Annotated in this window: 56 protein-coding genes and 1 pseudogene (2 of these 57 cut by a window edge); 36 read left to right on the top strand and 21 right to left on the bottom strand. The window is 72.0% G+C overall.

The annotated features are described in order from the left end of the window. From ACFPP6_RS13545 to ACFPP6_RS13565, 5 genes are all read right to left on the bottom strand, one after another. A protein-coding gene (locus tag ACFPP6_RS13545) for a sensor histidine kinase (RefSeq protein ID WP_382040854.1) crosses the window boundary here: on the bottom strand, positions 1-1,056 show its 5' portion. The gene continues 336 nt to the left of window position 1, outside the view; the window shows 1,056 of its 1,392 coding nt (coding positions 1-1,056); it begins with the start codon at positions 1,054-1,056; its stop codon lies off the left edge, out of view. Further along, positions 1,053-1,778, bottom strand: a complete 726-nt coding sequence (locus ACFPP6_RS13550; RefSeq protein WP_382040857.1) for a response regulator transcription factor — start codon at positions 1,776-1,778, stop codon at positions 1,053-1,055. The genes ACFPP6_RS13545 and ACFPP6_RS13550 overlap by 4 nt, the downstream gene beginning before the upstream one ends. A gap of 59 nt (positions 1,779-1,837) precedes the next feature. Further along, positions 1,838-2,938, bottom strand: a complete 1,101-nt coding sequence (locus ACFPP6_RS13555; protein WP_382040860.1) for a S1C family serine protease — start codon at positions 2,936-2,938, stop codon at positions 1,838-1,840. 168 nt (positions 2,939-3,106) lie between these two features. Next, positions 3,107-4,132, bottom strand: a complete 1,026-nt coding sequence (locus tag ACFPP6_RS13560) for a LacI family DNA-binding transcriptional regulator (protein ID WP_382040863.1) — start codon at positions 4,130-4,132, stop codon at positions 3,107-3,109. Between the two features lie 24 nt (positions 4,133-4,156). Then, positions 4,157-4,933 (bottom strand): response regulator transcription factor, encoded by a 777-nt coding sequence (locus ACFPP6_RS13565; RefSeq protein WP_382040866.1) that lies wholly within the window; start codon positions 4,931-4,933, stop codon positions 4,157-4,159. Between the two features lie 241 nt (positions 4,934-5,174). Between ACFPP6_RS13565 and ACFPP6_RS13570 the strand changes: the two genes are divergently transcribed. Then, positions 5,175-6,038 (top strand): alpha/beta hydrolase family protein, encoded by an 864-nt coding sequence (locus ACFPP6_RS13570; protein WP_382040869.1) that lies wholly within the window; start codon positions 5,175-5,177, stop codon positions 6,036-6,038. Between the two features lie 273 nt (positions 6,039-6,311). On the opposite strand, the gene ACFPP6_RS13575 is transcribed toward ACFPP6_RS13570, so the two are convergent. Together ACFPP6_RS13575 and ACFPP6_RS13580 are read right to left on the bottom strand one after the other, a co-directional pair. Then, the gene (locus ACFPP6_RS13575; RefSeq protein WP_382041030.1) at positions 6,312-8,213 is read right to left on the bottom strand and encodes an ABC transporter ATP-binding protein; all 1,902 of its coding nucleotides are present in this window, start codon (positions 8,211-8,213) and stop codon (positions 6,312-6,314) included. Between the two features lie 164 nt (positions 8,214-8,377). Then, complete coding sequence (locus tag ACFPP6_RS13580) at positions 8,378-10,111, bottom strand: ABC transporter ATP-binding protein (protein ID WP_382040872.1); 1,734 nt, start codon at positions 10,109-10,111, stop codon at positions 8,378-8,380. Positions 10,112-10,295: 184 nt separating this feature from the next. Between ACFPP6_RS13580 and ACFPP6_RS13585 the strand changes: the two genes are divergently transcribed. The 6 genes from ACFPP6_RS13585 (at position 10,296) to ACFPP6_RS13610 (ending at position 14,720) form a co-directional block, all read left to right on the top strand. Next, the gene (locus ACFPP6_RS13585) at positions 10,296-10,541 is read left to right on the top strand and encodes a MoaD/ThiS family protein (protein ID WP_382041033.1); all 246 of its coding nucleotides are present in this window, start codon (positions 10,296-10,298) and stop codon (positions 10,539-10,541) included. A 10-nt stretch (positions 10,542-10,551) separates the two neighbouring features. After that, complete coding sequence (locus tag ACFPP6_RS13590) at positions 10,552-11,901, top strand: hypothetical protein (protein ID WP_382040874.1); 1,350 nt, start codon at positions 10,552-10,554, stop codon at positions 11,899-11,901. A gap of 98 nt (positions 11,902-11,999) precedes the next feature. Continuing rightward, positions 12,000-12,713 carry an LmeA family phospholipid-binding protein gene (locus ACFPP6_RS13595; protein WP_382040877.1) on the top strand — a complete coding sequence of 238 codons (714 nt, stop codon included), beginning with the start codon at positions 12,000-12,002 and terminating at the stop codon, positions 12,711-12,713. Positions 12,714-13,138: 425 nt separating this feature from the next. After that, a complete protein-coding gene (locus ACFPP6_RS13600; RefSeq protein WP_382040880.1) occupies positions 13,139-13,981 on the top strand; it encodes a sulfurtransferase in 843 nt (280 codons plus the stop codon). Positions 13,982-14,018: 37 nt separating this feature from the next. Further along, positions 14,019-14,306, top strand: coding sequence for a DUF1416 domain-containing protein (locus ACFPP6_RS13605; RefSeq protein ID WP_058045696.1), 288 nt, complete (start codon positions 14,019-14,021; stop codon positions 14,304-14,306). Positions 14,307-14,462: 156 nt separating this feature from the next. Further along, complete coding sequence (locus ACFPP6_RS13610) at positions 14,463-14,720, top strand: DUF3099 domain-containing protein (protein ID WP_382040882.1); 258 nt, start codon at positions 14,463-14,465, stop codon at positions 14,718-14,720. A gap of 34 nt (positions 14,721-14,754) precedes the next feature. Here ACFPP6_RS13610 and ACFPP6_RS13615 read toward each other — a convergent pair whose 3' ends face one another. Next, complete coding sequence (locus ACFPP6_RS13615) at positions 14,755-15,120, bottom strand: DsrE family protein (protein ID WP_382040885.1); 366 nt, start codon at positions 15,118-15,120, stop codon at positions 14,755-14,757. Positions 15,121-15,409: 289 nt separating this feature from the next. On the opposite strand from ACFPP6_RS13615, the gene ACFPP6_RS13620 reads away from it, so the two are divergent. The 6 genes from ACFPP6_RS13620 to ygfZ all read left to right on the top strand — a co-directional run bounded on the left by ACFPP6_RS13620 (position 15,410) and on the right by ygfZ (position 20,678). Next, a complete protein-coding gene (locus tag ACFPP6_RS13620) occupies positions 15,410-16,006 on the top strand; it encodes a heme-binding beta-barrel domain-containing protein (RefSeq protein WP_179082083.1) in 597 nt (198 codons plus the stop codon). A 349-nt stretch (positions 16,007-16,355) separates the two neighbouring features. Beyond that, entirely contained in the window at positions 16,356-17,384 is a 1,029-nt protein-coding gene (locus ACFPP6_RS13625; RefSeq protein ID WP_382041036.1) for a FecCD family ABC transporter permease, read from the top strand. Further along, the gene (locus ACFPP6_RS13630) at positions 17,384-18,157 is read left to right on the top strand and encodes an ABC transporter ATP-binding protein (RefSeq protein WP_382040887.1); all 774 of its coding nucleotides are present in this window, start codon (positions 17,384-17,386) and stop codon (positions 18,155-18,157) included. Before ACFPP6_RS13625 ends, ACFPP6_RS13630 begins: the two co-directional genes overlap by 1 nt. A gap of 13 nt (positions 18,158-18,170) precedes the next feature. Further along, on the top strand, positions 18,171-19,193 hold the full coding sequence (locus ACFPP6_RS13635; protein WP_382040890.1) for an ABC transporter substrate-binding protein: 1,023 nt from the start codon (positions 18,171-18,173) through the stop codon (positions 19,191-19,193). Positions 19,194-19,234: 41 nt separating this feature from the next. After that, positions 19,235-19,684 (top strand): Fur family transcriptional regulator, encoded by a 450-nt coding sequence (locus ACFPP6_RS13640; protein ID WP_382040893.1) that lies wholly within the window; start codon positions 19,235-19,237, stop codon positions 19,682-19,684. A 10-nt stretch (positions 19,685-19,694) separates the two neighbouring features. Further along, positions 19,695-20,678: a CAF17-like 4Fe-4S cluster assembly/insertion protein YgfZ gene (gene ygfZ / locus ACFPP6_RS13645; protein WP_382040895.1), complete on the top strand. Its 984-nt coding sequence runs from the start codon at positions 19,695-19,697 to the stop codon at positions 20,676-20,678. Between the two features lie 37 nt (positions 20,679-20,715). On the opposite strand, the gene dtd is transcribed toward ygfZ, so the two are convergent. Beyond that, positions 20,716-21,141 carry a D-aminoacyl-tRNA deacylase gene (gene dtd, locus ACFPP6_RS13650; protein WP_382040898.1) on the bottom strand — a complete coding sequence of 142 codons (426 nt, stop codon included), beginning with the start codon at positions 21,139-21,141 and terminating at the stop codon, positions 20,716-20,718. Positions 21,142-21,293: 152 nt separating this feature from the next. Between dtd and ACFPP6_RS13655 the strand changes: the two genes are divergently transcribed. The 4 genes from ACFPP6_RS13655 to ACFPP6_RS13670 all read left to right on the top strand — a co-directional run bounded on the left by ACFPP6_RS13655 (position 21,294) and on the right by ACFPP6_RS13670 (position 24,679). Further along, the gene (locus ACFPP6_RS13655) at positions 21,294-21,884 is read left to right on the top strand and encodes an RsiG family protein (protein WP_382040901.1); all 591 of its coding nucleotides are present in this window, start codon (positions 21,294-21,296) and stop codon (positions 21,882-21,884) included. A 162-nt stretch (positions 21,885-22,046) separates the two neighbouring features. Then, positions 22,047-23,288, top strand: coding sequence for a GNAT family N-acetyltransferase (locus tag ACFPP6_RS13660; protein WP_382040904.1), 1,242 nt, complete (start codon positions 22,047-22,049; stop codon positions 23,286-23,288). Between the two features lie 186 nt (positions 23,289-23,474). Continuing rightward, positions 23,475-24,068 (top strand): NADPH-dependent FMN reductase, encoded by a 594-nt coding sequence (locus ACFPP6_RS13665; RefSeq protein WP_382040907.1) that lies wholly within the window; start codon positions 23,475-23,477, stop codon positions 24,066-24,068. Between the two features lie 269 nt (positions 24,069-24,337). Continuing rightward, positions 24,338-24,679: a winged helix-turn-helix transcriptional regulator gene (locus ACFPP6_RS13670; protein ID WP_382040910.1), complete on the top strand. Its 342-nt coding sequence runs from the start codon at positions 24,338-24,340 to the stop codon at positions 24,677-24,679. Between the two features lie 89 nt (positions 24,680-24,768). Here the strand turns inward: ACFPP6_RS13670 and ACFPP6_RS13675 are convergent, their stop codons facing one another. After that, entirely contained in the window at positions 24,769-25,044 is a 276-nt protein-coding gene (locus ACFPP6_RS13675) for a hypothetical protein (RefSeq protein WP_382040913.1), read from the bottom strand. 180 nt (positions 25,045-25,224) lie between these two features. Here ACFPP6_RS13675 and ACFPP6_RS13680 point away from each other — a divergent pair, with 180 nt between their 5' ends. Beyond that, positions 25,225-25,746 carry a hypothetical protein gene (locus ACFPP6_RS13680; RefSeq protein WP_382040915.1) on the top strand — a complete coding sequence of 174 codons (522 nt, stop codon included), beginning with the start codon at positions 25,225-25,227 and terminating at the stop codon, positions 25,744-25,746. A gap of 48 nt (positions 25,747-25,794) precedes the next feature. Here ACFPP6_RS13680 and ACFPP6_RS13685 read toward each other — a convergent pair. Next, positions 25,795-26,186, bottom strand: a pseudogene (locus tag ACFPP6_RS13685) (histidine phosphatase family protein). 144 nt (positions 26,187-26,330) lie between these two features. Here ACFPP6_RS13685 and ACFPP6_RS13690 point away from each other — a divergent pair. The 3 genes from ACFPP6_RS13690 (at position 26,331) to ACFPP6_RS13700 (ending at position 27,783) form a co-directional block, all read left to right on the top strand. Beyond that, positions 26,331-26,708, top strand: coding sequence for a helix-turn-helix domain-containing protein (locus ACFPP6_RS13690; RefSeq protein WP_382040917.1), 378 nt, complete (start codon positions 26,331-26,333; stop codon positions 26,706-26,708). A 17-nt stretch (positions 26,709-26,725) separates the two neighbouring features. Beyond that, positions 26,726-27,322, top strand: coding sequence for a hypothetical protein (locus ACFPP6_RS13695; RefSeq protein ID WP_382040919.1), 597 nt, complete (start codon positions 26,726-26,728; stop codon positions 27,320-27,322). 113 nt (positions 27,323-27,435) lie between these two features. Continuing rightward, positions 27,436-27,783: a DUF2516 family protein gene (locus ACFPP6_RS13700; RefSeq protein ID WP_058047065.1), complete on the top strand. Its 348-nt coding sequence runs from the start codon at positions 27,436-27,438 to the stop codon at positions 27,781-27,783. Between the two features lie 58 nt (positions 27,784-27,841). Here the strand turns inward: ACFPP6_RS13700 and ACFPP6_RS13705 are convergent, their stop codons facing one another. Both ACFPP6_RS13705 and ACFPP6_RS13710 read right to left on the bottom strand, forming a co-directional pair. Further along, positions 27,842-29,161, bottom strand: a complete 1,320-nt coding sequence (locus tag ACFPP6_RS13705) for a PP2C family protein-serine/threonine phosphatase (RefSeq protein WP_382040922.1) — start codon at positions 29,159-29,161, stop codon at positions 27,842-27,844. Between the two features lie 260 nt (positions 29,162-29,421). Then, positions 29,422-30,495, bottom strand: coding sequence for a C40 family peptidase (locus ACFPP6_RS13710; protein ID WP_382040925.1), 1,074 nt, complete (start codon positions 30,493-30,495; stop codon positions 29,422-29,424). Positions 30,496-30,850: 355 nt separating this feature from the next. On the opposite strand from ACFPP6_RS13710, the gene pstS reads away from it, so the two are divergent. The 4 genes from pstS to pstB all read left to right on the top strand — a co-directional run bounded on the left by pstS (position 30,851) and on the right by pstB (position 35,071). Continuing rightward, entirely contained in the window at positions 30,851-31,981 is a 1,131-nt protein-coding gene (gene pstS / locus ACFPP6_RS13715) for a phosphate ABC transporter substrate-binding protein PstS (RefSeq protein WP_382040927.1), read from the top strand. 110 nt (positions 31,982-32,091) lie between these two features. After that, positions 32,092-33,072: a phosphate ABC transporter permease subunit PstC gene (pstC, locus tag ACFPP6_RS13720; RefSeq protein WP_382040930.1), complete on the top strand. Its 981-nt coding sequence runs from the start codon at positions 32,092-32,094 to the stop codon at positions 33,070-33,072. Next, on the top strand, positions 33,069-34,157 hold the full coding sequence (pstA, locus tag ACFPP6_RS13725; RefSeq protein WP_382040933.1) for a phosphate ABC transporter permease PstA: 1,089 nt from the start codon (positions 33,069-33,071) through the stop codon (positions 34,155-34,157). Before pstC ends, pstA begins: the two co-directional genes overlap by 4 nt. A 134-nt stretch (positions 34,158-34,291) precedes the next feature. After that, positions 34,292-35,071: a phosphate ABC transporter ATP-binding protein PstB gene (gene pstB / locus ACFPP6_RS13730; RefSeq protein WP_382040935.1), complete on the top strand. Its 780-nt coding sequence runs from the start codon at positions 34,292-34,294 to the stop codon at positions 35,069-35,071. A gap of 114 nt (positions 35,072-35,185) precedes the next feature. Here pstB and ACFPP6_RS13735 read toward each other — a convergent pair whose 3' ends face one another. Together ACFPP6_RS13735 and ACFPP6_RS13740 are read right to left on the bottom strand one after the other, a co-directional pair. Beyond that, a complete protein-coding gene (locus ACFPP6_RS13735) occupies positions 35,186-36,184 on the bottom strand; it encodes an inorganic phosphate transporter (protein WP_179082062.1) in 999 nt (332 codons plus the stop codon). Between the two features lie 6 nt (positions 36,185-36,190). After that, positions 36,191-36,811 carry a DUF47 domain-containing protein gene (locus ACFPP6_RS13740; protein WP_106674591.1) on the bottom strand — a complete coding sequence of 207 codons (621 nt, stop codon included), beginning with the start codon at positions 36,809-36,811 and terminating at the stop codon, positions 36,191-36,193. A 240-nt stretch (positions 36,812-37,051) separates the two neighbouring features. On the opposite strand from ACFPP6_RS13740, the gene ACFPP6_RS13745 reads away from it, so the two are divergent. Beyond that, the gene (locus ACFPP6_RS13745; RefSeq protein ID WP_382040938.1) at positions 37,052-37,438 is read left to right on the top strand and encodes a metal-sensitive transcriptional regulator; all 387 of its coding nucleotides are present in this window, start codon (positions 37,052-37,054) and stop codon (positions 37,436-37,438) included. 130 nt (positions 37,439-37,568) lie between these two features. Here ACFPP6_RS13745 and ACFPP6_RS13750 read toward each other — a convergent pair whose 3' ends face one another. Both ACFPP6_RS13750 and ACFPP6_RS13755 read right to left on the bottom strand, forming a co-directional pair. Then, positions 37,569-37,703, bottom strand: a complete 135-nt coding sequence (locus tag ACFPP6_RS13750) for a hypothetical protein (protein ID WP_336006710.1) — start codon at positions 37,701-37,703, stop codon at positions 37,569-37,571. Between the two features lie 174 nt (positions 37,704-37,877). Beyond that, positions 37,878-38,831, bottom strand: a complete 954-nt coding sequence (locus tag ACFPP6_RS13755) for an SCO4651 family lipoprotein (protein WP_382040941.1) — start codon at positions 38,829-38,831, stop codon at positions 37,878-37,880. A gap of 93 nt (positions 38,832-38,924) precedes the next feature. Here ACFPP6_RS13755 and ACFPP6_RS13760 point away from each other — a divergent pair, with 93 nt between their 5' ends. Next, positions 38,925-39,098 carry a hypothetical protein gene (locus ACFPP6_RS13760; protein ID WP_382040943.1) on the top strand — a complete coding sequence of 58 codons (174 nt, stop codon included), beginning with the start codon at positions 38,925-38,927 and terminating at the stop codon, positions 39,096-39,098. 148 nt (positions 39,099-39,246) lie between these two features. Then, complete coding sequence (locus ACFPP6_RS13765; RefSeq protein WP_382040946.1) at positions 39,247-40,911, top strand: FAD-binding oxidoreductase; 1,665 nt, start codon at positions 39,247-39,249, stop codon at positions 40,909-40,911. Between the two features lie 194 nt (positions 40,912-41,105). On the opposite strand, the gene ACFPP6_RS13770 is transcribed toward ACFPP6_RS13765, so the two are convergent. Further along, positions 41,106-41,846: a phosphatase PAP2 family protein gene (locus ACFPP6_RS13770; RefSeq protein WP_382040949.1), complete on the bottom strand. Its 741-nt coding sequence runs from the start codon at positions 41,844-41,846 to the stop codon at positions 41,106-41,108. 204 nt (positions 41,847-42,050) lie between these two features. Then, the gene (locus ACFPP6_RS13775) at positions 42,051-43,061 is read right to left on the bottom strand and encodes a C40 family peptidase (RefSeq protein ID WP_382040952.1); all 1,011 of its coding nucleotides are present in this window, start codon (positions 43,059-43,061) and stop codon (positions 42,051-42,053) included. Between the two features lie 142 nt (positions 43,062-43,203). Between ACFPP6_RS13775 and ACFPP6_RS13780 the strand changes: the two genes are divergently transcribed. Continuing rightward, a complete protein-coding gene (locus tag ACFPP6_RS13780; protein ID WP_168092832.1) occupies positions 43,204-43,413 on the top strand; it encodes a DUF397 domain-containing protein in 210 nt (69 codons plus the stop codon). Between the two features lie 76 nt (positions 43,414-43,489). Here ACFPP6_RS13780 and ACFPP6_RS13785 read toward each other — a convergent pair whose 3' ends face one another. Then, the gene (locus ACFPP6_RS13785) at positions 43,490-44,956 is read right to left on the bottom strand and encodes a serine/threonine-protein kinase (protein WP_382040955.1); all 1,467 of its coding nucleotides are present in this window, start codon (positions 44,954-44,956) and stop codon (positions 43,490-43,492) included. A gap of 376 nt (positions 44,957-45,332) precedes the next feature. Here ACFPP6_RS13785 and ACFPP6_RS13790 point away from each other — a divergent pair, with 376 nt between their 5' ends. The 7 genes from ACFPP6_RS13790 to ACFPP6_RS13820 all read left to right on the top strand — a co-directional run bounded on the left by ACFPP6_RS13790 (position 45,333) and on the right by ACFPP6_RS13820 (position 54,211). Next, positions 45,333-45,641, top strand: coding sequence for a hypothetical protein (locus tag ACFPP6_RS13790; protein WP_030367101.1), 309 nt, complete (start codon positions 45,333-45,335; stop codon positions 45,639-45,641). Positions 45,642-45,887: 246 nt separating this feature from the next. Continuing rightward, positions 45,888-46,733 carry a DUF8175 domain-containg protein gene (locus tag ACFPP6_RS13795; RefSeq protein WP_382041039.1) on the top strand — a complete coding sequence of 282 codons (846 nt, stop codon included), beginning with the start codon at positions 45,888-45,890 and terminating at the stop codon, positions 46,731-46,733. Next, positions 46,723-48,060: a hypothetical protein gene (locus tag ACFPP6_RS13800; protein ID WP_382040958.1), complete on the top strand. Its 1,338-nt coding sequence runs from the start codon at positions 46,723-46,725 to the stop codon at positions 48,058-48,060. Before ACFPP6_RS13795 ends, ACFPP6_RS13800 begins: the two co-directional genes overlap by 11 nt. 2 nt (positions 48,061-48,062) lie before the next feature. Further along, on the top strand, positions 48,063-49,616 hold the full coding sequence (locus tag ACFPP6_RS13805; protein ID WP_382041042.1) for an SCO6880 family protein: 1,554 nt from the start codon (positions 48,063-48,065) through the stop codon (positions 49,614-49,616). Between the two features lie 10 nt (positions 49,617-49,626). Next, the gene (locus ACFPP6_RS13810; RefSeq protein ID WP_256789769.1) at positions 49,627-51,054 is read left to right on the top strand and encodes an ATP-binding protein; all 1,428 of its coding nucleotides are present in this window, start codon (positions 49,627-49,629) and stop codon (positions 51,052-51,054) included. A 91-nt stretch (positions 51,055-51,145) separates the two neighbouring features. After that, positions 51,146-52,876, top strand: a complete 1,731-nt coding sequence (locus tag ACFPP6_RS13815; protein ID WP_382040961.1) for a type VI secretion protein — start codon at positions 51,146-51,148, stop codon at positions 52,874-52,876. A 15-nt stretch (positions 52,877-52,891) separates the two neighbouring features. Next, the gene (locus tag ACFPP6_RS13820) at positions 52,892-54,211 is read left to right on the top strand and encodes an amidohydrolase family protein (RefSeq protein WP_382040963.1); all 1,320 of its coding nucleotides are present in this window, start codon (positions 52,892-52,894) and stop codon (positions 54,209-54,211) included. Between the two features lie 61 nt (positions 54,212-54,272). On the opposite strand, the gene ACFPP6_RS13825 is transcribed toward ACFPP6_RS13820, so the two are convergent. After that, positions 54,273-55,191: the 3' portion of a serine hydrolase domain-containing protein gene (locus ACFPP6_RS13825; RefSeq protein WP_382040966.1), read on the bottom strand. The gene runs 299 nt beyond the window's last position; the window shows 919 of its 1,218 coding nt (coding positions 300-1,218); its start codon lies beyond the right edge, outside the window; it ends in the stop codon at positions 54,273-54,275.

The following is a 55,191-nucleotide window of genomic DNA, read 5'->3' on the forward strand; positions in this document are numbered from 1 at the left end:
CGGTTCGGCGCGCACGTACCAGCTCTCCAGGTGCACCCGGAAGGTCAGCCCGGAGCCGCGCAGCCGGGCCCGCTCCACGGCCCGCCCGGCCGCCTCGTGCAGGGCGATCACCTGGACGGGGCCGCTGCCGGGGTCGGCGTCGGGGCGGGAGAGCTCCTGCAGGTCGCCGATGAGCGCGGCGAGTTCGGTCATCTGGGCGCGGACGCTGGCGAGGAGCTCCTTACGGTCGTCGGGCGGGATCTCGCGGCCGGTCTCCTCGCTGCGCACCAGCAGGTCGATGTTGGTGCGCAGCGAGGTGAGGGGGGTGCGCAGCTCGTGCCCGGCGTCGGCGATGAGCTGCTGCTGCCGGTCGCGGGAGGAGGCGAGGGCGGCGGTCATGGCGTTGAAGGAGCGCGAGAGCCGGGCGATCTCGTCCTCGCCCTCGACGGGGATGCGGACGGCCAGGTCCTCGGTGCGGGCGATGTGCTCGACGGCGCCGGTGAGCCGGTCGACGGGCCGCAGCCCGGCCCGGGCGATCCACGCGCCGGCGGTGGCGGCGAGGAGGACGCCCACGCCCGCGGTGACGGCGAGGACGGCGGCGAGCGCGTTCAGGGGCCGGTCGATCTCGCTGAGGGGCTGGGCGATGGAGACGGCGGTGCCGGGCACGGGCCCGGGCGAGGTCGCCACCCGCATCTCCGTGCCGTCCCGGGCCTGCGCGTCGTGCAGGGTCCGGCTCTGCTGCCCCTGGGCGACGAGGAGGTCGCCGGTCTCCACCTTGATGGGGGACTTGCCGACCGTGCTGCAGACGAACCCCTCGCCGGTGATGATCTGCACGGTGTAGGGGCGGAAGAGCGTGGACGGGCCGGTGGGGACGGAGCCGCAGTTGCGCAGCAGCGTCTTGACCGTGGCGTCGTCCGCGCGGACGCTCGTCAGCGTCGTGTCCCGCTGATGCTCCAGCTCCTGCCGGGTGACCAGCCAGCAGGCGACGGCCGCGGCGGCCACGGCCACGGCGACGGCGGCCGCGGTCAGCAGCGCCAGCCGGGAGCGGAGCGGCAGCCGCTGGAATCTCGCGATCATTCGGTGCCGTCCGCCCTGAGGACGTAGCCCACTCCGCGCACGGTGTGCACCAGGCGCGCCTCGCCGCCGGCCTCGGTCTTGCGGCGCAGGTACATCACGTACACGTCCAGGGAGTTGGACGACGGCTCGAACTCGAAGCCCCAGACGGCCTTGAGGATCTGCTCGCGGGTGAGGACCTGCCGGGGGTGGGCGAGGAAGAGCTCCAGCAGCGTGAACTCCGTACGGGTCAGCTCGACGGGCCGGTCGCCGCGGGTGACCTCGCGGGTGTCGAGGTTCATCCGCAGGTCGGCGAAGGAGAGCATGGCGGAGGCGGCGGGCGCGGCCGTCGCGTAGGCGCTGCGGCGCAGCAGGGCGCGGATGCGGGCCAGCAGCTCGTCCAGTTCGAAGGGTTTGACGAGGTAGTCGTCGGCGCCGGCGTCGAGGCCGGTGACGCGGTCGCCCACGGTGTCGCGGGCGGTCAGCATGAGGATGGGCACGGTGACGCCGGAGGCGCGCAGGCGGCGGGCGGCGGTGAGGCCGTCCATGCGCGGCATGAGGACGTCCAGCACGATCAGCTCCGGGTCGAAGGCGGCGACCTTGGCGACCGCGTCGAGACCGTCGACGGCCTGCTCGGTGGCGTACCCCTCGAAGGCGAGGCTGCGGCGCAGGGCCTCGCGGACGGCGGGCTCGTCGTCAACGATCAGGATGCGGGCGGGCTGGTCGCCGTGGTCGGCGGGGCTCATCGGCTTACCTCACGGGTGCAGGGGGTCGGGGCGCTTCTCAGCCTCGCACGGCCGTGCGCTCAGCTGTCGCCGCCACCCGCCCGGAGCTTTGCGAGGTCCGCCTTGACGGTGTCGACGGGAATGGCGAAGCCGAGGCCGACGCTGCCCGCGGAGTCGCCGGAGCCGGTGGCGGAACTCGGGGCGTACATGGCCGAGTTGATGCCGATGATCTCGCCGTTCATGTTGATGAGGGCGCCGCCGGAGTTGCCGGGGTTGAGGGAGGCGTCGGTCTGGATGGCCTTGTAAGTGGTCTTGGAGGAGCCGGTGTCGCCGTTGTACTGGTTGCCGCCGAACTCGAAAGGCCACTGCGGGACGCCGCGGCGCTGCCGCTCCTGGCCCTGCCCCTGGCCCTGCTCCTTGGAGACGGTCACGTCGCGATTGAGGGCGGAGACTATGCCGCTGGTGACGGTGCCGGTGAGGCCCTCGGGGGAGCCGATGGCGACGACCTCGTCGCCGACCCTGACCTTGCCGGAGTCCCCGAGCTTGGCCGCCTTCAGCCCGCTCGCGCCCTGCATCTTGATCAGGGCGAGGTCCTTGGCGGGGTCGGTGCCGACGACCTTGGCGGTCTTGGTGCTGCCGTCGCTGAGGACGACCTGCACGGTGTCGGCGCCCGCGACGACGTGATTGTTGGTGACGATCTCCCCGTCGCCCGTGATGATCACGCCCGAGCCGGTGGACTGCCCGCTGGTGGTCGATGCCTTGATCTCGACGATGCTCGGGCTCACGGCCTTGGCGACGGCGGCCGCTCCGCCGCTGCTCCTGGAGGAGGCGTTCTGGACGGGCGTGGACTGGCTGACGCGGTCGGCGCGGCTGGTGAGCTCGCCGACGAGGGCGGCCGAGCCGCCGCCGACGACCGCGGCCACGATCGCCACGGCGGCGAGCAGCCCCACGGGCTTGCGGGCGCGGTGGCCGCCGCGCGGGGCCGGGGGCTGCGGGGCGGGCTCGGCGAACCCGGCGTACGGGGTCCGGCCGCCGCCCCCGCCGTCGCCCGAGCCGTCACCGGGCCAGACGGTCACCCCGCTGGCGGTGGTGACCGGCTGCTGCGGCGGGTACGCGGGGGGCTCCGGGTACGAGGAGTGCTGCGGGTCCTGGGCGCCGTAGGGGCGAGTGCTGTCCGTCATGAGCACGACTCTGCTGCCCGCAGATGAGAACTGTCTGAGGGAGCACTGAAAACGGGCCGAGAAGTCCGTTCGTTCCGTATAAGGCTCCCGGCGCGGCCATGCCTTGCAAGACTCCCGGCACGGCTTGCCGGCCCGTGCCGGCTACGGGAGCGCGCCGGCCGCGAGCCGTCAGTCGCCGCAGCCGCAGGAGCGCCGGACCACCAGCGCCGACGGGAACTGCTTCAGCCGCTCGCGGCGCGTGCCCATCACCCGCAGCGAGTCGTCCAGGACGAGGTCCACCGCGGCGCGCGCCATGGCCTGGCGGTCGGAGGCGACCGTGGTCAGCGGCGGGTCGGTGAGGGCGGCTTCCTTGACGTCGTCGAAGCCGGCCACGGCGAGCTCGCCGGGCACGTCGATGCGCAGCTCCCGCGCCGCCCGCAGCACGCCGATCGCCTGGTCGTCCGTGGCGCAGAGCAGCGCCGGCGGGCGGTCGGGCCCGGAGAGCAGCTCCAGGGCGACCTTGTAGGCGTCGTACCGGTTGTACGGGGCCGGGAAGAGCCGGCCCTCCAGGGACTTCCCTGCCTCCCGCATGGCGCGGCGCCATCCCTCGACGTGGTCGGTGACGGGGTCGCCGATGGTGGGGGTGCGCTCCGTGCCGCCGAGGCAGGCCACGTAGGGGTGGCCGTGCTCCAGCAGGTGGCGGGTGGCCAGCTGGGCGCCGCCGACGTCGTCCGTGACGACGGCCACGTCGTCGATGGCGTCGGGGCGGCGGTGCATCAGGACCACCCGGGCGTCCCAGGCGTCGATCTCCGCGGCCGCGTGCTCGCTCGGGCCCTGGCTGATGAGGATCAGGCCGGAGACCCGCATGCCCAGGAAGGCTCGCAGATAGTGCACCTCGCGCTCGTCGAGGTAGTCGGAGTTGCCGACGAGCACCATCTTGCCGCGCTCGGCCGCAGCCTGTTCGACCGCGTGCGCCATCTCCGCGAAGAAGGGCTGGCGGGCGTCCGGGACGATCAGGCCTATGAGGTCCGTGCGACGGGACGCCATGGCCTGGGCCACCCGGTCCGGCCGGTACCCCAGCTCCTTGATCGCGGCCAGCACGCGCTCGCGCGTGGCCGGTGCCACCGGCCTCGGTCCGTTGTTGATGACATAGCTGACCACCGCGGTCGACGTCCCCGCCAGTCTCGCCACATCGTCCCGCGTCACCTTGGCCACGCGCGGAAGTCTACGCGGGTCCACTCACCGTTCGGCCGGGCGAGCGGCCCCGCTCTTCGCGGCCTCCGGCTCCTCCGTCCGCTGCGCCTTGGCGGAGTCCTTCGGCTTGCCCTCGCCGGGGTTGTCGATCTTCTCGGGCACAACGAACCGATACCCGACATTCCGCACGGTGCCGATGAGCGACTCGTGCTCGGGCCCGAGCTTCGCCCGCAGCCGCCGCACGTGCACGTCGACCGTGCGGGTGCCGCCGAAGTAGTCGTAGCCCCAGACCTCCTGCAGCAGCTGGGCGCGCGTGAAGACCCGGCCCGGGTGCTGGGCGAGGTACTTCAGCAGCTCGAACTCCTTGAAGGTGAGGTCCAGCACCCGCCCCTTGAGCTTGGCGCTGTACGTGGCCTCGTCGACGGAGAGGTCGCCGGTGCGGATCTCCATGGGGCTGTCGTCCGTCGAGATCTGCCGGCGGCCCATCGCCAGCCGCAGCCGCGCCTCGACCTCGGCCGGGCCCGCGGTGTCGAGCAGGACGTCGTCCACGCCCCAGTCGGCGGTGACGGCCGCGAGGCCGCCCTCGGTGACGACGAGGATCAGCGGGCAGCCCGGGCCGGTGGAGCGCAGGAGCTGGCAGAGGCTGCGCACGTGCGGAAGGTCACGCCGGCCGTCGATCAGTATGACGTCGGCGCCGGGGGTGTCCACGAGGGCCGGGCCCTCGGCGGGGGCCACCCGCACGCTGTGCAGGAGCAGGCCGAGCGCCGGGAGCACCTCCGTGGAGGGCTGGAGGGCATTGGTCAGGAGCAGCAGGGAACTCATCGGCTGCCACCCGCCTCACTGGTCGTACGGTCCTTGCGGACCCGCGCGCTTCGCTCGCCCATGACGTCGGTTCCTCCTCGGTCCCTGCGAAGGGGTACCACCCAGGGCCTTGCTCTGGGGGAGAGTGCGGCACTGCTTCGTACGGTTGCGTGCGTCCCAGCACTTGTCTCAGCACATGAATGCACAAAAGGACCCGGGGGCTACTCTGCCCGGATCCTCTCTGCCCAGCAGAATAACCCACATGACTTTCCGAGGTCCGGACGATTTTGCACGACCTTGTGTTTCGTCGATCACTTCGAGTGGTCATCGCATCGCGCTCTTGACAGCCGACGGTGTCCGCGTGGAGGCGGCGTACGAACCCTGCACGGGATCGCGGACGCCCCCGCCGGACACCCCCGCGGTGGTGCTCGCGCACGGCTTCACCGGAGCCCTCGACCGGCCCGGGCTGCGCCGGGCCGCGCGGGTGTTCGCCCAGCGTGCGGCCGTGATCACGTTCTCCTTCCGGGGGCACGGCGGCTCGGGCGGCCATTCCTCGGTCGGCGACCGCGAGGTGCTCGACCTGGCCGCCGCGGTGCGCTGGGCGCGCTCGCTCGGGCACGAGCGGGTGGCCACGGTGGGCTTCTCGATGGGCGGCTCGGTGGTGCTGCGGCACGCCGCGCTCCACGGCCCGGGACGGCGCGTGGAGTACGGGGAGCACGCGGGGCGCACGGACGCACACGCCGACACGGTCGTGGCGGTAAGTGCGCCGTCGCGTTGGTATTACCGCGGTACCGCACCCATGCGGCGGCTGCACTGGGCGATCTCACGGCCCGCGGGGCGGCTGATCGCGCGCTACGGGCTGGGGACGCGGGTCCAGGCGGAGGACTGGGACCCGGTCCCGCTCTCCCCGGTGGAGGCGGTCCCGATGATCGCGCCCCGGCCGCTCCTGATCGTCCACGGCGACCGGGACGCGTACTTCCCGCTCGACCACCCTTACGCCCTCGCGGGCGCGGGTGATCCACAGTTCACGGAACTGTGGATCGAACGGGGCTTCGGCCACGCGGAGAACGCTGCGCGCGGTGAGCTTCTCGAACGGATCGCCCGATGGGTGTGCGCTCACGCCTGACGGTGAGTCCGGCACCGCCGGGTTCCCGCGTCGTTGTTTCGCACCGCCGCGGCGGCAAGGGATCGAGGGGCTCCGCCCCTCGAAACCGCCGGCATGCGGCCGGTCCGGCACCGCCGGTCAGCCGGGTTCGTGGTTGCGCGCCGCCGCGGCGGTTCTGAGAGGCCCGGCCTCTCAGAACCGCCGCCGCGGCGCGCGGCCACCGCGGCGAGGGTCCGGCGGAATGCGGAGCCACCGCAAGCGGCAAGCCCCGATCCGCCGGACCGGCACGACGCGCTACGCCTGCTCGGCGACCGGCTCCGCGAACTGGGCCTCGTACAGGCGCGCGTACGCGCCCTGCGCCGCCAGCAGCCCGTCGTGCGTGCCCTGTTCCACGATCCGGCCGGACTCCATCACGAGGATGACGTCCGCGTCGCGGATCGTGGACAGGCGGTGGGCGATCACGAAGCTCGTGCGGCCCGTGCGCAGCCGGCCCATGGCCTGCTGGATGAGCACCTCCGTGCGGGTGTCGACGGAGCTCGTCGCCTCGTCCAGGACGAGGATCTCCGGCTCGGCCAGGAACGCCCGGGCGATGGTGATGAGCTGCTTCTCGCCGACGCTGACGTTGGAGCCCTCGTCGTCGATGACCGTGTCGTAGCCGTCCGGCAGGGTGCGCACGAAGCGGTCGACGTGCGTGGCCCGCGCCGCCTCGACGATCTTGTCCATGGGGGTGCCCGCGGGCGCCCCGTAGGCGATGTTCTCCGCGATCGTGCCGCCGAAGAGCCAGGTGTCCTGCAGGACCATGCCGATGTGGGAGCGCAGCTCCTCGCGCGACATGGCGGCGATGTCGGTGCCGTCGAGGGTGATGCGGCCGCCGCCCACCTCGTAGAACCGCATCAGCAGGTTGACCAGCGTGGTCTTGCCGGCGCCGGTGGGGCCGACGATGGCGACGGTCTGGCCCGGCCGGACGGACAGCGACAGGCCGTCGATGAGCGGCTTGTCGGCCTCGTAGCGGAAGGAGACCTCTTCGAAGGCCACCTCGCCGCGCACGCGGCCCGGCTTCGGCGCGTCCGCCGCGTCCGGGGACTGCTCCTCGGCGTCGAGCAGCTCGAAGACGCGCTCGGCGGAGGCGACGCCGGACTGCACGAGGCTGGCCATGGAGGCCACCTGGGTGAGGGGCTGGCTGAACTGGCGCGAGTACTGGACGAAGGCCTGCACGTCACCGATGGACAGCGCGCCGGAGGCGACCCGCAGCCCGCCGACGACGGCGACGAGCACGTAGTTCAGGTTGCCGATGAACATCATCGCGGGCTGGATGACGCCCGAGATGAACTGGGCCTTGAACCCGGCCTGGAAGAGGTCCTCGTTCTCCTTGCGGAAGATCTCCGCGGACTCCTTCTCGCGGCCGAAGACCTTCACCAGCGCGTGCCCGGTGTACATCTCCTCGATGTGGGCGTTGAGCGTGCCGGTGGTCTTCCACTGGGCGACGAACTGCGGCTGCGCCCGCTTGCCGATCTTCGTGGCGACGACGACGGACACCGGGACGGTGATCAGCGCCACCAGCGCCAGCAGCCAGGAGATCCAGAACATCACGGCCAGCACGCCGGTGATCGTCAGCAGCGAGGTGACGATCTGGCTCATGGTCTGCTGGAGGGTCTGCGCGATGTTGTCGATGTCGTTGGTGGCGCGGGAGAGCACCTCGCCGCGCGGCTGCTTGTCGAAGTAGCTCAGCGGCAGCCGGCCGAGCTTCTCCTCGACCTGCCGGCGCAGCCGGAAGACGGCGCGCTGGACGACGGTGGTGGCGATCCGCGCCTGGACGAGGCCGAACAGGGACGCGCCGACGTAGATCAGCAGGACCCAGAACAGCACGTTGCCCACGGCGTCGAAGTCGATGCCGCGGCCGGGGGTGAAGTCGACCGAGCCCAGCAGGTCGGCGACGGTGCCGTCGCCCTGCTGACGCGTCCGCTCGACGGCCTCGGCCTTGCTGATGCCGTCGGGGAACTTGTTCCCGACGACGCCCGCGAAGATCAGGTCGGTGGCCCGGCCGAGGATCTTCGGGCCGAGGACGGACAGGGCGACGCTCGCCACGCACAGGACGAGCGCGACGCTTATCAGGGCCCGCTCGGGTCTGAGGGTGCCCAGCAGCCGCTTGCTGGAGCCGGCGAAGTCCATGGACCGCTCGGTGGGCTGGCCGCCCATGAAGCGGGCCATGCCGGTGGCGGGGGCGGGCCCGCGCCGGGCGGGGGCGGCCGGTTCCCCGGCGGCCTTGCCCTCCGCGGCCTTGCCCTCGGCGGTCCCGGCCTCGGTGACCTGGGCCTCCGCGGCCTCGTCCCCGCCCGGGGAGGCCGGTTTCTCCGGGGTCGTCACGCCGCCTCCTCCTCGGTGAGCTGGGAGAGCACGATCTCCCGGTAGGTCTCGTTGCCGGCCATCAGCTCGGTGTGGGTGCCGGTGCCGACGACGCGGCCCTCGTCCAGGACGACGATGCGGTCGGCGTCGCGGATCGTGGACACGCGCTGGGCGACGATGACGACGGTCGCGTCCCCGGTCTCGCGGGCCAGCGCGGCCCGCAGGCGGGCGTCGGTGGCGTAGTCGAGGGCGGAGAAGGAGTCGTCGAAGAGATAGATGTCCGGCTTGCGGACCAGGGCGCGGGCGATGGCCAGGCGCTGGCGCTGCCCGCCGGAGACGTTCGTGCCGCCCTGGGCGATCGGCGCCTCCAGGCCGGCCTCCATGCTCTCGACGAAGTCGCGGGCCTGCGCCGTCTCCAGCACCGCCCACAGCTCCTCGTCGGTGGCGTCGGGGCGTCCGTAGCGCAGGTTGGAGGCGACGGTGCCGGTGAAGAGGTACGGCTTCTGCGGGACGAGGCCGATGGCCTCGGCGGAGCGGGCGGGGTCGAGCTCGCGGACGTCCACGCCGCCCACCCGCACCGTGCCGGCGGTCGCGTCGAACAGCCGCGGGACCAGGCCGAGCAGCGTGGACTTCCCGCTGCCCGTGGAGCCGATGACGGCCGTGATCTCGCCGGGCCGGGCGACGAGCGAGACGTCCCGCAGGACGGGCTCCTCCGCGCCGGGGTAGCGGAACTCCACGCCGTCGAGCTCCAGGTGGCCGCCGCCGCGCAGCTCGGTGACCGGGCGTGCCGGGGGCACCACGCTGGAGTCGGTGGCCAGGACCTCCTGGACGCGCTCGGCGCAGACCTCCGCGCGCGGCACCATCATGAACATGAAGGTGGCCATCATGACGGCCATCAGGATCTGCATGAGGTAGCTGAGGAAGGCCGTCAGCGCGCCGATCTCCATGTCGCCGCCGTCGATGCGGTGGCCGCCGAACCACAGGACGGCGATGGAGGAGAGGTTCACGACCAGCATCACGGACGGGAACATCAGCGACATCAGCCGGCCGGCCTTGAGGGAGACGTCCATCAGATCGGCGTTCGCGCCGTCGAAACGTTCCCGCTCGTGCGCGTCGCGCACGAAGGCGCGGATGACGCGGATGCCGGTGATCTGCTCGCGCAGCACCCGGTTGACGGTGTCGATCCTGTCCTGCACCCCGCGGAAGATGGGGCGCATCCGCCAGATGATCAGCGAGACGATCACGCCGAGGACGGGGACGATGACGAGCAGCAGGGCGGACAGCGGCACGTCCTGCTCGAGCGCCATCAGGATGCCGCCCACGCACATGATGGGCGCGGAGACCATCAGCGTGAACGCCATGAGCACCAGCAGCTGGATCTGCTGGACGTCGTTGGTGGTACGGGTGATCAGGGAGGGCGCGCCGAAGTGCCCCATCTCCCGTGCGGAGAAGGACTGCACCCGGTCGAAGACGGCCGCGCGCAGGTCGCGCCCGACCGCCATGGCGGTGCGGGCACCGTAGTAGACCGCGCCGATCGCGCACACGATCTGGACGAGGGTGACCGCGAGCATCCCGCCGCCGAGGGCGAGGATGTAACCGGTGTCACCCTTGACGACACCGTTGTCGACGATGTCGGCGTTGAGCGAGGGTAGGTAGAGCGTGGCAAGCGTCTGGACGAGCTGCAGGAGCACGATCAGCGCGATCGATGTGGAGTAGGGCCTCAGATACGCCCGTGATAGTCGGACCAGCACACCGGGCAGCGTAAGCGAGCGCCTCGCCGTGCGGCCTCCGTATTTACGGCGGCGGGCGGCCCGTCGCCCGGCACCCGTCATCATGGGAGGCGGCAGAAGAAGGAAAGGGGTCGCCGTGGCGACGACAGAACCGGCACAACCGGTGAAACCGGCCCTGCCGGGGCAGCCGGGACCGGTGGGCACCATGCGGTACTGGGCCGCGGCGAAGGCCGCCACCGGTACGGCCGAGGAGCCGTACGCGGCGCGGACGCTCGCGGAGGCGCTGGACGCGGCCCGCCGGCGGCACGCGGGATCCCCCGAGTTCGCCCGGGTGCTGCTGCGGTGTTCGTTCCTGGTGGACGGCGCCCCGGTCGGCACCCGCGACCACGCATCGGTCCAACTGGCCGAGGGCGGCACCGTCGAGGTGCTCCCGCCCTTCGCAGGAGGGTGACCCCGGCAGCATGAGCAATCAGCCGCACCATACGTACGATCCGCAGGACCCGTACGACCCGTACAACGACGCCCGCACCCGGCGCTATGACGCCCAGTCCTACGACCAGGGCGGGGCCTACGGTTCGTACGACCAGCAGCAGCCGCAGCAGGCACAGCAGCCGCACCATCAGCAGGGTCAGGGGGCGTACGGCGAGACGTACAACTCCTACGACGCGTACGCGCAGCAGCCCCAGCACCCCCAGCACCCCCAGCAGCAGCAACCGCAGCAGTACCAGTGGCCGACCAACGGCGGCCAGGGCTACCCCGCACAGCAGGAGGAGCCGGTCACCCAGACCTGGCAGACGCCCACCTGGGACACGGGCACGTGGCAGCAGCCGGCCGTCCCCGCCGAGGACCATGCCTACGACGCGTCCTGGCCCGGCGGCCCGCTCCCCCAGCAGCCCGCCGAGCCGTACGCCGGCGGCCGCCAGGCGCTGCCCGAGGAGCGTCCCGCGGGCGTCGTCCCCGGCCCGGTCCCCGGGGCCGTGCCCGTTCCGCACGAGCCGGGCCGGGTGCCGGAGCCGGTGCGCGAGCCCGTGCCGGGCGAGGTCGCCGGCCGGCCGATGACGGCCGCGGAGAAGGCGAAGGCCGAGGGCCGCCCGCAGATCCTCTCGCCGGGCCTCAAGCCCGCCCTGATCACGACGGCGCTCGCCGCGCTGCTGGCGCTCACCGCGCCGCTCGGCCAGTTCGCGCTGGCGGTGCCGCTGGTGCTGCTGCAGGCCGTGACGGCCGCAGGCTGGTTCCGCCTGAACGGCATGTGGCCCGCCCGGCAGGGCATCGCGCTGGCGTTCCTGGGCGGCGTCGCCGCCGACATCGGGATGCTGGCCACGGACTCCGTGCAGGCGCCGACCGTCGTCATCGGCACGCTCGGCGTGTGGATGCTGCTGGTCCTCGTCCTGCAGCTGCGCAGCCACGCCTCGCCGGACGAGCGGCTGTACGGGCTGACGGCGGCCGCCGCCGCGTCCGCGGTCACCGTCATCGCGGCCGGTCACCTGGCGGCCTCCTCCGACGCCGTCGTGGTCGGCGCCACGGCCGCGGCCGCCGCCGCCCTGGCCCGGGCGCTGCCGCTGCCGTCCCTCGCCGCGCCCGTCGTGGCGCTGCTCGCGGCCGCGGGCTCGGGCGTCGCCACCGGCGGCCTGACGGATCTGGGCACGTCCGCCGCCCTGCTGGGCCTCGCCGCGGGCGCCTGCGCCCTGGTCGGCCTGCGCGTGGCGAGCTACGACTACCCGTCGCGGTTCGTGCACATGACGGCGGGCGTGGCCCTGCCGCTGGCGGCCGCGGCCCCGGCGGTCTACGTGCTCGGCCGCGTCCTGGGCTGATCGCCCGTCCCTCCCGCCGCAGCGGTCCGGTTAGGCTCCATCGCATTGCAAGGGCAGTGCAGGAGCCTGACCGAGACCGGGGGAGCTGGAGAGACCGAATGCGCGCGATACGCATAACCCTGATCATCGCGGTGATATTGGGGGCCCTTTTCGTGGGCGCCGACCGCATCGCCGTCTACTTCGCCGAGGAGCAGGCGGCGGAGAAGATCCGCAGCAGTCAGGGGCTGACCGGCACCCCCGAGGTCTCCATCAAGGGATTCCCCTTCCTCACGCAGATCGCCGACTCCACCCTGGAGGAGGTCGAGGTCAAGCTCGACGGCGCGACCGCCAGCTCGGGCGGGCAGTCGATCCGGGTGTCCGGCTTCGACGCCAAGCTGCAGGACGTAAAGATCGACAGCAGCTTCTCCTCCGCCGTCGCGAGCCGGGCGACGGGCACGGCGCACCTGTCGTACGAGGACCTCAGCAAGGCCACCAACGACCCCACGGTGAAGGTCGGCTTCGGCGGCCAGGGCGCCGCCGGCAAGAGCCAGGTCAAGGTCACCGGCAAGGTGCAGCTCGCGGGGCTGCCCATCGAGCGCAGCGTCATCTCCACGGTCACGATCGTGAACGGTGACACCGTCCGGGTGCGGGCGGACCAGATCCCCGACGAGGCCCAGGCCTTCCCCGGCCTGGAGCGGGCGATCCGCCAGAAGACGGACTTCGACCGGCGCATCAGCGGCCTGCCGAAGGGCATCAAGCTGGACAAGGTCGTGGCGACGCAGGACGGTGTGGACATCACGCTGACCGGCTCGGACGTCAACCTGGCCGGCTGACCGAACGGCCCCCGCCCTCCGGTCCACCCAGCGAGACGCGGTGTCCGGAGGGCAGACTTCCTGGTGACGCGGACGCCGGGGGCGGCACCCGCCCGCCCCTCCCGCACCCCTTCGGACTTCCCTCATCTCAGCATCCGGAAGATCTCGTCTCACTATCCAACACACCGGTGACACGCCAACCCACCGTCCCTACGATCGTGGGCATGAAGCGACAGGCGGACCTCACGAAGCGGCGGGCAGTCGACCTGTGCCGCGTCGCCGCCATGCTCTGTCGTCATGTCTGACGGGAAACGTTCCCCTCGTTCACGGGAAGTCTTCCCCCGTCTCGTCTCCCACCCCACCCGCTGCGCAGCGCCGCGCGCTCCCCTCGCCGCGCGCCCAGCAAGCGTTTGCGCACATCCGCAACTGCCCCGGAGGAGAACAGCATGAGCCGCAGTGACGTCCTGGTGGACGCCGACTGGGTACAGGCCCGCATCGACGCAGGTGACCCGAAGACCGTCATCGTGGAGGTCGACGAGGACACGTCCGCGTACGACAAGAACCACATCAAGACCGCCGTCCGGATCGACTGGAAGAGCGATCTGCAGGACCCGGTCCGCCGCGACTTCGTGGACCGGGCCGGCTTCGAGGAGCTGCTCTCCTCGAAGGGCATCGCCAACGACGACACCGTCGTCCTCTACGGCGGCAACAACAACTGGTTCGCCGCGTACGCCTACTGGTACTTCAAGCTCTACGGCCACCAGGACGTGAAGCTCCTCGACGGCGGCCGCAAGAAGTGGGAGCTGGACTCGCGCGACCTGGTCGCCGAGGTCCCGCAGCGCCCCCGCACCGCCTACGAGGCGAAGCCCCAGGACGCCTCCATCCGCGCCTTCCGCGACGACGTCGTGGCGGCCATCGGCTCGCTCAACCTGGTCGACGTCCGCTCCCCCGACGAGTTCAGCGGCAAGCTGCTCGCCCCGGCCCACCTCCCGCAGGAGCAGTCGCAGCGCCCCGGCCACGTGCCGACCGCGCGCAACATCCCGTGGTCGAAGTCGGCCAACGACGACGGCACCTTCAAGTCCGACGAGGAGCTGACGGCGCTCTACGAGGGCGAGGGCGTGGACCTGTCGAAGGACACCATCGCCTACTGCCGGATCGGTGAGCGCTCCGCGCACACGTGGTTCGTGCTGCACGAGCTGCTCGGTCAGCAGAACGTCAGGAACTACGACGGCTCCTGGACCGAGTACGGCTCCCTGGTCGGCGTGCCGATCGAGCTCGGCGCCAACTGACACGTCTCCCCTGCAACAGGCAACAGAAGGAACGCTTATGTGTGGAGCAAAGGCCGGCGGCCCCGACGCCTCGACCGCCAAGCCCGGTGAGACCACGATCCAGGGCTCGGTGACCCGTGACGGCCAGCCCGTCACCGGCTACGTGCGCCTGCTGGACGCGACCGGCGAGTTCACCGCCGAGGTGCCCACGTCCGCGACCGGGCAGTTCCGCTTCTACGCGGCGGAGGGCACGTGGACGCTGCGCGCGCTGGTGCCCGGCGCGACGGCCGACCGCAAGGTCGTGGCGCAGCAGGGCGGCCTGACCGAGGTCGCCATCGCCGTCTGACGACCGGCGTCGCAGGACGCCACCGACGGCCGGAGGGCCGCACCCCGGGGTTGGACGCCTTGGGGGGTGCGGCCCTCCGCGCCGTCGGCCTACCGCCGGTGCGGCCCTCCGCGCCGTCCGCTTACCGCCGCCTGCCCACAGCCGTACCGTGGACTTATGTACGCGCGGCGACGCCATCTGTACTTCGCCATGATGGGCACCTGCATCGGGCTGTTCGTCCTGGCGTGGTCCGTCGTGCGCCTGTGGTCCGTGCCCGCCGCGGTGGGCATGTGCCTGTTCGCCATGGTCATCCCGCCCGTCGCGGCCATCGTCGCCAACCGGCGCGGGCCCGACGACCGCTGGTGGGACGACCCCTCCGGCGATCCGAAGTCGGACGAGTGGTGGGACGAGCTCGACGGCAAGAAGCGGTACTAGCCCCCGGCACCAGCCTCCGGCGCCCAGTAGGCGCCTAGTAGACGAGCGCCTGCACGCCCTCCGCCATCGCCTCCTGGACGAAGACCTGCGCGCCGGCGATGCGCGCGCCCTCGATCAGGTCCTTCTCCTCGATGTCGCGGCGCGCCGCGCACTGCGTGCACACCGTGATCATGCCGCCGCCGACGCGGATGCCCTCGATGAGGTCCGGCAGCGGCGCCGCGTGCGGCAGCTCGAACTCCGCCGCGCGCCCCGGCAGGGCGAACCACGACGACTCACCGGTCAGCCACAGCGACACCTCGACGCCGCTCGCGACGGCGACGGCCGCCACCGTGAACGCCTGGGAGCACCGCTCGGGCGCGTCCGCGCCCGCCGTCACCTTGATCACCAGCTTCTTGGCCATGCCAGGCACTCTAGCCCTGCGGCCGCAAGGCCGGGCGGGCACGATCCACCTCACAGCGCCGCCGGAACCGGGGCCGACTAGACTCGTGACCGGTCCGTACACCCGTGACCGGTCCGTACACCCTCACTCCCGACGAGGAGCGCGCTCGTGCTTGAGGCAGTCTTCACCACCCTGCTCGTCCTGGTCGCCGTCGGCGTTCTCGCGTTCGCCGGCCTGACCTGGAAGAAGCTGTACCAGGGCCAGCGCTGACCCGCCCCGTTGTCCGCTCTCGCACAGATCGTCTGAGCCCATGATCGAGATTCCGTCCGACCTCCACCCGGACCTCGTCCCCCTCGCCTTCCTCCTCGGTAAGTGGGAGGGTGCGGGCGTCGCCGACTTCCCGGGTGCCGAGAAGTGCAACTTCGGGCAGGAGGTCGTCTTCAGCCACGACGGCCGTGACTTCCTGGAGTACACGTCGCACAGCTGGGTGCTCGACGCCGAGGGCAAGATGGTGCGCCCGCTGGAGAGCGAGACCGGCTTCTGGCGGATCGACAAGGACCGCAAGGTCGAGATCGTGATGGTCCGCGACCAGGGCGTCGCCGAGGTCTGGTACGGCGAGCTGGCCGACCAGAAGCCGCAGATCGACCTGGCCACCGACGCGGTCGCGCGGACGGAGGCGTCCGGCCCGTACAGCGGCGGCAAGCGCCTGTACGGCTACGTCAAGGGCGACCTGATGTGGGTCGGCGAGAAGGCCACCCCCGAGGTGCCGCTGCGCCCCTACATGTCGGCGCACCTGAAGAAGATCGCCGACCAGAAGAGCCTCCAGGAGTGGGCGGCAAGCCTGCCCGAGGACGCCCCCGACGGCGTCGCCTTCTACAACCCGGACGGCACGCCCTACACCGGCTGAGCCGCAGGGCCCACAACTTCACAGCGCCCCGTGGGGGAAGTCCGGTCGAATTCCGGCGCTGACCCGCAACGGTGGACGGAAGGCCCTTCGGGGCCTTTTCCGTAAGCCCGATCACCCACGGCGGCGCACGCTCCCCGCACAACTCGCCGTGGACTGCGAGGGGACCACCCGGGCACACGACCGCCTTCGCCTCGGGCCGCTCCTCCGTACGTAGGGACGCGGCCCGAGGCGAAGGCGTACGCACCCCGTGTCAACAGATCTCCCGGCCGTCTGCCCGAAGGGCTCCAAGGAGCCCGCACCCGGGTCCGCGCCCGGCGCGCCGCCGGGCCCCGCGGCCCCGCCCCGGCGGCTGCCGCTGCCCCCGCTGCTGGCCGGCCTGGCCGCGGCCCTGCTGCTCTCGGTGCTCTGCGGCACCGGCCTCGGCGCCGCGGGCGTCACCTGGGGCGAGACGCTGCGCTTCCTGCGGGCGGGGCTGACCGGCGGGGGCATCTCCCCCGGCGAGGTCTCGGCCTACACCATCGTGTGGGAGCTGCGCTTCCCGCGCGCCCTGCTGGCCGCGGTCGTCGGCGCGGGCCTGTCCGCCGTCGGCGTGGCCGTGCAGGCCATGGTCCGCAACGCCCTCGCCGATCCCTTCGTGCTGGGCATCTCCTCGGGCGCCGCGATCGGCGCCAACGCCGTGCTGCTCTTCGGCGCGCTGGGCGCGCTGGGCGTGTGGGCGCTGTCCGGGGCGGCGTTCGTCTCGGCGCTTGCCGCGATGGTGCTGGTCTACCTGGCGGCCCGCACGCCGCAGGGCCTCACGCCGCTGCGGCTGGTCCTCACCGGTTCGGCGATGTACTACGGGTTCTCCGCCGTCACCACCCTGATGATCTTCAGTGCGGACCGCGGCGAGGCCTCCCGCTCGGCCATGATGTGGCTGCTCGGCAGCCTGGGCGGCGCCACCTGGTCGTCCGTGCCGATCGCGGCGGCCGTCGTGCTGGCCGGGATCGGCGCCCTGCTGTGGACGGCGCGCAGCCTGAACGCCCTGGCCATGGGCGACGAGACGGCGGCCGCGCTGGGCGTGGACCCCGAGCGGCTGCGGCGCGGGCTGTTCGTCCTGGCGGCGGCCGTCACCGGCGCCGTGGTGGCCGTCAGCGGCGCGATCGGCTTCGTCGGCCTGATGGTCCCGCACGTCACCCGCATGCTCGTGGGCGCCGACCACCGCCGCGTCCTCGCCGTCGCCCCGCTGCTGGGCGCCGTGCTGCTGGTGTGGGTGGACATCGCCTCCCGGCTGCTGCTGGCGCCCGTGGAACTGCCCGTCGGCGTCCTCACCGCCCTCATCGGCGTGCCCTGCTTCGTGCTGCTGATGCGGCGCCGCCGCTACACCTTCGGGGGTGCCTGATGCGGGTCGACATCGAGGACCTGTCGATCGAGGTCGCGGGCGCCCGCCTGGTGTCGGACGTCGCGCTGCGCGCCGGGAGCGGGCAGTTCGTGGGGCTCGTGGGCCCCAACGGCAGCGGCAAGTCGACGCTGCTGCGCTGCGCCTACCGGGCGCTGCGGCCCGCCAAGGGCACCGTCCGCCTCGACGGCGACGACTTCCACGCCCTCGGCGCCCGCGAGGGGGCGCGCAGGCTGGCGGCGCTGCCGCAGGAGTCGGCGAGCGAGTTCGACTTCACCGTGGCCGAGGTCGTCGCGATGGGCCGCCTGCCGCACCAGAGCTCCGCCGGCCGGGTCACGGCCCGCGACACCGAGGTGTGCGCGGCGGCGCTGGAGCGCGTGAGCGCGGGCCACCTGGCAGGCCGGAGCTTCCCGACGCTGTCCGGCGGCGAGAAGCAGCGCGTCCTGATCGCCCGCGCCCTGGCCCAGGAGCCGGAGGTGCTGGTCCTGGACGAGCCCACCAACCACCTGGACATCGCCCAGCAGCTGGAGGTGCTGGCGCTCGTGCGCGACGCGGGCCCGACCGTCCTGGCCGCCCTGCACGACCTCGACCTCGCCGCCGCGCACTGCGACGTGCTCTACGTCATCCGGGGCGGCCGCATCGTCGCCTCCGGGCCACCGGACGAGGTGCTGACCGCCGGGCTGCTCGCCGACGTCTTCGGCGTCCGGGCGCACCGCGTGCCGCACCCCGAGACCGGCGCGACGCGCCTGATCTTCGACCGCCTGCCCGCTTCGTAAGGACACACCTGTCATGGCCTCCCGCACCGCCCGTACCGCCCTCGCCGTCCTCACCGCCCTCGCCCTGGCCACCGGCTGCGGGGCGAAGGTCACCGAGGGCGGCGACACGGACCAGAAGGCCTCCGGCCGCCACCCCGTGACCGTCGAGAACTGCGGGGTGAGGACGACGTACGACAAGGCGCCGCAGCGCGTGGTCACCAACGACGTCGGCATCGCCGAGATCATGTTCGCGCTCGGCCTGGAGGACCACATGGCCGGCTACGTGGCCCCGGACTACCGCGCCGACCGCGAGTCGGTGCCGTGGAAGGACGGCTACGAGAAGGTGAGGTGGCTGTCCAAGAAGGAGATCACCAAGGAGCTCGTCCTGGACGCGAAGGCCGACATGGTCTTCGCCGGCTGGAACTACGGCTTCAACGAGGGCAACGGCTTCACCCCGGACGCCCTGAGGAAGCTCGGCGTCGGCTCGTACGTCCTCACCGAGTCCTGCCGCAACGGGGGCGCGGGCAAGGCGCGCGGCGTGATGCCGCCCCTGGAGGCCCTCTACACGGACCTCACCGCGCTCGGGAAGATCTTCGGGGTGGAGGACCGGGCGGCGAAGCTCGTCGCGGACTTCAAGAAGACGGTCGCCGACGCCCAGGCGACCGTGCCGGCGGACGGCAAGCGGCCCACCGTCTTCCTCTACGACGACGGCCGAGACAAGGCCATCACCTCCGGCGCCTTCGCCGGCCCGCACGACATCATCACCAAGGCCGGCGGCGACCACGTGATGAAGGACCTCAAGGACAGCTGGCCCACGGTCGGCTGGGAGACCGTCGTCGAGCGCAATCCCGACGTCATCGTCATCAACAACTACGGCGACGTGACCGCCGAGCAGAAGAAGGCGTTCCTCAAGTCCTACCCGCCGCTCGCGGACGTCTCCGCCGTCAAGAACGACCGCATTTTCGTCCTCGACTACGTCGACCTCGTCGAGAGCCCCCGCAACCCTGCGGCCATCGCCGCCCTCGCCCGCTACCTGAAGGAGGTCCGGGAGGCGTGACGGAGGGGGCCGGAAGGGCCGGCGCTGCCTAGACTGGGAGGGTGGTGGACACCGACTGGCAGAGCAACCTCCGTAGGCGCGGGTACCGGCTGACGCCGCAGCGCCAGCTCGTCCTGGAGGCGGTCGACCGGCTGGAGCACGCGACACCGGACGACATCCTCACCGAGGTCCGGCGCACGGCGGGCGGCGTGAACATCTCCACCGTCTACCGGACCCTGGAGCTGCTGGAGGAGCTGGGGCTGGTCAGCCACGCCCACCTCGGGCACGGCGCCCCCACCTACCACCTCGCCGACCGGCACCACCACATACACCTCGTCTGCCGGGACTGCACGGAGGTCATCGAGGCCGATCTCTCGGTGGCCGCCGCCTTCACGGACAAGCTGCGCGCGGACTTCGGCTTCGAGACGGACATGAAGCACTTCGCGATCTTCGGCCGGTGCGCGGACTGCTCCGCGGGGCTTGCCTCGAAGGAGCCGCCGGCCGCGCCGTAGGCTTGGCCGCATGCCGCGTGAATCGAAAGCCAGCCCGCTGCTGTCGCTGCCCGGCGCCGTCGCCGCCGAGGCCCCGGACGAGGGCGTCGCCGCGCACTACGGCGACCTCTTCCGCGAACAGCGCGCGCTCGCCGGCGGGACCGGTTTCGTCGACCTCTCGCACCGCGGGGTCATCACCGTCACCGGGCCCGACCGGCTGAGCTGGCTGCACCTCCTGCTCACCCAGCACGTCAGCGCGCTCCCGCCCGGCGAGGCCACCGAGGCGCTCGTGCTCTCCGCCAACGGGCACATCGAGCACGCCCTGTCCCTCGTGGACGACGGCGGGACCACCTGGGCCCACGTCGAGCCCGGCACCCAGGACGCGCTCCTCGCGTACCTGGAGAGCATGAAGTTCTTCTACCAGGTCGAGGTCGCCGACCGTACGGACGACTTCGCCGTGGTGCACCTGCCCGCGGGTTCGATCGCGGAAGCACCCGAGGGAGTGCAGGCGCGCGAGACGGCGCACGGCCGGGACCTCTTCCTGCCGCGCGCGACGCTGGAGACCTTCGCGGCGGCGCACGGCCCCGCCGCCGGCGTCCTCGCCTACGAGGCGCTCCGCGTGGAGGCGCACCGCCCGCGGCTCGGCCTGGAGACCGACCACCGCACGATCCCGCACGAGCTCGGCCTGATCGGCGTCGCCGTCCACCTGCAGAAGGGCTGCTACCGCGGCCAGGAGACGGTGGCGCGCGTCCACAACCTGGGGAAGCCGCCGCGCCGCCTCGTCTTCCTGCACCTCGACGGCAGCGAGGTCTCCCTGCCCCCGCACAGGGCCCCCGTGCGGCTCGCCGCGGACGGCCCCGAGGGCCGCCAGCTGGGCTTCGTGACGACGTCGGCACGCCACCACGAGCTGGGCCCGATCGCCCTGGCCCTGGTCAAGCGGAACGTCGCGGTGGACGCCCCGCTCCTGGTGGGCGAGAAGACGGCGGCGTCGCAGGAGGTCGTGGTCGAGCCGTAGAGCCCCACGGAGGTGACCGGCGGTGCCGAACCGGCCGTCAGACCTCGACCAGGACCGTGAACGGGCCGTTGTTCGTCAGGGACACCTTCATGTCCGCGCCGAAACGGCCCGTCTCCACCTGCGCCCCCAGCGCACGGAGGTGCGCGACGACAGCGTCGACCAGCGGCTCCGCCACCCCGCCGGGGGCAGCCGCGTTCCACGTGGGGCGCCGCCCCTTCCGGGCGTCACCGTAGAGAGTGAACTGGGAGATCACGAGCAGCGGTGCCCCCACGTCCGAACACGACTTCTCGTCCTCGAGGATCCGTACGGACCACAGCTTGCGGGCGAGCTGCTCCGCCTTCTGCGGGGTGTCGTCGTGCGTCACCCCGACGAGGACGCACAGCCCCTGTCCGATGATCTCCCCGACGGTCTCGCCGTCCACGACGACCCGCGCTCCGTCCACCCTCTGCACCACTGCACGCATACGGACCATGATGCCCTGCGTCCATCCAGGTCCGTTCGGGTGCGGAGACCCTGCGCCCGGACCTCACACAGTGGCACGATGCGTGCAGGCGGTGCCTTGTGCGGGCAAACGTGATGCGGTCGCACACCGCCCGAGGGGAACGGAAGACGCGCATGACCACACCCATTGAGGACGGCCCCATGCTCAAGGCAGCCGACAGCCTGCAGCCCCGGCCGCCGAGCCAGCGCTCGGGCCGGCAGGCGGACGCCCCCGGCCGCAGCCTCGGTGAGCTGAGCCTGGTGGAGCTGCGCGCCCTGCGCGGGGACGCCCGGCGGGACGAGGCGGACCTCAGCTACGTGCGGCGGCTGCTCCAGGGCCGCGTCGACATCCTCAGGGCCGAGCTGGCCCGGCGCTCCTCGCCGGGCGCCCCGGTCATGGCCCGCCTGGTCGTGGACCGGCTGTCGGAGATCCTCGCGGACGGCCCCTCGGACCACCGCTCGTCCGCCCGCCACGTGACGGTGGGCACGCCGCACAGCGAGGAGTACCGGCGGCTGGCCGAGGACATGCTGTCGGAGGTCGAGCTGTCGGACCTGGGCGCCCGTACGGACACCGAGCTGCACGAGGCGATGGGCCGCCTGGCGTCGTACGAGCGGCAGGTGTCGGTGCGGCGCCAGCTGCTGCAGCGGACGGCGGACGACTGCAGTGCCGAAATCGCCCGCAGGTACCGCGAAGGGGAAGCGCAGGTGGACGACCTCCTCGCATGACGCACTGACGCACTGACGCACCGGCGGAGATCCGGGCGGCGTTCCAGAGCGCTGAGTGGGCCCGCCCGGGCTCACCCGGGCCCGACCGGACCCGCTCGGGCCCGCTCGGACCGGGAAAAATCCACGTGCGGCCGCCGCGGGCGGGCCCCTAGCGTCGCGGCCATGAGCCTCGACATCCGTACGATCACCGACGCCGACCTGCCGAACTGGCTCCGGGCCCGCCGCACCGGCTACCTCCTCCCGCCCTCCGTGAGCAAGACCGAGCTCGTCTTCCGCCGCGAGCTCATGGACCTCGAACGCGCCCAGGGCGCGTTCGACGGCGGCCGCTGCGTGGCCACCTACCGCAGCTTCACGCAGCGGCTCAGCGTCCCCGGCGGCGCCTCGGTGACCGCGAACGCCGTCAGCAACGTGAGCGTCTCGGCCACGCACCGCCGCCGCGGGCTGCTCAGCCGCATGACGGACCGCGACCTGCGCGAGGCCAAGGAGCGCGGCGACGCCGCGGCGACGCTGATCGCCGCCGAGTACCCGATCTACGGCCGCTTCGGCTTCGGCCCCGCCGCCTGGGTCACGGAGTGGGAGGTGGACGTGGCCCGCACCGGCCTGGACCCGCGCCACTCGGGCCCCGGGGACGGCGGGCGCGTCGACTACGTGGACGCCGCCGAGGTCCGGGAGCACGGGCCCGCGCTGTACGAGCGGGTACGGGCCGTGCGGCACGGCCTCGTCGACCGTGCGGACGTGTGGTGGCGGCGGAACACCGGCGCGCTCCCGATGGACGACGGCCCGTGGACCGAGCCGTTCTTCCTGCTCCACCGGTCGGCGGAGGGCAGCGTCGACGGGCTCCTCGTCTTCACGTCCGACGACCGGTGGGAGGCCAAGCTGCCGCACCAGACGGCGACCGTCCTGGACCTCGTCGCGGTCACCCCCGCCGCCGAGCGCGCCCTGTGGCTGTTCCTGCTGTCGGCGGACTGGATCACCCGCGTGCGCACCGGACACCGCGCGCCGGACGACATCCTGCCGCTGCTGCTGCCGGACCCGCGGGCCGCGCGCGTGGTCACGCACGCCGACTTCCTGTGGGTGCGACCGCTGGACGTACCGGAGTTGCTGCGGGCGCGCACGTACCCCGTCGCCGGATCGCTCGTCCTCGACGTCACCGACCGGTCCGGGCTGGCCGGCGGGCGCTTCCTGCTGGAGGCCGGCCCCGACGGCGCCTCCTGCGCCCCCACGCAGCGGCCGGCCGATCTCACCTTGTCCGTCGCGGAGTTGGGCAGCCTCCTGCTCGGCGACGAGTCGGCCGTACGGCTCACGGCGCTCGGCAGCGTGGACGAGGAGACCCCCGGAGCGGCGGGCCGCGCGGACGCCCTGCTGCGCACGGGGCGGCGGCCGTGGTGCGCCGACGTGTTCTGATCCGGCGGCGGCGGAAGGGCGGCTCCCGGGCAGCGGGAAAAGTGACATTCAATTTCGCCACTTTCCCCGGCAAAACCCCCAGCCCGATCAACACCCCTTGACCTCAACCGGACTTGAGATTCCAGACTTCTGGTCAACGGCTCACGGGCCGCCACTCACCCGCCCCGTCTCCCAGAAGGGCCCATCGTGTCCGAGAGCACTTTCCGACTCGCCGTCATCGTCGGTTCCACCCGCGACGGGCGCTTCGGCCCCACCGTCGCCAAGTGGTTCACCGAGCAGGTCGCCCGGCACGGTGACATCGAGGTCGACCTGGTCGACCTCGCCCTCCACCCCCTGCCGATGCGCCTCAGCTCCGAGCCCACCGCCGAGGACGCCGCCGCGCTCGCCGAGGTGACGCCGCGCCTGGAGCAGGCCGACGCGTTCGTCGTCCTGACGCCCGAGTACAACCACAGCTACCCGGCGTCCCTGAAGAACCTCATCGACTGGCACTACACCCAGTGGCAGGCCAAGCCGGTCGGCTTCGTCTCGTACGGCGGCCTCTCCGGCGGTCTGCGCGCGGTCGAGCACCTGCGCCCGGTCTTCACCGAGCTGCACGCGGTCACCATCCGCGAGCAGGTCAGCTTCCACAACCCCTGGGGCAAGTTCGACGACGACGGCCGCCACCTGAACGCGGAGGCCGGCGAGCAGGCCTCCGGCGCGGCCAAGGTCATGATCGACCAGCTGACCTGGTGGGCCCTGTCGCTGCGGGAGGCGCGCGCCGCCCGCCCGTACGGCGCCTGACCGGACCCCCGGTCCGCCGGCTCTCCCCCGGCGGACCCGTCCGCGCGGCGCACACGAACTCCTGCCCCCGGCCCTACCCCCGTTGGGGCCGGTGGCAGGCACATCGTGCCGAGCGGGCAACGCCTCATCACCCTCCTCCGGCGGAGCGCCCGTCAGATACCCCCGGATGGGGTTGATTTGGCGATCACTGCCGCCCCTCCCGCCGCTTAGGCTGGTAAGGGGCGGCCGCACACGGTCCGGCGTCCCGTGAGCCGGCCAGGGGAGGGTTCGTGAAGCAACTTCCGTACCAGTGCGGGATCGACGCCGCCATCGACGTCGTCGACGGCAAGTGGAAGGTCCTGATCCTCTGGGTGCTGAACGAGGGCGCGCGCCGCTTCGGCGAGACCAAGCGGCTGCTGCCCGGCATCAGCGAGAAGGTACTGGCCCAGCAGCTCCGCGAGCTGGAGGCCGACGGCATCGTCCACCGCGAGGCCTACGACCAGGTGCCCCCGAAGGTCGAGTACTCCCTCACGGAGCAGGGCCGGTCCCTGAACGCCGCCCTGGCCCCGCTGGGCGCCTGGGGCAATGAGCGCCTGGCCCGCCTGGCGGCGGAAGAGGCCCCGGCGGCGTGACCGCGGCCGCGGCGCCCGCCCCCGGCCCAGGAGTAGGCGCCGGGCCGGTGCGCGCCGGGCCGGGCCGGGCCGGGCCGGTGGGCGACGCCCTAGGCCGCCCGCGCCGCGCCCAGCCGCTCCGTCAGGAAGTCCTCCCAGGTCCGCTCGCCCACGGCGGCCCCTTCGAGCGTCAGGTTATCCCCGGCCCGGTAGGCCCGGCCGACCTTTCCGGGCATCCGCACCGGCAGCGTCAGCCGGCTCCTGCCCCGCGCTTTCAGGTACCCCTGGGCCAGCTCGGCCGGCCCGTACAGCTTCGGCCCGGTCAGGTCGGGCACCCGCCCCGCCGGCGTCGTGGTCGTCGTGAACGGCAACCCCGTGTCCGTCATGGCCTTCACCGTCACGCACGGCAAGGTCACCGCCATCGACGTCCTCGCCGACCCCGACCGCCTGCGCCGCCTCGACCTCACACCCCTGGACAGCGAGCGCTGACCGGCAGCGGCGTCCGGCCAGCAGAAAACGACAGAACCGGCCCCTGAACAGACCCTGATGGCTTAAAACTGGGACGCATGTCTGCGCTGTGGAGCCTGCTCGCCGCCCCTGCCGGTGCCGTTGCGACTACCCTGGTCGGCGTCTTTGCGGGAAGCGTGGTCAGCAGGAGAGCGCAAGACAGGCATTGGGCCCGGGAGCAGTTGGCGACAGCGTGCGCACGGCTCCTCCGCGAATCAACGGTGGTTCTCGTGACCCTCGGCATGGCGGAAGCGGCTCGGCCCAGCTCCGTCTCTCAAGGTGTTGTCCATCAGACCAACATTGAATGGCGGCCGTGGAATGAAGCCATGAGCATGGTGAGCCTTGTCGCCGACAAGGACATCGTCGAAGCCGCTCACGTCCTTGACGAGAAGATGTGGCGTCTTCACACCAGGATCAAACGAGGTCTGACCCTCGAGGAGAGCTGGTTCGTTCTGCGCTCAAGTGTGGAATCAGCGCAGAACGACTTCATCGTTGCCGCGCGCCGCCGACTCTCGCCTGCCGGAGGCCCACTTCAACGCTTCTCCGGACGACCTGCTCCCGACGACCCCATCTGGACCTGATGACCTGCTCCAGGTGTCGGGCCATGGACAGCGAGGCGGCCTTGTTGGTCAGATGTGGAGTTCGGGCGGGAAGCCGGTCCAGCACAGTTCTGCGGGCAGGTGCCGCATGTCGTTGGAGAAGAGCACGGAGGCCGGCCTGCCGGGTGCGTATCGGATGACCGTCAGAGCTGCGTTGCCGTGGTTGAGGCCCATCCAGCGCCACTCGGGTGCGTCGAGGGCGGCTCGGATCAGCCATCCGATGAGGAAGTTGTGGGTGACGACCAGTTCGTGGCGGGGGCGATCTCCGTCGACCGGACCTGTGAATTCTGCGGTGGGGCGCTCTGGAGCCGTTCACCGAGGAGAACGGCTTGGCGCCGGCCGCGTTCCGTCAGGGTCGTCTCATCTTCTGACGCTTCACCGTGCCGAGCCAGGTAGAGGTATCGAGTGGCCGCGTCTGTCATGTCCCGGGTCTCCGTTGCCATCCGTGATCTTGCATGTCGGGATGGACGCCGAGCTCGTTGTGCATAGTTCCGTCGCGGCTGCGCGCTCAAACTTTTGCAAGCACTTGCTTGCAAAAGTTAGCAGCGTGGGGCAGCCTGGGACGCATGGCATCACTCAACGTCGGCAATCTCGGCGAGTACCTGCGCGAGCAGCGGCGCAATGCGCAGCTCACCTTGCGGCAGCTCGCCGATGCCGCCGGGGTGTCCAACCCGTATCTCAGCCAGATCGAGCGCGGCCTGCGCAAGCCCAGCGCCGAGATCCTGCAGCAGCTCGCCAAGGCGCTGCGGATCTCCGCCGAGACCTTGTACGTGCAGGCCGGGATCCTCGACGAGCGGGACCGGGACGAGGCGGAGGTCCGCAGTGTGATCCTCGCCGACCCCTCGATCAACGAGCAGCAGAAGCAGGTGCTGCTCCAGATCTACGAGTCCTTCCGCAAGGAGAACGGGCTCGCGACGGACGAAGCCAGCAAACCTTCCAGCTGATCCGGGAGACCATCGCCATGGCCATCACCACGCAGGACATCCGCAACGCGGCGACCGACACGGCCTACGCCGCCGCGGGTGCCGCGGACCTCACCGCCGAGAAGCTCGGGCAGCTGATCACCGAGGCGCCGGAGCGCATCGAGCAGCTGAAGAAGACCGACCCCAAGGCGGTGCAGGAGCGGGTCACGCGGCAGGCCAAGGAGGCCCAGGCCACGCTGACCGCGAAGTTCACCGAGATCGTCGGCTCGCTCGACAGCGACGTGAAGAACCTGGGGCAGACCGCGCAGGACCTGGCGCTCAAGGGCGTCGGGCAGGCCGTCGGGTACGCGGCGGCGGCCGGCGAGCAGTTCGAGAAGCTGGCCGAGCGCGGCCGCACGGCTGTGAAGCAGTGGCGCGGCGACGTCGCCGACGAGTTCCAGGACATCGCCGTGGCCATCGAGCCGGAGGCGGAGACGAAGCCGGCCGAGGACAAGGCCGCCACGGAGGACAAGCCCGCCGGGGCCTCCGGCGCCGCCGCCCCGGACGACGCCGCGGACAAGCCCGCCGCCGCCCGCAAGGCCCCGGCCAAGAAGACGGCCGCCGCGAAGAGGACCGACGCCAAGACCGGCGAGTAACCGGATCACGGCAGCGGGCCGCGTACGGGCCGGGCACATTTCGCGTGCCCGGCCCGTTCTCCGGGTACGGTGGCGGTCAGGACGGACCGAACGAGACGGGCAAGGTGAGCGACGTGCTTCTGCAAGCCTTCGGCGAAGTCATGTACTGGGTGTCGATCGGCCTGCTCGTGTTCAGCCTGTTCGCGTTCGTCAACGCCGCCGTGCACCGCGAGGACGCCTACCGCGCCGCGGACAAGCAGTCCAAGGCGTTCTGGCTGATCATCCTCGGCGTCGCCGTCGCCGTGAACCTGTTCATGGGGATCATGAGCTTCCTGCCGGTCCTCGGCCTGATCGCCACGATCGTCTACGTGGTGGACGTCCGTCCGGCGCTCAAGCAGGTCTCGGGCGGCCGCGGCCCGCGCCGCCGCGGCGGCGGCTCCAGCTCGGACGGCCCCTACGGGCCGTACAACGGCCGCCGCTGACGCCGCCCACGCCGCGCGGCGCCCACGCCCGCACCGGCACCTGCGTCCGCACCGGCACCTACATCCGCACCGGCGGCACGGCCGCCCGCCCCGCCGGCCAGTGGGGCCGGTCGCCCTCCGCAGGGGCCCGGCCGCCCCGGTCGAGCAGCAGCACCGCGAGGTCGTCGGTCAGCTCCCCGCCGTTGAGGTCCTGCACCTCGGCGACCGCCGCGTCCAGGAGCTCCTGACCGCGCAGGCCCTCCGCGAGCCGGCGGCCGATCAGCTCGATCATGCCCTCCTGGCCCAGGCGCCGCGTCCCGGCCCCGACCCTGCCCTCGATCAGGCCGTCGGTGTACATCAGCAGGCTCCACAGGCCGCCGAGTTCGACCTGGCGGCGCGGCCAGCGGGCGCGCCGGAGCAGGCCGAGCGCCGGGCCGCCGTCCTCCTGCGGCAGCAGGTGCGGGGCCGCGCCGGGGCGGACGAGCAGCGGGGCGGGGTGGCCGGCGAGGCTGAGGCCCGCCCGGCGCCCGTCCGCCGATATGTCGACGGCGCACAGCGTCGCGAAGGTCTCGTCGTCCGCGCGCTCGTGCTCCAGGACCTGCTGGAGGGTGGCGAGGAGCTCGTCGCCGCAGAGCCCGGCGAAGGTCAGCGCCCGCCAGGCGATGCGCAGTTCGACGCCGAGGGCGGCTTCGTCGGGGCCGTGGCCGCTGACGTCGCCGATCATCGCGTGGACGGTGCCGTCGGGCGTGCGGACCATGTCGTAGAAGTCGCCGCCGAGCAGGGCGCGGCTGCGGCCGGGCCGGTAGCGGGCGGCGAAGCGCAGGCCGGAGCCGGCGAGCAGCGGGGTGGGCAGCAGGCCGCGTTCGAGGCGGGCGTTCTCCTGGGCGCGCAGCCGGGACTCGGTGAGCTGCCGCTGGGCGAGGTCGGCGCGCTTGCGCTCGACGGCATAGCGGATGGCCCGGCTGAGGACGCGCCCGTCGAGCTCGTCGCGGGAGAGGTAGTCCTGGGCGCCGACGCGTACGGCCTCGGCGGCCCGGTCGGTGTCGGCCTCGGCGGTCAGGGCGAGCACGGCGTGGTGCGGGGCGAGCTGCAGCACCCGGCGCAGGGTCTCCAGCTCGTCGGGGCGGCCGGCCCCGCTGCCGGGGGTGCCCGCGGCCGCGCCGGCGTCCGCGAGGTCGAGCAGGATGCAGTGGACGTCGTCGGTGAGGAGCCGCTCGGCCTCGGTGAGGTTGCGGGCGGTGCGGATGCGGACCGGCTTGCCCTCGGCCCCCGACATCTCGGTGATGTCCGGCATCGACAGCGGCCCGGCGGGGTCGCCTTCGATCACCAGGAGGGTCAGCCCGGCGTCGGACGCCGGTGCGGCAGCCTGCTCCGGGGCCCTCGGCGCGGGTACGGACATGGTCACGGTTTCCTTCCTCCTCCGGCGACCGCCGGAGGTGCCTCCGCCCCCCCCTGAAGGCATGGCGCCCCGCCGCCCGGCGGGTGCCGAACGCGACCATAGCGGCAGGGCACTGCCCAACGGAATGGAGCGGAGCCACTCGCCGCTGTCATATGCCCCAGCCAGGGCGGCTTTTGGTGCGCGCGGGGAGGAACCCGCGATGACATACATCACCCCGCCGGGGGGTGCTCCGCGCGACGCGCGTCACACGCGGGCGGGCGCTATCCGGGCCGTACGACCCCCAGCACCGGCATCGACCCCGCTCCCGCGACCGTCACCTGCCGGCCGGGCCGCGGCGCGTGCACGATCGCGCCGTCGCCCACGTACACCCCCACGTGGCTCGCGTCGGCGAAGTAGATGATCAGGTCGCCCGGCCGCATGTCCTTGAGGCCGACCTTCGGCAGCTGCCGCCACTGGTCCTGCGAGGTGCGCGGGATCGCGCGGCCGGCGGCCGCCCACGCCTTGAGCGTCAGCCCGGAGCAGTCGTAGGTGTCCGGGCCCTCGGCGCCCCACACGTAGTTCTTGCCGATCTGGGCCGCGGCGAAGTCGACCGCGCGCTTACCCTCCGCCGTCGCCGCGCCCGAGCCCTTGAGGGCGGCGCCCTTGACCGCGTCCGAGGCGAGCCACTTCTGCTGGGCCTGGCGCGCCCGCTCATCCTCCAGCTGCCGCAGGCGCTCCTTCTCCTTCTCCTCCAGCTTCGACTCCAGCTCCTTGGCGGCCGCGAGCTTCGCCTCGATCTGCTTCTTCGCGCCCTCCTTCTTGCGGCGCTCGCCGTCGAGGGTCTTCCAGCGCTCGCCGGCGGCCTTGGCGTAGCCGTCGAGGGTCTTCTGGACCGCGGCGACCTGGGTGATCAGCCCGCGCGTGGCGGCCTGCCCCTTGTGCGTGAGGGCCACGCCGTCGAAGAAGCTCTCGGGGGAGCCGGAGAGCAGGAGGCGGGCCTGGGGCGGGAGGGTGCCGTCGCGGTACTGGGCGCGTGCCAGGGAGCCGGCCTGGTTCTTGAGGCGGTTCATCCGCTCCTGGGCCTCGGCCGCGGACTTCGCGATCTCGGTGATCGACTTCTCCTGGCGGCGCTGGGCCTCGTCGGCCGCGTTGTAGGCGTCCGTGGCGGCCTCCGCCTGGCGGTACAGACCCTCGACCTCCTTGTGGACGTCCTCCAGGGTGCGCGGCGGCCTGGGTTCCGCATAGGCCGTGCCGGGCATGGTGACCACCACCCCGGCCACGGCCAGTACGCATATCAAAGCGGTCACCGAGATCACGCGCTTGCCTCCGCAGCCCTCGTCCCTGCCGCCCGCCATGCTCCCAGTGTTCGCCGTGCCCGCACTCCAGCCGTTCCGCCCCACAGGCCACCTCCGCGGCTACCGCCCCCACGTCTGACATACCGTCACGCGAGGAAGGGATGCTGCCATGACCTCCCGCAATCCGACAGAGATCTGCGTCACACTCGCGAAGATCGGCGGAATGGGGCCGCTCCAAGATCCCGCCGAGGGCCACCACCCTGACGGGTGAGGTTCACCCTCCGTTCACTCCGCCCCATCGACCGCTTCACCTGATCTGCCTAATTTCGCCAATAGAGGGTGCGGGCAGAACCGCCCGCACCGGTCACCTCTCGCACGCCGTCCCAGCGGCGGCTCCCGGAAGGAACACCCGAAAGTGAAGCTTCAGCGCAAGAACCGGCTCCGCGCCGTCGCTCTCGGCGCCATCGCCGTCTCCGGTGCCCTGGTCCTCACGGCGTGCGGCTCCGACGACAACAGCGGTGGTGGTTCCACCGGCGGCGGCTCCACCAAGGCCGCGGGCAACATCAAGTGCGAGGGCAAGGGCCAGCTCCTGGCCTCGGGCTCGTCCGCGCAGAAGAACGCCATGGACCTGTGGGTGAAGAACTTCACCGCGGCCTGCAAGGACATCCAGATCAACTACAAGCCCACCGGTTCGGGCGCGGGCATCCAGGAGTTCCTGCAGGGCAAGACCGCCTTCGCGGGCTCCGACTCGGCGCTCAAGCCGGAGGAGGTCACCAAGTCCAAGGAGGTCGTCAAGGGCGGCCAGGGCATCAACCTGCCCCTGCTCGGCGGCCCGATCGCAATCGGCTACAAGATCCCGGGCGTGGACAACCTGGTCCTGGACGCCGACACCCTCGCCAAGATCTTCGACTCGAAGATCGAGAAGTGGAACGACGAGGCGATCAAGAAGCTCAACCCGGACGCCAAGCTCCCGGACCTCAAGATCCAGGCGTTCCACCGCTCCGACGAGTCGGGCACCACGGACAACTTCACCAAGTACCTCAAGGCCGCCGCCGACAAGTCCTGGCCGTACGAGGCCGGCAAGGCCTGGAAGGCCAAGGGCGGCCAGGCGGCCGACGGCTCCGCCGGCGTCTCCTCGCAGGTCAAGCAGACCGACGGTGCGATCTCCTACTTCGAGCTGTCCTACGCCACGGCCAACTCGATCAAGACGGTGAAGCTCAACACCGGCGCCTCCGCCCCGGTCGAGGCCACCTCCGACAACGCCTCCAAGGCCATCGCCGAGGCGAAGATCGCGGGCTCCGGCAAGGACCTCGCCCTCAAGCTCAACTACACCACCAAGGCCGAGGGCGCCTACCCGATCACCCTGGTCACGTACGAGATCGTCGGCGACAAGGGCAACAAGGCGGAGACCCTCCCCGCGGTCAAGTCCTTCCTGACCTACATCGCGAGCGAGGACGGCCAGTCGGTCCTGAAGGACATGGGCTACGCCCCGCTGCCCGCCGAGATCGCCACGAAGGTCCGCGAGACGGTCGCGAGCCTCTCCTGACCCGCGTGTGACCGGGTTCCCCCGCCGGAACCCGGTCACACCATCCGGTGCACCGCCGCACCAGGGCCGCCTCCCCCGCCGGGAAGCGGCCCCGCAGACCGGAGAACCTCATGGACATAACCCCAGCCACCACAGCCGGACCGCCGCCTCCCCCCGGCAAGGAGCGGCCGTCGGCCGCCACCCGCCCGGGCGACCGGATCTTCCTCGCCCTCTCCCGCGGCTCCGGCCTCCTGCTTCTGGTGATCATGGCCGCCATCGCGGTCTTCCTCACCGTCCGGGCCACCAACGCCCTCTCCCACAACGAAGGCAGCTTCTTCACCACCTTCGAGTGGAACGCCAACGCCACGCCGCCGGTCTTCGGCATCGCCGTCCTGGCCTTCGGCACCGTCGTCAGCTCCCTGATCGCGATGGTCATCGCGGTGCCCGTCGCCATCGGTGTCGCGCTCTTCATCTCGCACTACGCCCCGCGCCGGCTCGCCGCCCCGCTCGCGTACGTGATCGACCTGCTCGCCGCCGTGCCGTCCATCGTCTACGGCCTGTGGGGCGCCCTCTTCCTGGTGCCGCACCTGGGCGGCCTCTACAGCTGGATGGACGACTACCTCGGCTGGACCGGCATCTTCGCCTACCACGACGGCGCCGCCCGCTCCCTGTTCACCATCGGCATCCTGCTGGCGATCATGATCCTGCCGATCGTCACCAGCGTCAGCCGCGAGGTCTTCCTGCAGGCCCCGAAGATGCACGAGGAGGCCGCGCTCGCGCTCGGCGCGACCCGCTGGGAAGTCATCCGGATGGCCGTCCTCCCCTTCGGCCGCTCCGGCGTCATCAGCGCCTCGATGCTGGGCCTCGGCCGCGCCCTCGGCGAGACGATGGCCGTCGCGACCGTCCTCTCCCCCAGCTTCATCATCGGCACGAGCCTGCTGGACCCGGGCGGCGGCACGTTCGCGCAGAACATCGCGAGCAGCTTCAAGGAGTCCGGTGAGATCGGCAAGGACGCCCTGATCGCCTCCGGCCTCGTCCTCTTCGTCCTGACCCTGCTGGTCAACGGCGCGGCCCGGATGATCATCGCGCGTCGCAAGGAGTACTCGGAATGAGCGACGTGACCATCGACCAGCCGCTGGTCGCCGACAGCGCCCCGCAGCCGCGCCCCGTCACCCTGCACCAGCCGCGCCTGCCGCGCTGGACCCCGGCCGCCGTCGCCGCCGGTGCGGCCGCCGCGGGCTGCGGCATCGGCCTGGGCGCCGCGCTGAGCAGCCGGATCCAGTGGGGCCTGATAGCCGGCGTCCTCTTCGTCCTCGTGATGTACGCCCTCGCGGCCCGTGTCGAGGGCCGCCGGCAGGCGAAGGACCGCCTCGCCACCAGCCTCGTCTGGGTCTGCTTCCTGCTCGCCGTCGTACCGCTGGTCTCGCTGGTCTGGGAGACCGTCGCCCGTGGCGCGAAGGTCCTCGACGGGAACTTCCTCACCCACTCCATGGGCGGGGTGCTGACCATCCAGCCCGGCGGCGGCGTCTACCACGCGATCATCGGCACCCTGGAGCAGGTCGGCATCGCCACGGCCGTCGCGGCCCCCGTCGGCCTGCTGACGGCGATCTACCTGGTCGAGTACGGCCGGGGCCGGCTGGCCAAGGCGGTGACGTTCTTCGTGGACGTCATGACGGGCATCCCGTCGATCGTCGCGGGCCTGTTCATCCTGAGCTTCTGGATCCTCATGCTCGACTTCGGCTACTCCGGCTTCGCCGGGGCGATGGCCCTGGCGATCCTGATGATGCCGGTCGTGGTCCGCTCGACCGAGGAGATGCTCAAGCTCGTCCCCAACGAGCTGCGCGAGGCCTCGCTGGCCCTGGGCGTGCCCAAGTGGCGCACGATCCTCAAGGTCGTGCTCCCCACGGCGATCGGCGGCATCGCCACCGGCGTCACGCTGGCCATCGCCCGCATCGCCGGCGAGTCCGCCCCGATCGTCCTCCTGGTCTTCGGCTCCCAGGTGATCAACAACAACCCCTTCGAAGGCGCCCAGTCCTCCCTGCCGTACTACATCTACGAGCAGTGGGCGGCCGGCAACGACGCCAGCTACGACCGCGCCTGGGCGGCGGCTCTCGTCCTGATCGCCTTCGTCATGATCCTCAACCTGGTGGCCCGCGGCATCGCCCGCTGGAAGGCGCCAAAGGGAGGACGCAGTTGAGCTGCAGCGGAGGCTGGGGGTCGTCCCCGAGGAACGAGGGGGCGGCACCCGGCCGGAGCGGAAGCGAAACGAAGTCCGACCATTCCATGCAGACCCATCGCTGACAGCGATAGCAGAAAGCAGAAGTGATCCCCATGGCCAAGCGAATCGACGTCAGCGGCCTCTCCGCGTACTACGGCGCCCACAAGGCCATCGACGACATCTCGATGACCGTCGAGCCCCGCTCCGTGACCGCCTTCATCGGCCCCTCGGGCTGCGGCAAGTCCACCTTCCTGCGCACCCTGAACCGCATGCACGAGGTCACCCCCGGCGGCCGGGTCGAGGGCAAGGTGATGCTGGACGACGAGAACCTCTACGGCGCCGGCGTCGACCCGGTCTCCGTGCGCCGCACGGTCGGCATGGTCTTCCAGCGGCCGAACCCCTTCCCGACCATGTCGATCTACGAGAACGTGGCCGCGGGCATCCGGCTCAACGGCGGGCGCATCCGCAAGTCCGAGCTGGACGGCGTGGTGGAGAAGTCCCTCCAGGGCGCGAACCTCTGGAAGGAGGTCAAGGACCGGCTGAACAAGCCGGGAGCGGGCCTCTCCGGCGGTCAGCAGCAGCGGCTGTGCATAGCCCGGGCGATCGCGGTGGAGCCGCAGGTCCTGCTGATGGACGAGCCCTGCTCGGCCCTCGACCCGATCTCGACGCTCGCGATCGAGGATCTGATCGGGGAGCTGAAGGAGCGCTTCACGATCGTGATCGTCACGCACAACATGCAGCAGGCCGCGCGCGTCTCGGACCGCACGGCGTTCTTCAACCTGGCGGGCGTCGGCCAGCCGGGCAAGCTGGTCGAGATCGACGAGACGGCGCGCATCTTCTCCAACCCGTCGGTCCAGGCCACGGAGGACTACATCTCGGGCCGGTTCGGCTAGGCCGCCTCCCCCTGAGCCGCCTTACGGCGCTGCATGGCGGTGCCGCCGCAAGGCGAAGGGCCCGCCCCCTGTTCGTACCAGGGGGCGGGCCCGTCCGCGTTCGTGCGCCTCCGGCTAGCCGAAGGCCAGGTTGACCACCCAGTAGCTGAGCGCGGCGACGGCGGCCGCGGCCGGCATCGTGATGAACCAGCCCAGGATGATGTTCTTGGCGACGCCCCAGCGGACCGCGTTCACCCGCTTGGTCGCACCGACACCCATGATCGCCGAAGTGATCACGTGCGTGGTGGAGATCGGCGCGTGGAACATGAAGGCCGTCGTGAACATGACCGACGCACCGGTGGTCTCGGCCGCGAAGCCCTGCGGCGGGTCCAGCTCGATGATCTTGCGGCCGAGCGTCCGCATGATCCGCCAGCCGCCCGCGTAGGTGCCGAGCGAGAGCATGATCGCGCAGGAGAGCTTGACCCAGACCGGGATGGCGTCACCCTTGGCCTGCACATCGCCGATGACCAGCGCCATCATCACGATGCCCATGGTCTTCTGGGCGTCCTGCAGACCGTGGCCGAGCGCCATGCCGGCCGCCGAGACCGTCTGGGCGATCCGGAAGCCGCGCTTGGCCTTGTGCGGGTTGGCCCGGCGGAACATCCACATGATCGCGACCATCACCAGATAGCCGAGGATCAGGCCGACGAAGGGCGAGATGAACATCGGGATGACGATCTTCTCGACGACGCCCGACCAGATGACGCCGGTGCCGCCCGCGAGCGCCGCGCCCACCATGCCGCCGAAGAGGGCGTGCGAGGAGGACGAGGGCAGGCCGAAGTACCAGGTGATCAGGTTCCAGGCGATCGCGCCGATCAGGGCCGCGAAGAGGATGCCCATCCCCTTGTCGCCGACCGGCGACTCGATCAGGCCCTCGCTGACCGTCTTGGCCACCCCGCTGCCCAGGAAGGCACCGGCGAGGTTCATCACGGCCGCCATCGCGAGGGCCGCGCGCGGGGTCAGCGCCCGCGTGGAGACCGAGGTCGCGATGGCGTTCGCGGAGTCGTGAAAGCCGTTGGTATAGGTGAAGCCGAGCGCGACCCCGATGGTCACGACGAGAGCGAAGGTGTCCACCGGGGGTCAGGACTCCTTGACCGCGATGGTCTCGACCGTATTGGCAACGTGCTCGAACGCGTCCGCCGCCTCTTCCAGCACATCCACGATCTGCTTGAGCTTCAGCACCTCGATGGCGTCGTACTTGCCGTTGAAGAGCTGGGCCAGGAGCTTGCGGTGGATCTGGTCCGCCTGGTTCTCCAGACGGTTCACCTCGATCCAGTACTCCGTGAGATTGGTCATGGTGCGCAGGTTCGGCATGGCCTCGGCGGTCAGCTCCGCGGCCCGCGCGAGGACCTCGATCTGCTGCTCGACGCCCTTGGGGAGCTCCTCGATCTGGTACAGGACGACCAGGTCGACGGCCTCCTCCATGAAGTCCATGATGTCGTCGAGCGAGCCGGCGAGGGCGTAGATGTCCTCGCGGTCGAACGGCGTGATGAACGAAGAGTTCAGCTGGTGGAAGATCGCGTGCGTCGCATCGTCACCCGCGTGCTCCGCTGCGCGCATCCGCTCGGCGATCTCGGCCCGGGCGGACGTATCCGCTCCGAGCAGTTCCATCAGGAGCTTGGAGCCCGTGACGATGTTGTCCGCGGAGGCGGCGAACATGTCGTAGAAGCTCGTCTCCCTGGGGGTCAGACGAAAGCGCACGTGGGATCCTCGGGGTGCAACGGATTCGGTCTCGTTGATGCTAGGCGCATCACCCAGTCACAGCTAACTGGCATTCCCTCAGTGTCGCCCATCGGGCAGAGTGCTCATGAAGCCAGGTACCACCGCAGCGGGCAAAATTCTGTACCCTATACCCGCTGGGGGTATACGAGTGGGGTATACGCAGCAGCACGGGCGAATCCCCGGGCCGCGGGCCCGCCGGACGGCAGGAGGACGGACGCCATGACGACCACGGAAGCCCCCCCGGCCGGCGGCGACGACACACCGGCGACGGGCACGGCCGCGGCCTGCCACGCCGAGGACCCCGCCGGCGGCGAGCATTCCGGCCCGCACGGCTACAGCCATCAGAAGGACCAGCACCTCAAGCGCCTGCGCCGGATCGAGGGCCAGATCCGCGGCCTCCAGCGCATGGTCGAGGAAGACGTCTACTGCATCGACATACTCACCCAGGTGTCGGCCGGCACGAAGGCACTGCAGTCCTTCGCCCTGCAGCTCCTGCAGGAGCACCTGCGGCACTGCGTCGCCCAGGCCGCGGTCAAGGGCGGGGACGAGATCGACGCCAAGGTCGCGGAGGCCAGCGCGGCGATCGCGCGCCTGCTGCGGACCTGAGCGGTTCCGGTGCCCCCGCCGGAGCCCGGCGGAGGCACCGCAGGACCGCACCACAGGACCGCACTGCAGGACTACGCCTCCGTGCCGGACGCCGCGGGACGAGCCGCCGGCGCCGGACGCCCCGGGGCGGTCAGTCCTCGCGCTTGCCCCCTGCGGGAACCACCCGCAAAACCTCGTCGATACGATCGGCGCTCAGCCGATCCTCATCCGCACTGGAAGCGGCGATCATCAAATCACCGTAGAGATCGATCTCGATGAGGGCCACGGGATCCGGCCCACCCGACGAACCGCGTCGCGAAACCACGTGATTCACCTCCTCGGGTCTTTCGCTCGGGTCTGGGTCTTTCGAGGTTTCCTCGCCTAACCAGCGTAGTGATCGGTACACATGGCGCGCATGGCACAGAAGGACCATTTCCATGGCCAACTACGCCCTGCCGCGTCAATTCCGCGGCGATCCGACCTTCCCCGCATAGATATCGGCGGCCTCGGGTAGGTCAACGGCCACATCGGCGCCGAAGTCGTACAACTCGACCGTCGAGACCACCGTCATAGGGGCCGGCGGCGCCGACGGACCCGTGCCCTCCACACTGAAGCGATGGCGCAGCCGGCGCGGCCTGCCCTGCTCGTCCAGATAGGCGTCGAAGGCCACCGTGCCGCTGGAGAAACCTTTGGCCGCCGTGGCGAGCGGCCCCCGGTCGCGCGCCGGGGCGGAGCGCGCCGCCCGGCCCAGGTCGATGGTGCCCCAGTAGTGCCGCACCCGCACCCCGCCGACCCGCTCGTCCCGCATGTACGTCACCTCGCGGGCGCCGCCCAGCAGTTCGGCCGCGGCGAGCGGGTCGGTGGCGCCGCTGGTCAGGAGGTTCCCGTCGGCGAGCGAGGCCGTGGCGAGCCGCACCCACTTGTCGGCCGGGACCCCCGCGCCGCGGTTCTTCATGAAGAGCTCGCCCGGGGCGAAGACCTCCGTGATCGGACGGTGCTCGGCCGCGCCGGCCGCGTCCTCGGGCACCAGCACCGTCAGCCGCCCGGCGGGCCGCGTGAAGTCGTACCCGCCCGTGCCGTGGATGGTCAGCCGCGTGCCGCCGCTGACCGTCTCCATGGAGGTGCGCACCAGCGCCCGGCCCGCCCGGGCCAGCGTCCGCGCGGCGCCGCGCACCGCGGCGCGCGCCTGCCCGGGGTCGGCGCCGTCGCCCGCCTGCCGGGCCTGGCCGCTCAGGCTCTTCAGGCTGTCGTGCAGCTCGGGGGCCTCGCGGGCGGCCGGGTCGTGGAGCGTGCAGCCGGACATCAGGAGGCCGAGGGCGAGGCCGGCCGCCACCGCGCGGCCGACGGCCGCGCCCCTGCTGCGTCCCCGTCTCCCGCGTGCTTCTTCGCCGCTTCTCTCTCTCCGCGCCACCATGCCTTGCCAGCCCCCTGCCACCGACCCGCTGTGGAACCCGTTACTGCCAACGACGGCGTGGGCGCCGCCGTCACGGCCCGGTAGCGTGGTCACGTGTCCGACCGCGCATCCGTGGAGCCGTCCGCGGCCCACCTCACGAGCACCAGCGAGCAGGGGTCCTTCTGCTCGGCCCGCTGTACGTGCGGCTGGCGCGGCCCCGCCCGCCGCGCCCGCTCCCTGGCCCGCGACGACGCCGCGGGCCACGAGGCCGACGCCGCCGCGGCCTGAGCGGCCCGGCCTCCGCGACGTCCGGTCGCCCGTCCGATCCCGCCCCGTCCGATCCCCTCCTGCCCGGGTAGGCGGAACCACCGCTACCCCCGTGCCATCTGTCTGGACGGCGGGGAAAACAGCAGCACATCGGGTGACGGGGGCGGACATGGCCGTTGACGAAAACGGGACGAGTGCGGGCGCACAGGACGCAGGCACGAAGGCGGGCACGGGCGCACGGGCGGGCGGGGCGCGCGGGGTCCTGGGCAGGCGGCGGCTGCTCGCCGCCGGCGCCGGGCTGGCCGCGGCCGGCACCTGGGCGGCCTCCTGCACCGACAGCAGCGGCCAGGAGCGCCCCGGCCGCATGGTCACCTCGGCCCGGGCCGTCCCCGCCGCACCGCGCCCCAACCCGGCCGCGGCCGACTGGGCCGCCCTCGGCAAGGGCCTCTCCGGCGGCCTCGTCCGCCCCGGCGACGCCGACTACGCCGCGGCCCGGCAGCTCTACAACACCCGCTTCGACGACCTGCGCCCGGCCGGGGTCGCCTACGTGGCGAACGTCCAGGACGTCCGCGAGTGCCTGGCCTTCGCCCGCCGCTACAGCACCCTCATATCCATACGCAGCGGCGGTCACAGCTACGCCGGCTGGTCCAGCGGCACCGACCGGCTCGTCGTCGACGTCTCCCGGCTGAAGTCCGTCCGCACCCCGGACTCCCGGTCCGCCGTGATCGGCGCGGGCGCCAAGCTCATCGACGTCCAGACCGGGCTGGCCGGGCAGGGCGTCACCCTCCCCTCCGGCTCCTGCCCGACGGTCGGCGTCTCCGGACTCGCCCTCGGCGGCGGACACGGCGTCACCTCCCGCGCCTACGGCCTGACCTGCGACAGCCTCACCGGCGCCACCCTCGTCACCGCCGACGGCAAGGTCCTCGACGTGGACGCCGAGCGCAACGCCGACCTCTTCTGGGCCCTGCGCGGCGCCGGCAACGGCAACTTCGGCGTGGTCACCGAGCTCCGCTTCCGCACCCGCACGGCGGCCGACGGCGTCACCGGCTACGTCTCCTGGCCCTGGTCGCGGGCCGCCGACGTGATCCGCGCCTGGCAGGAGTGGGGGCCGAGCCGGCCCGACGAGATCTGGTCCTCCTGCGACCTGTCGGCCGCCGCGGGCGGCACCCCGCGCATCTCCGTCTCCGCGTACTCCCTCGGCACCCACGGCGACCTGGAGAACGCCCTCGACCTGCTCGTCAGCAAGGTGGGTGGCACGTCCAACGGCGTCCGGCTGCGCCGCCGCGCCCACCTCGACATGGTGCGCGCCTACGCGGGCTGCTCCGACAAGTCCCAGGCGCAGTGCCACCTCCCGGGCCGCACGCCCGGCCGCGAGGCGGCCGGCACCCTGCAGCGCGAGACGTACGGCGCGCGCTCCGACTTCTACGACCGCTCGCTGAACGCGGCGGGCATACAGGCCCTCACCGGCCAGGTGGAACGTTTCGGCCGAGGGGGTGGCAGCGGCGGCGTCTCGGTCCAGCTGACGGCGCTGGGCGGCGCCGTCAACCGCGTCCAGCCCCTGGCCACGGCCTTCGTCCACCGCCGCGCGCGCTTCCTCGCCCAGTACCTGTCCCACTGGGCCGCGGGCGGCTCCGGCAGCACCCAGACGTCATGGCTGGACGGCACGCACGCCGCGATGCGGCGCCACGCCTCGGGCGCCGCGTACCAGAACTACGCGGACGCGAGCCTGAAGGACTGGCGCAAGGCGTACTACGGCGGCGCGGAGGGCCGCCTGACCAAGCTCAAGCGTCAGTACGACCCGGACCGCCTGTTCGACTTCCCTCAGGCGCTGTGAGCGCCCCCACGGCGCGGGAACGCCCGCCGCGCGAAGGCCCGGCCGGCCCGCGGTGAATCCCGCCGCGACGGCACCCGGCCACGACGGGGAAGCCCGGCGGTGCCGTACGTCCTCCGCCGGCCCGAAAGGGGCCCCAGTCCGGCGGAAGCCGGGCCCCGCACCGCGTGCGTACGCCGTGATCCGCCGGCAAGGCCTTACGCCGCCAGGTCGTTGTCCCGGTGCCGGGGAAGGCCCCGCTCGGAGTCGGCGGTTCCGGCGACCGGGGCCTCCGCCGCCGCGAGGGGCGGCGCGAGCGGTCGGGCCGAGCGGACGAGCCAGGCGGCACGCGTGCGCGCGACCGTGCGCGTGAGCGGGGTCAGCAGCATCATCGCCAGCGGCGCCAGGAGGAGCGCGACGGCCGTGCCCAGGGCGAGGCCGCCGATCACGTCCGTCGGGTAGTGCACGCCCATGTAGACGCGGCAGAAGCCCTCGAGGACGGCCAGGCCGATTCCGATCAGGCCGTACTTGCGGTTGGCGACGAAGAGGGCCACGCCGATCGCCATCGTCAGCGTCGCGTGGTCGCTGACGAAGGAGTAGTCGGTCTTGCCCTTGACCAGCACCTCCAGGCCCGGGTGGTCCAGGAAGGGCCGGGGCCGCTTCACGAAGCCGCGGATCGGGATGTTGACGAGGAGGGCGATGCCGGCGGCGAGCGGCGCCCACAGCAGCGCCGCGACGGCGGCCGGCGCGTCCTGCCGGCGGCGCAGGCTCCACCAGGCGAAGAGCATGAGGACGGCGAGGCCCAGGATGATCCCGTACTCGCCGATGAACTCCATCGTGCGGTCGAGCCAGCCTGGGGCGTCCTTGGCGAGGCCGTTGATGTCGTACAGCGTGCTGGTGTCGGGGTTCGACCCGCCCCTGGCCTCCGTCATGGGGTACCCCATCGCGAGTCCAGCCATGTGCCGTGGCCCCTTATCTGTCGCCTGTCGCTACGTCCAGCTGCCGACCCCCGTGGTCCGTGCGTCGCTGTAGCCCCCGCCCAGTGGCGCTGCTTTCCCACTCCCATGGAACGCCCCACTCCGGCCGGGCGTTCCACTCTTCTCCCAATGATCACCAGGACGTTATGGAAGGGTGACCCATCGTCGCAGTTCGTCCTGGAGCGTTCATGCGGCGTTGGCCGCGGGCAATGCTTTCGCGCCATCCTGGGTGACCCGGGTCGCCCCGATGTAGTCCGGCATGTCGATCTTGTCGAAGCGGATCACGGCCCCCGTGTAAGGGGCGTTGATCATCTGTCCGCCGCCCACGTAGATCCCCACGTGGTGAATGGAGCGCGGGTCCTTCAAGTCGTTGGCGAAGAACACGAGGTCGCCCGGGAGCAACTCGTTCCGCTTGGGGTGCGGGCCCGCGTTCCACTGGTCGTTGGCGACGCGGGGCAGGGTGATGCCCACCGATTCGTACGCCGCCTTGGTCAGGCCCGAGCAGTCGAACCGGCCGTTGTCCTCGGAGGTGCCGTCGCCGCCCCACAGATACGGCGTGCCGAGCTTCTCCTGCGCGTAGTAGATCGCTCCGGCGGCCTGCTGCGAGGGCGCGACCCTGCCGACGGGCCGGGCGAAGCTCTTCTCCAGCGTGCGGATGGAACGGACGTACCCCTGCGTCTCGCGGTAGGGCGGGATCCCGCGGTGCCGGATCACCGCGTACGAACCGGCGTTGTACGACGCGAGCATGTTGTCCGCGAGGTCGCCGGGGACGTCCTTGACGTACTTCGAGAGCTCGCAGTCGTAGACGGCCGCCGACGGGATGGCGTCCTGCGGGTCCCAGATGTCCTTCTTGCCGTCGCGGTTGGCGTCGATGGCGTGGGCGTCCCAGGTGCCCGGGATGAACTGGGCTATCCCGCGCGCGTCCGCCGGGCTCACGGCCTTGGGGTTCCAGCCGCTCTCCGAATAGATCTGCGCCGCCAGGATCGCGGGGTTGAGCGCGGGGCAGAGGTTGCCCCACTTCTGCACCAGGGTCTGGTACTGATCCGGGACGGCGCCCTTGGCCAGCCCCACGGAGCCGCCTCCGCCGCCGCCTCCGAGCAGGTTCGAGGCAGCGGTGTACACGCCGATCACGAGCAGCCCGATGAAACACAGGCACATCGCGATGCCCACACCCATGCCCACCCAGAGCTTCCGCACCCCGCAATCCTCCCCCAACGACCCGACGCGTATCCGCAATTTCTATCGATCCGTCAACGAGCGTGCAGATCCGGCCCGGTCACGGGGGACGCGCTACCGTGAGGGCGTGACGGGAGTGACACGGGAGTGCCGAGGAGGGCCCATGGCGGAGCTCAACTGGATTCCGGTGACCGAGGGCGACGAGACCGAGTACCTGGAGATCGCCTTCGGTGACGACGGCGACGTCCACCTGCGGACGAACACCGAACCCGAGACCGTGGTGACCACCACCGCGGCCAAGTGGGACGCCTTCGTCCTGGGGGTCAGGGCCGGGGAGTTCGACCACTTCGTGGAGGACGCCGCCGGGGAGTGAGGCAGGCCGCCGGCGGGTGACGCCGGCGGTGAGGCCATGCCGGCAGTGAGGCAGCCGCGCTCAGTCGTCGTCCTCGTCAGTCGTCGTCCTCGTCGGCATCGCGGCTGCGGCTGTCGCGGCTGCCGGAGTCCTTGCCGTCCTTGCTGTCCTTGCTGTCCGCGGACTTCTTGCGGTCCTTCTTCGGCTTGCGGGAGCCGGACGGCGACGGCTTGGCCGACGGCGGAACCGCCTCGGCCGGCACGACCTTCGGCGCTTCGGGATTCCCGCCCGGCGCCCGCTCCGCCGACTCCGACGGCTGCGCCTCGGGCCGCTGCGAGCCCGTCCCGCCGCCCGAGCCGCCGAACACGGACGCGCCGATCAAGGCCGCCACCAGGAACGCCACGACGCCCGCCACGGCGCTGAGCAGCACCTTGGGGCTGCGTATGCCGCGCATGCCCTGGGACGCCCGTATGCCCGTGCCCGGGCCCGTGCTCTGGGGCCTCCTGCCGCCACCGGTGCTCCGGCGGTGGCCCGGCGCCGGAGCGGCGGGCGCAGGGGCCGGCACCGGGGACGGGGCCGGGAAGCCGTGGGGCGGGGCGCCGTGCGGCGGGGGCACGGCCGCACCACGCGCCACGGCAGGCCGCACCGAGGGCGGGGGCGGCGCACTCACCGCACCGGGCCCGGCTGCGGGCACGGAGGGCGCCGCTGAGGACGGCACCGGGGACGGCATCGGCGTCCGTACGGGCCGGGGCGGCTCCTCCCACGAGGGCCCGGCGAACCAGTCGGCCACCTCCTGCGCCGACGGCCGGTCCTCCGGCTTCTTGGCGAGCATCCGCAGCAGGTACGCCTCGAAGGCGGGCGGCAGGTCCGCCCGGTGCTGACGGGGCGGCACGGGCGGCGTGTCCACATGGAGGTAGAGCAGCGCGGTGGGGCTGTCCGCCCAGAAGGGCGGCTGGCCCGCCAGCAGCTGGTAGATCACACAGCCCAGGGCGTAGACGTCCGAGGCGGGGCCGGCGACCTTGCCCAGGGCCCGCTCCGGGGCGAGGTAGGTGCTCGTGCCGACGATCTGGCCGACCCGCGTCAACGCGGCGGAGGTCTCGTCCACGAAGCGGGCGATGCCGAAATCGCCGATCTTCAGGGTGTCGTCGGCGTCGAGCATCAGATTGCCGGGCTTGATGTCCCGGTGGACGACGCCCTGGCGGTGCGCCGCGGCCAGGCCGGCCGCGGACTGCGCGGCGATGCGGGCCACGCGGCGCGGCGCGAGCGGGCCGCGCGAGGACAGCTCCTGGGCCAGGCTGGGACCTCTGACCAGCTCCATCACCAGATAGAAGCGCCCGTCCCAGGACCCGAAGTCGTAGACGGCGACGACCTGAGGATGATTCAGGCGCGCGGCGGTCTGCGCCTCCAGCCGGAAGCGGGAGGCGGCGGACTCGTCGCCGTCGTCGCCCAGCAGCAGCTTCACGGCGACCTGACGGCCCAGCACCTCGTCCTGAGCCTGCCAGACTTCGCCCATGCCACCGCGGCCGAGCAGCTCCTCCAGCCGGTAGCGATCGGCAACCAGCACCCGTACCACCCTTGATCTCGATGCCCCCGTAGCGCGCGAGCCGGCCCGACGGCCCCGAGGTGCTGTCGGCACCCGGGCGGCGCTCGGGACAGCGTACCGACCGAACACACAGTCGTCCGAACATCCCCACGCCCCCCCTGCTCCACCGATGATTGCCCGCCGCCGACACCCGTGATACACAGAGTCACCTTAGGAGTACCCACTGACATCGCCTTGCGCCGCAGGTCAGGGGCCTACGGGGAGCATGCGTACGAGTTCCGCCAAGAAATGCCGCCAAGTCGACATGCTGGGGCGGGATCTTCGGCAAAGATAGGTCCTGACCTTTACCCAGCGGTGAGAGCGATGACAACAACCCATTAGGGGCGGTGAGTTACACATGTTTTTGGCGGCCGGCAAGGGCGACATCAACACCATTATTGGCGGAATCGCCCCGAACTGGGGGCCGTTCGGTAGCCTGGGCAACGAGGCTCGCGTGATGATCGAGGTCATCATGGCCGTGGCGATCCTGCTCTGCCTCGCCATCGCGATCTGGGGCGCGGCGAAGCAGCGGATCGGCGCGACCGCCCTGCGCGACACCTTCAGCGCCGAGCAGGGCAAGGGTCTGATCGTCGCCGGACTGACCGGCGTCTTCATCATCGGCTCGCTCGGCACCCTCTTCACCATCGTCTACGGCATGGCCGTCTGAGCACGGGGGCGCACGGGCGTCACGCGCCCGGCACCCCCTTCCCGGCCGGGGCCCGCCCCCTGCCACCTGCCCCCTCGCGCATCGTCCCCGCGCAGACCCTCTCGTCCCCGATTCCCCCCGCACCCGAGGCTGCCACCTGATGCCCCCTCACACCCCTTCGTCCCCCTCCCCCGGGATTCCCCTCCCGCCGCTACCGTCATATGCGGGTGCCACTGCGGCGACGACGTATGAGGGGACGTGCGCGCAATGAGTCTCGGCGAGGACGGTTACGACGACGAGGACCACGGCCTGACCCGCACCCGGCTGCCGGAGGGCGAGGGCGATCCGTACGGCCCGCGCCGGGGCCGCGGCGGGGGCCGCGGCGGCCGCGCGGGGTTCTCCAGCCGGAACATGATCACGGTCGTGGGCGTCGTGGTCCTGCTCATCGCGGCCATCGCCTTCGCCAACAGAGGCGGCGGGTCCGACTCGGACGAGGCGGAGAAGAGCGGGGACAAGGTCAGCGCGGAGGCGACGGCTCCGTCGGGGGTCAAGCCGGTGGGCGGCAAGAACGGGGGGATCGCCTCCGGGTTTGCCCGCACGGAGCAGGGGGCGCAGTCGGCGGCGGCGAACTTCGCGGTGGCGCTCGGGGGGGACGGGATGTTCAAGGAGGAGTCACGGCACGCGATCGTGGATGCGATCCACACGCCCGAGACCGCTCGTGACCTCCAGGGCAAGCTGGACAAGGCCTACACCGCCGACTTCTTCAAGAACCTCGGCCTCAACCCGGACGGCTCCACCCCGAAGGGCCAGACGTTCGTCTCCCGCACGGTCCCCGTCGGCACGAAGACCACCGCCTTCAGTGAATCCGAGGCCGCCGTCGAGGTCTGGTGCACGGGCCTGGTCGGTCTCGCCGGGGAGGGCTCGACCAAGCCGGTCGCCCAGACCTGGTTCACCATCATCCAGAAGCTCCGCTGGACGAACGGCGACTGGAAGCTCGCCTCGTCCGACCAGAAGCAGGGACCCGCGCCGGTCAGCGGCGACATCCGCGCTTCGAGCGCCGACGAGATCACCAACGCGGTCAACGGGTACGGAGGGTTCACTTATGCCAGGTAGCCGTCGCCGCGGCCTCTCCCTGACAGCGGCAGTGGTGTCCGTCCAGGTGGCAGTGACCGCGCTGGCTTCGCGGGCAGCCGCAGACCCCACGCCTCCGCCGTCAACCCCGCCGTCGGCCCCGCCGTCGACCCCGGCCCCCTCGTCGAGCCCCAGCCAGGGCGGCAGCGATCCCTGCGACCTCATCGTGGGCCAGGCCAAGAACATCTGCCAGGGCAAGGACAGCAAGGGTTCGTCCCCGTCCGCCCCCGACCCCCAAACCGCCCTCGACCCCCTCGCCTCCCTCGCGAAGGGCTGTGCCGACGCCGCCTCCTGGATCATCCGGAAGCTGTCCGGCGCCGTCGAGGCCACCGGGAACGTGGACTTCACCAACGCCACCTTCCTGCGGCAGTACGCCGTGGTCTTCGCCGCCTCCACCGTGCTCACGCTCGTCCTCTGGCTGCTGGCCGTGGCCAAGCGTGCCGTGCGCGGCGTGCCCTTCACGGAGGCGTTCACAGAAGCCGTCGGCTTCCTCTGGCTCACCGTGCTGGCGTCGGCGTTCACCCCGCTCATCCTCTACACGCTCGTGTCCGCCACCGACGGCGTCACGGAGGTCATCGCCACCGGCACGAACGCGAACAACGACGCCTTCTTCGGCACGTTCGCGGACGCCCTGAAGAAGGGCGAGGGCATCGGCGGCGGCCCGATCATGCTGATCGTGGTGTCCTTGGTGTCGGTGCTCGCCGCAGGCGTCCTCTGGCTGGAGCTCGTGATCCGCGCCGCCCTGCTCTACGTGGGCGCGCTGCTGGGCACCGCCGTCTACGCGGGGCTCGTCGACAAGAACATGTGGGGCCACGTCCGCCGCTGGGCGGGCATCATGATCGCGGTGATCCTGGTGAAGCCGATCGTCGTGGTCGTGCTGGGCCTGGCCGGAGCCCTGTCCTCCGACAAGGGGCCGAACTCCTTCTCGGCCGTGGTCTCAGGCCTCGCGATCATCATCCTGGCCATCTTCGCCAGTGCGATGATCTACCGCTTCGTGCCCGGCTTCGGCGACGAGATCGTCAGCACCCGCAGCGCGAGCAAGGACGCGGCGTCCCGGCAGGCCGCCGCCGTGATCTCCTCGCCCGCCGCCCTGGTCAAGCAGGGCATCACGACCCACAGCGCCCGCGGCTCGGGCGGCAACGGCCACCAGCCCCGGCCGGCCGACTCCGTGGCGGGCGGCGTCGCCGCCCACAGCACCCGGCCCCCCGCCCGCACCGGCGACAACAGGGGCAACGGAAGCAGCAATTCCGCCGCCCGCGCGCCGCGTGCGCAGAACCGCAGCAATACGCCAGGAGGTGAGCGGAGTTGACGATCCAGGCCCAGTCCCAGCCGGTCGCGGCCCGCCGTACGTATCTGATCGGCCGCGCGCGTCCCAACGCGGTCGTCGGCAAGAACCGGGAGACCGGGGAGATCGCACTGATCATCGCCGGGGCGTTCCTCGGCATGATGTGCGGCCTGCTGGTGCCCGTCCTGCCGCTACGGATCGTCACGCTCACCGGGTTCCCGATGCTGGCGCTGGCCGCCGTGTACGTCCCGTACAAGGGCCGCACGTTCTACAAATGGTTCGAAATCAACCGCTCGTTCAAGCGCACCCTGCGCCGCGGCACCGCCTACCGGTCCGCCGCCATCGAAGCGGGCACGCGCATGGACGGGCGCGAGGTCGAGGTCGGCCCGCCCCCGGGCATCGGGCGGATCAACTGGCTCGCGGCGCCCTTCGGCCCCGACGAGATCGCGGTGCTGCTGCACGCCGACCGGCGCACGGTCACCGCGGCGATCGAGATCGAGGGCCCCGGCGTGGGCCTGCGCGACTCCGAGGACCAGGAGGCGCTGGTCGACCGGTTCGGCACGCTCCTCAAGCACGTGGCCAACGGCGACGGCTACGTGACGCGCATCCAGATGCTCGCCCGCACCCTCCCCGCCGACCCGGACGCCCACGCCAAGGACGTCGAGCGCCGCGGCGACGTCAACTCCCCGAAGTGGCTCAAGGACTCCTACGACCAGCTGCAGTCGATGGTGTCGACCTCCTCCGAGCAGCACCGCGCCTACCTCGTCGCCTGCATGCACTACACCCGTGAGCTGGCCGCCGAGGCCAACGCCATCGCGCGCGCCTCCCGCCACGACGGCGGCAAGCGGCGCCTGGACCGCGACGGCGGCCTCGCGGTGGTCATGGCACGCGAGCTGACGGACATCTGCGCCCGGCTCGCCGAGGCCGACATCCGGGTGCGCCAGCCCCTCGGGCAGAGCCGGCTGTCGTCGCTCGTGCACTCCATGTACGACCCGGACCACCCCATCGACCACATCCAGGCCATGACCCAGCGCAACGCCTGGCCCGCCGAGCTGGACGCCATGGAGCCCACCTACCTCCAGGCCAAGACCCGCGAGTCGTCAACGCGCGCACCCTGGTGTCATTCCACCGCATGGGTGAAGGAGTGGCCCATGACGCCGGTGGGCGTCAACTTCCTGGCGCCCCTGCTCGTCCACACCCCGGACGTGATCCGCACGGTCGCGGTCTGCATGGACCTGGAGCCGACCGACGTCGCCATCGAGCGCATGCTGACGGAGAAGACCAACGACGACGCCGACGCCTCCCGCGCCGCCAAGATGAACCGCGTCGTCGACCCGCGCGACGTCGCCCACCACTCCCGCGTCGACCAGCGCGGCGAGGACCTCGCCAGCGGCGCGGCCGGCGTCAACCTCGTCGGGTACATCACGGTGTCGTCGCGCTCGCCGGAGGCGCTCGCGCGCGACAAGCGGACCATAAGAGCCTCGGCCGGCAAGAGCTACCTGAAGCTGGAGTGGTGCGACCGCGAGCACCACCGGGCCTTCGTCAACACCCTGCCGTTCGCGACCGGCATCCGACGATAGGGGCAGTGCCGTGCTCGACCCGCTCGCCTCACTGACCGACGCGTTCACCAGCTTCCTCTTCGGGAAGGTGGAGACCACGCGGCTGCCCGTACGGACCTCCACCGGCCAGGCGCAGGCCGTCTACCTGCCGACCGCCGCCCCCGGCCTCGGCGACTCCGGCGTGGTCATCGGACGCGAGGTCTACTCCGGCAAGGGCTACATCTACGACCCTTTCCAGCTCTACGGCCAGCAGCTGCCCGCGCCGCACTGGCTCGTCCTCGGCGAGTCCGGCAACGGCAAGTCGGCGCTGGAGAAGACCTACGTCCTGCGCCAGCTGCGCTTCCGCGACCGGCAGGTCGTCGTCCTGGACGCCCAGGGCGAGGACGGCGTCGGCGAGTGGAACCTGATCGCCCAGGAGCTGGGGATAACGCCCGTCCGGCTGGACCCGATGGCGGCCCGCGAAGGCGGCATCCGGCTCAACCCGCTCGACCCGTCGATCACCACGACCGGGCAGCTCGCCCTGCTGCGCACGATCATCGAGGTCGCGATGGGCCGCGGGCTCGACGAGCGCTCCGGCTTCGCCCTCAAGGTCGCCCACGCCCACGTCAACGAGACGATCCTCGACCGGCAGCCGGTGCTGACCGACATCGTGGAGCAGCTGCGGCACCCGGAGGCCGAGTCCGCGGAGACGATGAACGTCGACATAGACGACGTGCGCGCCTGGGGCCTGGACGTCGCCCTGGTGCTGGACCGGCTGGTCGACGGTGACCTGCGGGGCATGTTCGACGGGCCGACGACGGCCGGCATCGACCTCGACGCCCCGCTGATCGTCTTCGACCTCTCCCACATCGACCGCAACTCCATCGCCATGCCCATCCTGATGGCGATCGTGGGCGTCTGGCTGGAGCACACCTGGATCAGGCCCGACCGGAAGAAACGGATCTTCCTGGTCGAGGAGGCCTGGCACATCATCAACTCGCCGTTCGTGGCCCAGCTCTTCCAGCGGCTGCTGAAGTTCGGCCGCCGGCTCGGCCTGTCGTTCGTGGCGGTGGTCCACCACTTGTCCGACGTCGTCGACGGCGCGGCCGCCCGCGAGGCCGCGGCGATCCTGAAGATGGCCTCCACACGCACCATCTACGCCCAGAAGGCCGACGAGGCCCGCGCCACGGGCCGGGTGCTCGGCCTGCCCCGCTGGGCCGTCGAGATCATCCCCACGCTCACCCCGGGCATCGCCGTCTGGGACGTCAACGGCAACGTCCAGGTCGTCAAGCACCTCGTCACCGACGTCGAACGCCCGCTCGTCTACACCGACCGGGCCATGACCGAGGACGGCGACTTCGCGCGCGAGCTCGCGGCGGAGGCCGCGGCCGCCGAGCGCGCGGCAGCGGCCCTGGAGGCGGAGTCGGCGGGCGGGCCGTACGGCTCCTCGTCCGCGTCGTCCGAGTCGACGGTGGCCTGAGGCGAGGGCGGGGGCGAGGTCAGGGGCGGGACGGCAGCGGGAGCGGGAGCAGCAGGGGCGGAAGCGGGAAGCTGGGGCGGGGGCAGGATCCATGAGCGAAAGACGACCGGAACGCGGCATCCCGGACGGGCTGCTGATGGCGGTCATCGGGCTGCTGCTGGGCATGACGCTGCTGGTGTGGGCGACGACGGGCCTGGCAGCCCTCTTCGCCCACGGCTCCTGGCCGGAGGCGGTCACCCTCACCCGTACGCCCCTGGCCCTGCGGCACCTGGTGACACAGCCGCGCGACCTCCCCGCCGCCTGGCCGGACACCCCGGCGGACAGCCTCTCCGGCTACGGCCTCTTCTGGGGCCTCCTGATCGGCGAACTCCTCGTGCTCGTCGTCCTCGGCGTCTTCGTCGTGGGGACGGTCGCGCGGTGGAAGGCGGTACGGGCGCGACGGCGGGCGGACGCCTTGGCCCTGGTGGAGAGTCCTCGTTCGGCGTCGGGCGCGGCGGCCGGTGCGGCCTCGGGCTCGGCGGCCGACCGGGCGGGTGACCGGGCGGCCGGCTCGGCGACTGAGCCGATGGCCGGTTCGGCGATGGAGCAGGCAGCTGGTCCGGCGGCAGCAACGGCACCCGGACCGGCTCCGATTCCGGTTCCCGCCACCGAACCGGGCAGCGGAGTGGAGCGCGCAACGGAGCGCGCAACGAATCACTCAGCGGACCACCCAGCGGATCGCTCAATGGATCGCTCAACGGGCTCCGGCCTCCCCTCCCCCGTTCCCACTCCCGCCCCCTCCCCTGCTCCCGCCGCCGTGCCCGCCCCACGCTCGCCCCGGCCCGCGGGCCCGATCGGCGCACCTGCGGCCGGCTCCCTCGCCTCCGGCCCGCTCACCTCCAGCCCGCTCGTCTCCGGCCCCCTCGCCCCCGGCGTCTTCTACGGCGCCGACCGCGGCGACATCGCCGCACGGGCCGTACTGGAGGCCGCAGGGCCCGTCCTGGTCACCACCGGCGACCCCGGGCTGTGGTCCGGTACGAAGGACGCCCGCGCCAAGCTCGGCCCCGTACACGTCTTCGACCCGAGCCACCTCCTCGACACCCCGGACCGCCTCCGCTGGTCCCCCGTCGCGGGCTGCACGGCCCGGGAGACCGCCGCCGCCCGCGCGGCCGCCCTGCTCGCGCCCGTACGTCCGCTCAGCGCACTCGACTCGGCCACCGCGGACACCGCGGAGACGCTGCTGCGCTGCTGGCTGCACGCCGCCGCCGTGGACGGCCGGCCGTTCCGCCAGGTGCTGCGCTGGGCGCAGGGCACGGCGGCGCACGAGCCCGTGCGGATCCTGCGGACGCACGTCAAGGCGGCGGGCGGCGCGGCAGGCGAGCTGGAGTCGGCGCTGACCGGGCACCCCGAGCGGCGCGAAGTCGCACAGGAGCTGACTGCACGTGCGCTCGGCGCACTGTCGTCCGTCCACGTCCGCGATGCCTGCAATCCAAATCGGGCCGATTCCCTGGCTTGGGAATCATTTGTCACCGAGGGGGGAACCCTGTACGTGGTGGGTGAGGCGATTGAGGATCCCCGCACCCGCCCGGGTGCGATGCCCCTGCTGACCGCACTCGTCTCAAGCGTGGTCGAGCGCGGCCGGGGCATGGCCGGACGGTCATCTGCCGGTCGGCTCGACCCACCACTGACCCTGGTGCTGGATGACGTGGCCGCCGTGGCGCCCGCGCCCGCCCTCCCGGATCTCGTCGCGGAGGGCACGGCCCAGGGTCTGCCCACGTTCGCGCTCATGCGCTCCGAGGAACAGGCCAGGGCCCGGTGGCCGCACCGCGCCCTCGTCGGCTAGCCGGGAGGCGGACGGATGCCGGAGGAACGGGAGGGCGCAGGGGCGTGGGCCCCCGGCAGGCGCCGGTTCCTCGGCGGCGTGGCCGCATTCGGCGGTACGGCCGCATTCGGCAGTGCGCTCGCCCTCGGCGGCACGGAGCAGCAGCAAGCCCGCGCGGAGGCACCGCACGGCGGCCCGGCACGGCCCCTCGCCCTCACTCACGCGACGCTGATCGCAGCCCCCGGCGCCCAGCCGCCCCGCCCCGGCATGACGGTCCTCGTCCGCGACGGCCGCATCGCGGCGGTCGGCCGGACCGCCGATGTCCCGGAGCCCCCGGACGCCCGCGTGGTGGACCTCCGCGGCAAGTACGTCATCCCGGGCCTGATCGCGGTGCACGTGTCCGGCGGCGGCGCCGGAGCGGACGGCCTGTCAGAAGGGTCTGCGGCACAGCTGTCCGGGGTGACGACCGTCGCCGGACCCGGCAGCCCGCCCGTCGACGGCTCGCCCGCCCTGTGGCCGGGATCCGTCGAAGCGCGCGACGGGGCGGCGGCCCGCCGGGCCGTGCGCAGGGCCGCGGCCGGCGGCGCGGCGTTCGTGGGCGTGCACCCGCGGTTGTCGCGGACGGCGTATCACGCCCTGGCCGAGGAAGCCCGTATCCGCCGGATCCCGTACGGAGGTCACTGCCCGGACGCGGTGCCGCTCGCGGAGGCGTCCGATGCCGGGCACCGGATCGTCGAGCACCTCTACGCGCTCCTGCTGGCCACCTCCACCCGGGACGAGGAGATCCGGCACGGCCTCGCACGCATCGACGCCCGCCCCGGCCGGTACCGCGACTGGCTCCGGCAGATCCGGCGCCTGGAGTGGACGGCCGTACGGTCCTACTACCCCGATCGCGCGGACCGCCTCTTCGACCGCCTGGCCGCGAACGCCACCTGGGTCGCCCCGTCCCTCGCCGCACACCGGTCCCTGGAGGACCAGGAAGGGGACCGGGAAGAAGACCGGGGAGAGGACCGGAAAACCGGCACCCCGTACCTCCGGGGGATCCGCGCCCACCGCCTGCACCTGGTCGCGGAGCTGCATCGCCGCGGCGTTCCCGTCCTCGCCGGCAGTACGCACGCGGACGGCCTCCACGAGGAGATGGAGCAGCTGGCCGGGGCGGGCCTCGGCGCCGCGGAGGCGCTCAGGGCAGCCACGGCCGGGCCCGCGCGGGCGCTGGGCCTCGCGGACGAGACCGGCACGGTCGAGCCGGGCAAGGCTGCAGACCTCGTCGTCCTGGACGCGGACCCGCTGCGCGACATCACGGCCGTCCGCAGGATCGCCTCGGTGGTCGTACGAGGCAGGCTGATCACAGAGTGAGCAGTACGGATCCGGTGCCGAGCGGCGATGCGAGGGGAGCGGGCGAAGCCCGCGGCACGGACTAGGCCGAGGGCTCGCCGAGGCCCGCCATGATGATCCGGCCGATGCGCGAGTCCGGAGCCGTCGCGGCGTCCCCCTTCGCGTCGGTGGAGTTCACCGAGTAGACCAGCGACCGCGTCCCGTCCTGCGTGGCCCCGAAGCCGCTGAGGTACCCGTAACGGCTCCCGGACTTGCCCCAGTAGACCGGGCCGTTCTTGACGAGCTGGATGCGCGTGAGGCCGCTGGAGTACGCGGCCGGCCTCGAGCTCCCGTACGCGGGCACCTCGGGCACGGTGAACATCAGCTTCAGCTCCTGCTGCGGCACGACGCGCCCGGCGAAGAGGGCGGCGGTGAAGCGCTCCAGGTCGGCCGTCGTCGTGATGAGGTCGCCGGAGGCCCACGTCTCGGACTGGTCCCACTCGGTCGTGTCGACGAGCCGGGTCCCGCCGCCGGAGGCCTTGATCGCCTCGTAGCCGTGCGTGTGACGGCCCTTGATACGGGGGTCCGCCCCGGGGCTGTAGGTGTCCTTGAGCCCGACGCGGTCGATCACGCGCGCCCGCAGCTCCTGCTCGTACGTCCGGCCCGTGACCTTCTCGATCAGCAGCCCCAGCACGTTGTAGCCGATGTTGGAGTAGTGCTGCCGGGTGCCGGGGGTGAACTCCATGGGCTTGCCGAAGCCCGCTTGGACGAGCGCGCGGTGGTCCCAGGTGGTGTGGCGGCCCTTGTCCCAGCCGGGGCTCTTCGGCGCCTCGCGGGTGTCCCCGCCCGGCAGGCCGCTCGTGTAGTCCAGCAGATGCCGGACCTTGACGTCCGGGTAGTGGGCGGGCAGCAGGCCGGGCAGGTAGTGCTGCACCGTGCCGTCGAGGTCCAGCTTCTTCTCGTGGACGAGCTGGAGGGCGACGGCCGCCGTGAACGTCTTGGTGATGCTGCCCGCGCGGAAG

This window comes from Streptomyces aureoversilis (assembly GCF_042657885.1).
Classification (GTDB): Bacteria; Actinomycetota; Actinomycetes; order Streptomycetales; family Streptomycetaceae; genus Streptomyces; species Streptomyces aureoversilis.

Excerpts from the sequence above, each read along its gene's own strand:
- ACFPP6_RS13550 (WP_382040857.1), bottom strand. The coding sequence starts at position 1,778 with ATGAGCCCCGCCGACCACGGCGACCAGCCCGCCCGCATCCTGATCGTT.
- ACFPP6_RS13555 (WP_382040860.1), bottom strand. The coding sequence starts at position 2,938 with ATGACGGACAGCACTCGCCCCTACGGCGCCCAGGACCCGCAGCACTCC.
- ACFPP6_RS13565 (WP_382040866.1), bottom strand. The coding sequence starts at position 4,933 with ATGAGTTCCCTGCTGCTCCTGACCAATGCCCTCCAGCCCTCCACGGAG.
- ACFPP6_RS13570 (WP_382040869.1), top strand. The coding sequence starts at position 5,175 with ATGACTTTCCGAGGTCCGGACGATTTTGCACGACCTTGTGTTTCGTCG.
- ACFPP6_RS13575 (WP_382041030.1), bottom strand. The coding sequence starts at position 8,213 with ATGGGCGGCCAGCCCACCGAGCGGTCCATGGACTTCGCCGGCTCCAGC.
- ACFPP6_RS13585 (WP_382041033.1), top strand. The coding sequence starts at position 10,296 with ATGCGGTACTGGGCCGCGGCGAAGGCCGCCACCGGTACGGCCGAGGAG.
- ACFPP6_RS13590 (WP_382040874.1), top strand. The coding sequence starts at position 10,552 with ATGAGCAATCAGCCGCACCATACGTACGATCCGCAGGACCCGTACGAC.
- ACFPP6_RS13595 (WP_382040877.1), top strand. The coding sequence starts at position 12,000 with ATGCGCGCGATACGCATAACCCTGATCATCGCGGTGATATTGGGGGCC.
- ACFPP6_RS13600 (WP_382040880.1), top strand. The coding sequence starts at position 13,139 with ATGAGCCGCAGTGACGTCCTGGTGGACGCCGACTGGGTACAGGCCCGC.
- ACFPP6_RS13605 (WP_058045696.1), top strand. The coding sequence starts at position 14,019 with ATGTGTGGAGCAAAGGCCGGCGGCCCCGACGCCTCGACCGCCAAGCCC.
- ACFPP6_RS13610 (WP_382040882.1), top strand. The coding sequence starts at position 14,463 with ATGTACGCGCGGCGACGCCATCTGTACTTCGCCATGATGGGCACCTGC.
- ACFPP6_RS13615 (WP_382040885.1), bottom strand. The coding sequence starts at position 15,120 with ATGGCCAAGAAGCTGGTGATCAAGGTGACGGCGGGCGCGGACGCGCCC.
- ACFPP6_RS13620 (WP_179082083.1), top strand. The coding sequence starts at position 15,410 with ATGATCGAGATTCCGTCCGACCTCCACCCGGACCTCGTCCCCCTCGCC.
- ACFPP6_RS13630 (WP_382040887.1), top strand. The coding sequence starts at position 17,384 with ATGCGGGTCGACATCGAGGACCTGTCGATCGAGGTCGCGGGCGCCCGC.
- ACFPP6_RS13635 (WP_382040890.1), top strand. The coding sequence starts at position 18,171 with ATGGCCTCCCGCACCGCCCGTACCGCCCTCGCCGTCCTCACCGCCCTC.
- ygfZ (WP_382040895.1), top strand. The coding sequence starts at position 19,695 with ATGCCGCGTGAATCGAAAGCCAGCCCGCTGCTGTCGCTGCCCGGCGCC.
- dtd (WP_382040898.1), bottom strand. The coding sequence starts at position 21,141 with ATGCGTGCAGTGGTGCAGAGGGTGGACGGAGCGCGGGTCGTCGTGGAC.
- ACFPP6_RS13655 (WP_382040901.1), top strand. The coding sequence starts at position 21,294 with ATGACCACACCCATTGAGGACGGCCCCATGCTCAAGGCAGCCGACAGC.
- ACFPP6_RS13660 (WP_382040904.1), top strand. The coding sequence starts at position 22,047 with ATGAGCCTCGACATCCGTACGATCACCGACGCCGACCTGCCGAACTGG.
- ACFPP6_RS13675 (WP_382040913.1), bottom strand. The coding sequence starts at position 25,044 with ATGACGGACACGGGGTTGCCGTTCACGACGACCACGACGCCGGCGGGG.
- ACFPP6_RS13680 (WP_382040915.1), top strand. The coding sequence starts at position 25,225 with ATGTCTGCGCTGTGGAGCCTGCTCGCCGCCCCTGCCGGTGCCGTTGCG.
- ACFPP6_RS13690 (WP_382040917.1), top strand. The coding sequence starts at position 26,331 with ATGGCATCACTCAACGTCGGCAATCTCGGCGAGTACCTGCGCGAGCAG.
- ACFPP6_RS13695 (WP_382040919.1), top strand. The coding sequence starts at position 26,726 with ATGGCCATCACCACGCAGGACATCCGCAACGCGGCGACCGACACGGCC.
- ACFPP6_RS13705 (WP_382040922.1), bottom strand. The coding sequence starts at position 29,161 with ATGTCCGTACCCGCGCCGAGGGCCCCGGAGCAGGCTGCCGCACCGGCG.
- ACFPP6_RS13710 (WP_382040925.1), bottom strand. The coding sequence starts at position 30,495 with ATGGCGGGCGGCAGGGACGAGGGCTGCGGAGGCAAGCGCGTGATCTCG.
- pstC (WP_382040930.1), top strand. The coding sequence starts at position 32,092 with ATGGACATAACCCCAGCCACCACAGCCGGACCGCCGCCTCCCCCCGGC.
- pstA (WP_382040933.1), top strand. The coding sequence starts at position 33,069 with ATGAGCGACGTGACCATCGACCAGCCGCTGGTCGCCGACAGCGCCCCG.
- pstB (WP_382040935.1), top strand. The coding sequence starts at position 34,292 with ATGGCCAAGCGAATCGACGTCAGCGGCCTCTCCGCGTACTACGGCGCC.
- ACFPP6_RS13745 (WP_382040938.1), top strand. The coding sequence starts at position 37,052 with ATGACGACCACGGAAGCCCCCCCGGCCGGCGGCGACGACACACCGGCG.
- ACFPP6_RS13755 (WP_382040941.1), bottom strand. The coding sequence starts at position 38,831 with ATGGTGGCGCGGAGAGAGAGAAGCGGCGAAGAAGCACGCGGGAGACGG.
- ACFPP6_RS13765 (WP_382040946.1), top strand. The coding sequence starts at position 39,247 with ATGGCCGTTGACGAAAACGGGACGAGTGCGGGCGCACAGGACGCAGGC.
- ACFPP6_RS13770 (WP_382040949.1), bottom strand. The coding sequence starts at position 41,846 with ATGGCTGGACTCGCGATGGGGTACCCCATGACGGAGGCCAGGGGCGGG.
- ACFPP6_RS13780 (WP_168092832.1), top strand. The coding sequence starts at position 43,204 with ATGGCGGAGCTCAACTGGATTCCGGTGACCGAGGGCGACGAGACCGAG.
- ACFPP6_RS13790 (WP_030367101.1), top strand. The coding sequence starts at position 45,333 with ATGTTTTTGGCGGCCGGCAAGGGCGACATCAACACCATTATTGGCGGA.
- ACFPP6_RS13795 (WP_382041039.1), top strand. The coding sequence starts at position 45,888 with ATGAGTCTCGGCGAGGACGGTTACGACGACGAGGACCACGGCCTGACC.
- ACFPP6_RS13800 (WP_382040958.1), top strand. The coding sequence starts at position 46,723 with ATGCCAGGTAGCCGTCGCCGCGGCCTCTCCCTGACAGCGGCAGTGGTG.
- ACFPP6_RS13815 (WP_382040961.1), top strand. The coding sequence starts at position 51,146 with ATGAGCGAAAGACGACCGGAACGCGGCATCCCGGACGGGCTGCTGATG.
- ACFPP6_RS13820 (WP_382040963.1), top strand. The coding sequence starts at position 52,892 with ATGCCGGAGGAACGGGAGGGCGCAGGGGCGTGGGCCCCCGGCAGGCGC.